45 protein-coding genes and 1 pseudogene (2 of these 46 cut by a window edge) are annotated in these 57,671 nt (G+C 42.4%); 33 read left to right on the top strand and 13 right to left on the bottom strand.

Features of this window, described 5'->3' with window-relative positions:
• A protein-coding gene (locus tag SD449_RS04140; RefSeq protein ID WP_318308953.1) for an efflux RND transporter periplasmic adaptor subunit crosses the window boundary here: on the bottom strand, positions 1-589 show its 5' portion. It extends 494 nt beyond the left edge of the window; the window shows 589 of its 1,083 coding nt (coding positions 1-589); the start codon lies at positions 587-589; its stop codon lies beyond the left edge, outside the window.
• 145 nt (positions 590-734) lie between these two features.
• Positions 735-1,136, bottom strand: coding sequence for a hypothetical protein (locus SD449_RS04145; protein ID WP_318308954.1), 402 nt, complete (start codon positions 1,134-1,136; stop codon positions 735-737).
• Between the two features lie 216 nt (positions 1,137-1,352).
• Between SD449_RS04145 and SD449_RS04150 the strand changes: the two genes are divergently transcribed.
• The 3 genes from SD449_RS04150 to SD449_RS04160 all read left to right on the top strand — a co-directional run bounded on the left by SD449_RS04150 (position 1,353) and on the right by SD449_RS04160 (position 4,471).
• Entirely contained in the window at positions 1,353-1,940 is a 588-nt protein-coding gene (locus SD449_RS04150; RefSeq protein ID WP_318308955.1) for a hypothetical protein, read from the top strand.
• Positions 1,941-2,071: 131 nt separating this feature from the next.
• Positions 2,072-3,010 carry a DUF7151 family protein gene (locus SD449_RS04155; RefSeq protein ID WP_318308956.1) on the top strand — a complete coding sequence of 313 codons (939 nt, stop codon included), beginning with the start codon at positions 2,072-2,074 and terminating at the stop codon, positions 3,008-3,010.
• Between the two features lie 51 nt (positions 3,011-3,061).
• On the top strand, positions 3,062-4,471 hold the full coding sequence (locus SD449_RS04160) for a hypothetical protein (protein WP_318308958.1): 1,410 nt from the start codon (positions 3,062-3,064) through the stop codon (positions 4,469-4,471).
• Positions 4,472-4,524: 53 nt separating this feature from the next.
• Here the strand turns inward: SD449_RS04160 and carB are convergent, their stop codons facing one another.
• Positions 4,525-7,377 carry a carbamoyl-phosphate synthase large subunit gene (gene carB / locus SD449_RS04165; RefSeq protein WP_318308960.1) on the bottom strand — a complete coding sequence of 951 codons (2,853 nt, stop codon included), beginning with the start codon at positions 7,375-7,377 and terminating at the stop codon, positions 4,525-4,527.
• A gap of 95 nt (positions 7,378-7,472) precedes the next feature.
• Positions 7,473-7,631 (bottom strand): 50S ribosomal protein L34, encoded by a 159-nt coding sequence (gene rpmH, locus SD449_RS04170; protein ID WP_072882462.1) that lies wholly within the window; start codon positions 7,629-7,631, stop codon positions 7,473-7,475.
• A gap of 167 nt (positions 7,632-7,798) precedes the next feature.
• On the opposite strand from rpmH, the gene SD449_RS04175 reads away from it, so the two are divergent.
• From SD449_RS04175 to SD449_RS04210, 8 genes and pseudogenes are all read left to right on the top strand, one after another.
• Complete coding sequence (locus tag SD449_RS04175) at positions 7,799-8,314, top strand: DUF2892 domain-containing protein (RefSeq protein WP_207033012.1); 516 nt, start codon at positions 7,799-7,801, stop codon at positions 8,312-8,314.
• A 184-nt stretch (positions 8,315-8,498) separates the two neighbouring features.
• Positions 8,499-9,785, top strand: coding sequence for a metal-dependent hydrolase family protein (locus SD449_RS04180; protein ID WP_318308969.1), 1,287 nt, complete (start codon positions 8,499-8,501; stop codon positions 9,783-9,785).
• Between the two features lie 179 nt (positions 9,786-9,964).
• Positions 9,965-10,147: pseudogene (locus SD449_RS04185) on the top strand (DUF2892 domain-containing protein); the annotation flags it as partial.
• Positions 10,148-10,294: 147 nt separating this feature from the next.
• Entirely contained in the window at positions 10,295-10,939 is a 645-nt protein-coding gene (locus SD449_RS04190) for a hypothetical protein (RefSeq protein ID WP_318308970.1), read from the top strand.
• 322 nt (positions 10,940-11,261) lie between these two features.
• Positions 11,262-11,591: a PadR family transcriptional regulator gene (locus SD449_RS04195; RefSeq protein WP_318308972.1), complete on the top strand. Its 330-nt coding sequence runs from the start codon at positions 11,262-11,264 to the stop codon at positions 11,589-11,591.
• 3 nt (positions 11,592-11,594) lie between these two features.
• Positions 11,595-12,119 carry a permease prefix domain 2-containing transporter gene (locus SD449_RS04200; RefSeq protein ID WP_318308973.1) on the top strand — a complete coding sequence of 175 codons (525 nt, stop codon included), beginning with the start codon at positions 11,595-11,597 and terminating at the stop codon, positions 12,117-12,119.
• 133 nt (positions 12,120-12,252) lie between these two features.
• Positions 12,253-12,912 (top strand): peptidoglycan DD-metalloendopeptidase family protein, encoded by a 660-nt coding sequence (locus SD449_RS04205; RefSeq protein ID WP_318308975.1) that lies wholly within the window; start codon positions 12,253-12,255, stop codon positions 12,910-12,912.
• A 91-nt stretch (positions 12,913-13,003) separates the two neighbouring features.
• Positions 13,004-14,278 carry a DUF418 domain-containing protein gene (locus SD449_RS04210; protein ID WP_318308976.1) on the top strand — a complete coding sequence of 425 codons (1,275 nt, stop codon included), beginning with the start codon at positions 13,004-13,006 and terminating at the stop codon, positions 14,276-14,278.
• Between the two features lie 10 nt (positions 14,279-14,288).
• Here SD449_RS04210 and SD449_RS04215 read toward each other — a convergent pair whose 3' ends face one another.
• Positions 14,289-15,254, bottom strand: coding sequence for a lytic transglycosylase domain-containing protein (locus SD449_RS04215; protein ID WP_318308977.1), 966 nt, complete (start codon positions 15,252-15,254; stop codon positions 14,289-14,291).
• A 48-nt stretch (positions 15,255-15,302) separates the two neighbouring features.
• Positions 15,303-15,965 carry an alpha/beta hydrolase family protein gene (locus SD449_RS04220; RefSeq protein ID WP_318308978.1) on the bottom strand — a complete coding sequence of 221 codons (663 nt, stop codon included), beginning with the start codon at positions 15,963-15,965 and terminating at the stop codon, positions 15,303-15,305.
• Between the two features lie 166 nt (positions 15,966-16,131).
• Between SD449_RS04220 and SD449_RS04225 the strand changes: the two genes are divergently transcribed.
• Positions 16,132-16,425 (top strand): GNAT family N-acetyltransferase, encoded by a 294-nt coding sequence (locus tag SD449_RS04225; RefSeq protein WP_207070000.1) that lies wholly within the window; start codon positions 16,132-16,134, stop codon positions 16,423-16,425.
• 58 nt (positions 16,426-16,483) lie between these two features.
• Here SD449_RS04225 and mtaB read toward each other — a convergent pair whose 3' ends face one another.
• Positions 16,484-17,812 carry a tRNA (N(6)-L-threonylcarbamoyladenosine(37)-C(2))-methylthiotransferase MtaB gene (gene mtaB / locus SD449_RS04230; RefSeq protein ID WP_318308980.1) on the bottom strand — a complete coding sequence of 443 codons (1,329 nt, stop codon included), beginning with the start codon at positions 17,810-17,812 and terminating at the stop codon, positions 16,484-16,486.
• Positions 17,813-18,046: 234 nt separating this feature from the next.
• Here mtaB and SD449_RS04235 point away from each other — a divergent pair, with 234 nt between their 5' ends.
• The 5 genes from SD449_RS04235 to SD449_RS04255 all read left to right on the top strand — a co-directional run bounded on the left by SD449_RS04235 (position 18,047) and on the right by SD449_RS04255 (position 25,314).
• Complete coding sequence (locus SD449_RS04235; RefSeq protein WP_318308981.1) at positions 18,047-19,348, top strand: alpha-L-fucosidase; 1,302 nt, start codon at positions 18,047-18,049, stop codon at positions 19,346-19,348.
• Positions 19,349-19,646: 298 nt separating this feature from the next.
• The gene (locus SD449_RS04240; protein ID WP_318308982.1) at positions 19,647-20,777 is read left to right on the top strand and encodes a hypothetical protein; all 1,131 of its coding nucleotides are present in this window, start codon (positions 19,647-19,649) and stop codon (positions 20,775-20,777) included.
• 144 nt (positions 20,778-20,921) lie between these two features.
• Entirely contained in the window at positions 20,922-22,967 is a 2,046-nt protein-coding gene (locus tag SD449_RS04245) for an amidohydrolase family protein (protein WP_318308983.1), read from the top strand.
• Between the two features lie 101 nt (positions 22,968-23,068).
• Positions 23,069-23,818, top strand: coding sequence for a DUF6090 family protein (locus SD449_RS04250; RefSeq protein ID WP_318308985.1), 750 nt, complete (start codon positions 23,069-23,071; stop codon positions 23,816-23,818).
• A 197-nt stretch (positions 23,819-24,015) separates the two neighbouring features.
• Complete coding sequence (locus SD449_RS04255; protein ID WP_318308987.1) at positions 24,016-25,314, top strand: amidohydrolase family protein; 1,299 nt, start codon at positions 24,016-24,018, stop codon at positions 25,312-25,314.
• 60 nt (positions 25,315-25,374) lie between these two features.
• On the opposite strand, the gene SD449_RS04260 is transcribed toward SD449_RS04255, so the two are convergent.
• Both SD449_RS04260 and SD449_RS04265 read right to left on the bottom strand, forming a co-directional pair.
• Positions 25,375-26,553, bottom strand: a complete 1,179-nt coding sequence (locus SD449_RS04260; protein WP_318308988.1) for a GlmU family protein — start codon at positions 26,551-26,553, stop codon at positions 25,375-25,377.
• Between the two features lie 83 nt (positions 26,554-26,636).
• Entirely contained in the window at positions 26,637-26,906 is a 270-nt protein-coding gene (locus SD449_RS04265) for a type B 50S ribosomal protein L31 (RefSeq protein ID WP_318308990.1), read from the bottom strand.
• A gap of 160 nt (positions 26,907-27,066) precedes the next feature.
• Here SD449_RS04265 and SD449_RS04270 point away from each other — a divergent pair, with 160 nt between their 5' ends.
• Genes SD449_RS04270 through SD449_RS04285 form a run of 4 tightly spaced genes read left to right on the top strand, consistent with a single transcriptional unit; the run spans position 27,067 to position 32,172 of the window.
• Positions 27,067-27,588, top strand: coding sequence for a DUF4199 domain-containing protein (locus SD449_RS04270; protein ID WP_318308991.1), 522 nt, complete (start codon positions 27,067-27,069; stop codon positions 27,586-27,588).
• 42 nt (positions 27,589-27,630) lie between these two features.
• On the top strand, positions 27,631-28,578 hold the full coding sequence (locus SD449_RS04275) for a glycosyltransferase family 2 protein (RefSeq protein WP_318308993.1): 948 nt from the start codon (positions 27,631-27,633) through the stop codon (positions 28,576-28,578).
• Between the two features lie 56 nt (positions 28,579-28,634).
• Positions 28,635-30,341 (top strand): phospho-sugar mutase, encoded by a 1,707-nt coding sequence (locus tag SD449_RS04280; protein ID WP_318308994.1) that lies wholly within the window; start codon positions 28,635-28,637, stop codon positions 30,339-30,341.
• Between the two features lie 4 nt (positions 30,342-30,345).
• Complete coding sequence (locus tag SD449_RS04285; RefSeq protein ID WP_318308996.1) at positions 30,346-32,172, top strand: ABC transporter ATP-binding protein; 1,827 nt, start codon at positions 30,346-30,348, stop codon at positions 32,170-32,172.
• Between the two features lie 43 nt (positions 32,173-32,215).
• On the opposite strand, the gene SD449_RS04290 is transcribed toward SD449_RS04285, so the two are convergent.
• Positions 32,216-33,247 (bottom strand): WD40/YVTN/BNR-like repeat-containing protein, encoded by a 1,032-nt coding sequence (locus tag SD449_RS04290; RefSeq protein ID WP_318308998.1) that lies wholly within the window; start codon positions 33,245-33,247, stop codon positions 32,216-32,218.
• 59 nt (positions 33,248-33,306) lie between these two features.
• Between SD449_RS04290 and SD449_RS04295 the strand changes: the two genes are divergently transcribed.
• The 3 genes from SD449_RS04295 (at position 33,307) to SD449_RS04305 (ending at position 36,439) form a co-directional block, all read left to right on the top strand.
• Complete coding sequence (locus SD449_RS04295; RefSeq protein WP_207033323.1) at positions 33,307-34,518, top strand: RsmB/NOP family class I SAM-dependent RNA methyltransferase; 1,212 nt, start codon at positions 33,307-33,309, stop codon at positions 34,516-34,518.
• Positions 34,519-34,640: 122 nt separating this feature from the next.
• Positions 34,641-35,483, top strand: a complete 843-nt coding sequence (locus SD449_RS04300; RefSeq protein ID WP_176620305.1) for an SDR family NAD(P)-dependent oxidoreductase — start codon at positions 34,641-34,643, stop codon at positions 35,481-35,483.
• A 53-nt stretch (positions 35,484-35,536) separates the two neighbouring features.
• The gene (locus tag SD449_RS04305) at positions 35,537-36,439 is read left to right on the top strand and encodes a helix-turn-helix domain-containing protein (RefSeq protein ID WP_176620306.1); all 903 of its coding nucleotides are present in this window, start codon (positions 35,537-35,539) and stop codon (positions 36,437-36,439) included.
• Positions 36,440-36,650: 211 nt separating this feature from the next.
• Here SD449_RS04305 and SD449_RS04310 read toward each other — a convergent pair whose 3' ends face one another.
• Entirely contained in the window at positions 36,651-38,243 is a 1,593-nt protein-coding gene (locus SD449_RS04310) for an amidohydrolase (protein ID WP_318308999.1), read from the bottom strand.
• A gap of 237 nt (positions 38,244-38,480) precedes the next feature.
• Between SD449_RS04310 and purL the strand changes: the two genes are divergently transcribed.
• Together purL and SD449_RS04320 are read left to right on the top strand one after the other, a co-directional pair.
• Positions 38,481-42,155 carry a phosphoribosylformylglycinamidine synthase gene (purL, locus tag SD449_RS04315; RefSeq protein ID WP_318309000.1) on the top strand — a complete coding sequence of 1,225 codons (3,675 nt, stop codon included), beginning with the start codon at positions 38,481-38,483 and terminating at the stop codon, positions 42,153-42,155.
• 127 nt (positions 42,156-42,282) lie between these two features.
• The gene (locus SD449_RS04320; RefSeq protein WP_318309001.1) at positions 42,283-44,052 is read left to right on the top strand and encodes an AMP-dependent synthetase/ligase; all 1,770 of its coding nucleotides are present in this window, start codon (positions 42,283-42,285) and stop codon (positions 44,050-44,052) included.
• Positions 44,053-44,178: 126 nt separating this feature from the next.
• On the opposite strand, the gene SD449_RS04325 is transcribed toward SD449_RS04320, so the two are convergent.
• Positions 44,179-46,026 carry a BspA family leucine-rich repeat surface protein gene (locus tag SD449_RS04325; protein WP_318309002.1) on the bottom strand — a complete coding sequence of 616 codons (1,848 nt, stop codon included), beginning with the start codon at positions 46,024-46,026 and terminating at the stop codon, positions 44,179-44,181.
• A gap of 208 nt (positions 46,027-46,234) precedes the next feature.
• Between SD449_RS04325 and SD449_RS04330 the strand changes: the two genes are divergently transcribed.
• From SD449_RS04330 to SD449_RS04350, 5 genes are all read left to right on the top strand, one after another.
• The gene (locus tag SD449_RS04330; RefSeq protein WP_318309003.1) at positions 46,235-46,684 is read left to right on the top strand and encodes a MarR family winged helix-turn-helix transcriptional regulator; all 450 of its coding nucleotides are present in this window, start codon (positions 46,235-46,237) and stop codon (positions 46,682-46,684) included.
• Positions 46,685-46,698: 14 nt separating this feature from the next.
• Complete coding sequence (locus SD449_RS04335; RefSeq protein WP_318309004.1) at positions 46,699-49,104, top strand: 3-hydroxyacyl-CoA dehydrogenase/enoyl-CoA hydratase family protein; 2,406 nt, start codon at positions 46,699-46,701, stop codon at positions 49,102-49,104.
• 78 nt (positions 49,105-49,182) lie between these two features.
• A complete protein-coding gene (locus SD449_RS04340) occupies positions 49,183-50,373 on the top strand; it encodes an acetyl-CoA C-acyltransferase (protein ID WP_207032964.1) in 1,191 nt (396 codons plus the stop codon).
• A 33-nt stretch (positions 50,374-50,406) separates the two neighbouring features.
• Positions 50,407-50,763: a four helix bundle protein gene (locus tag SD449_RS04345; RefSeq protein WP_318309005.1), complete on the top strand. Its 357-nt coding sequence runs from the start codon at positions 50,407-50,409 to the stop codon at positions 50,761-50,763.
• 39 nt (positions 50,764-50,802) lie between these two features.
• Positions 50,803-52,614 carry an acyl-CoA dehydrogenase family protein gene (locus tag SD449_RS04350; RefSeq protein WP_318309006.1) on the top strand — a complete coding sequence of 604 codons (1,812 nt, stop codon included), beginning with the start codon at positions 50,803-50,805 and terminating at the stop codon, positions 52,612-52,614.
• 75 nt (positions 52,615-52,689) lie between these two features.
• Here the strand turns inward: SD449_RS04350 and SD449_RS04355 are convergent, their stop codons facing one another.
• Positions 52,690-54,489 (bottom strand): glycoside hydrolase family 15 protein, encoded by a 1,800-nt coding sequence (locus SD449_RS04355; RefSeq protein WP_318309007.1) that lies wholly within the window; start codon positions 54,487-54,489, stop codon positions 52,690-52,692.
• A 103-nt stretch (positions 54,490-54,592) separates the two neighbouring features.
• Here SD449_RS04355 and SD449_RS04360 point away from each other — a divergent pair, with 103 nt between their 5' ends.
• Both SD449_RS04360 and SD449_RS04365 read left to right on the top strand, forming a co-directional pair.
• Entirely contained in the window at positions 54,593-56,803 is a 2,211-nt protein-coding gene (locus SD449_RS04360) for a bifunctional alpha,alpha-trehalose-phosphate synthase (UDP-forming)/trehalose-phosphatase (RefSeq protein WP_225604749.1), read from the top strand.
• Positions 56,800-57,671 carry the 5' portion of a nuclear transport factor 2 family protein gene (locus tag SD449_RS04365; protein WP_318309008.1) on the top strand. 652 nt of this gene lie beyond the right edge of the window, so only the first 872 of its 1,524 coding nucleotides appear in the window; it begins with the start codon at positions 56,800-56,802; its stop codon lies off the right edge, out of view. The genes SD449_RS04360 and SD449_RS04365 overlap by 4 nt, the downstream gene beginning before the upstream one ends.

The following is a 57,671-nucleotide window of genomic DNA, read 5'->3' on the forward strand; positions in this document are numbered from 1 at the left end:
CTTCGGGCACATTGAAATACACCCACATTTTGGAATTGTCGGATAATTTGGTCAACAGTTCTCCTTCATCCAAAAGACTGCCTTCCCTTACTTCAAGGTGGTCCATGATTCCGTCAAAAGGTGCGCGGATATCCGTAAACCCCAAATGGGTCTCGGCAAGACTTACTTCGGCTTTTGCCTTATCGTACTCTGCTTTGGCCATGGCCAGTTCGTTGGCGGATACCACATCACCATCAGCCAATAGTTTGGTGTTCTTATACTCTATTTCGGCCACTTCGGCTTCAGCCTTGGCTTTTTGTAAATCGGCCTCGTAGACATTGGGCATAATGTGGAACATTTGCTGTCCTTTTTTCACGTGTTGGCCTTCATCTACATAAATATGCTGCAGGTATCCCTTTTCCAAGGCCCTGAGTTCTATGTGCCTAACGGAATGGATTTGACATACATAATCTTTGGTAATGGAGGTGTCCATTTGGATTGGACTGGACACGAGGTATTTGGTTTCTTCCTTGTTTTCGTGTTTTTTGGATTCGCAGCTCACATAGCATACCGCTACAAGCAAGCCGATGAAGATTGAAAATCTCCTCATAGTTTTACTGGTTTAAAAAATGTTTAGAAATGGTCAAGGGAAGTCCGAATCCGCATAAAAATGGGCCCGCCCTTGGTTATTGATTGTTACCCAAAGGGTTGCGTATGGTCACAAAACGATGGTAACGTTTTGATCATGGAAAATTTTAAATACGGAAAACCTGAAATCTAACGTGCTTCTTTGTGGATGAAGACGTTTTTGGGTGTTCCAACCCAAAATTGGTGTTAGATTCCAAAAACAATTGCCCCCATGAGGCGGCAAATACATTGGCAGTAAGAGGACTGCCATACTTTAAAGAAAAACTATGTGATGCTACTTCTTCCTCGCGCTCATCTTTTTCTTCTACGTCGATTTCGGCACAATACCTTTTTTCCAAACCCGATTGGGCGGTATCGATAGAAGCAGAGGAATGTTGATTTTCTAAACTTTGAAGATAGCAGGCATTGTCCGCAATTGATGTTCCTTGCGAATCAGCATAGAGGTTAATGAATCCACCCAATAGTAGGATAAAGAGCGGAAACAGATATTTTGCGAATGCCTTTTTCATTTCGGGGAACAAAACTATGTTACCCAAACTTCTAGAGCAAATAGTAGTTGTTAATTATGGTTAAAATCGATTTAAGGGCTGTTTTTCTTGATGAAAAATTCGTAAAGGCTACTTGAAAATACATTTAATGTAAAATTGATTTTTCAAAAAATTGATGAAATTGGGGTAAAACATTAAAACTCTATCTTAGTTGCACCTAATAATAAAAGTTTCTTTATGGGCCATCGTTTCTTCACTATCTTATGTGTTCTCTCCATTTCACTGGTTTCATGCAAGGATTCCGGTAACAGTAAAGAGAACAACACCACGGGGGCCGATACATTCCGTTCCGTTACTATTGATGGGGAATACAAAATCGATATTCCAAAATTTATGACGGGCACCACAGGCTTGAACGAAGAGGCTTCTTTACAGTTCCAGAGTCTGATCGAGGAAGCATACCTTTTGGTCATTGATGAACCCAAATCCGGTTTTGAAAAAGTTTATAAGGATTTGGAGCAGTATGATGATCATCTTTCCATTCTTCAAAATTACAGGAATGCCAGATTACAGATACTCTCAAGATCTACGCATATCAATAAGAAATCATCTGTACAGCCTCTCAAAATAAATGGACTGAATGCCGAAACCTTGCAAATTGACACCAGTATTCAAGGTGTGCCACAGGAAATCTCGTATTTCTTGACCTTTGTGGAAGGGGAAGAAAAGGTTTATATGATCATGGCATGGACAATAGAAAGTAAAAAAGAGGAACTTAAACCAACTTTTGAGCAAGTGGCCCAATCCTTTGCTATAATTTCCTGATTCCTATTCAACCTTTCAAAAGCTGAAATGCTGTTCATCCGATTTATTGAACTTTCCATCCTTTGAAGTCAACTACAAATACTTCAAATTAATACATTTGAGTCAATTTAATGATTTTCAAGTTTAGCCCCATGAAAAAAATCTTATCACTCAACCTGAGTGCTCTTTTCCTTATCTTAATTTCTGTAATCTCATGTAGTCCGGAAGATGGGACCAATGGTTTAGACGGCCGTGATGGCATTGACGGATTGGATGGCCAAAATGGCTCCAATGGATTGAACAGCCTAATTAGCACCACTATGGAACCTGCCGGTGAAAACTGTGCCAATGGTGGATATCGACTGGATTTTGGCTTGGACGCCAATGACAATGGAACTTTGGAGGTGGAAGAGGTAAGTTCTTCCCAATATCTATGTAACAACGCGCCTGCGGAAGGGCTCACCAGTTTAATCAGCACGACCATCGAGCCTGCTGGTGCAAATTGTGAAAATGGAGGGTATCGTTTGGATGTAGGCCTGGACAGTAACCTTAATGGAACCTTGGATGCAGGGGAGGTAACCACCTCAGAATATCTTTGTAACATTGATCCTTCTGATGGATTGACAAGTTTGATAAGTACAGTAATTGAAATGCCCGGTGATAATTGCTCCAGTGGTGGGTATCGTTTGGATGTTGGTCTGGACAGCAACCAAAACGGAACCTTGGATGCGGAAGAGGTCACTACCACAGAATATCTTTGTAATGGTGATTCGAGTGATTTCTCTTACCAAAGCTATGCTTCATTGATAAGTCAAACAGGGACCAATGACCCGACCGTACAGGTTCTGGAAAACACTTTGGGTATAACGATAGCCTGGGTACGGGATTCACAAGGTATTTATACAGGAACACTGGATACTCCTATCGACATTAGTAAAACGGTGATATTTTTTAGCACTCCCACCACACATACGGGTGTACGGGGCGAAATATTGAGTAGCAGCCAAATAAGGTTGGAACTGCAGAACGGAATCAACGTTTTTGCCGACAATTTTGAAAACCTGTCCTTTGAGCTCAGGGAATATCAATAAGTAGCAAATGTCTAGGCAACTTTTATTTTTAAAATAACTATTAAATTCAATATGAAAAAGTCAACCCCACTTTATATCCTCATGCTATTTTGCCTTTGCTATGCATCGTACGGGCAAAATTCTTTTCCGGCAACCGGAAGTGTAGGGATAGGAACTTTGAACCCAAATCCAAGCTATGCTCTGGACGTGAACGGAACTTTAAGTGCAACGGAAATTTTGGTAACAGAGCTCAATGTTACCAATCTATCCATAGATGGTACGCCTGTACAGAGTTCGCCATGGAATTTGAACGGGAACTCCGTTTTCTATTCTGGTGGAAATGTTGGAATTGGAACCAATAATCCTGCCTACACGCTAGATGTATCCGGAACCATAAATGCGACAGGTATATTGATCAATGGTTCGCCACTTGAAGGGTCTCCTTCATTTTGGGTTGCCTCCGGGGATAATATCTCCTATACCGCTGGAGATGTGGGCGTGGAAACCCTTAATGCCACTAATATCGTATTGGACGGCACTCCTTTGGAAAACTCTCCTTCACCATGGACAATCACCGGAAGTGATATTTCTTATACAGATGGAAACGTAAATGTCAATGTATTGGATGCCACAACGCTTCGTATCAATGGAACCGATGTAGTTTCATCCCCTTGGACCATTTCAGGGAGTGATATCGCCTTTACCACTGGAGATGTGGACGTAAACACCTTAAACGCTACCAATATTTTATTGGACGGCACTCCTTTGGAAAACACTACTTCACCATGGACAATCACGGGAAGTGATATTTCTTATACTGATGGAAATGTAGATGTCAATGTGTTGGATGCCACAACGCTTCGTATCAATGGAACCGATGTGGTTTCATCCCCTTGGACCACAAACGGAAATGACCTTACCTACACGACAGGTAATATAGGAATTGGGACCCCAACCCCTGGCTATGCTCTGGATGTTGATGGAACTATCAACGCAACGAACATCCTCATCAATGGTTCTCCGTTAGCTTCAGGCTCTTCACCTTGGACAACTTCGGGTAGCGATATATCGTATTCAACCGGCAATGTTGGGATAGGTACTTCCAATACTCAGGGCTACATGCTGGCCGTAGCCGGAAACATGGTTGCCGAAGGAGTTAAAGTGGAACTGGAAGGAAACTGGCCGGATTTTGTCTTTTTGAAAGACTATGAGCTTCAAAGTTTAAAAGAAGTAGAGGCCTACATTAAGGAGCACGGACACCTGCCCAATGTGCCTAGTGCTGAAAAAATCAAAAAAGACGGAATAAACCTTGGGGAAATGGATGCAACGCTGCTTCAAAAAATCGAAGAGCTCACACTACATTCCATTCTACAGCAAAAGGAAATCGATAGCCTGAAAGTGCTGAACCAAAAGCTGACCGAACAAAATAAGCTTATTCAGTCCCTTGAGAAAAGATTACTCAAGCTAGAATCCAATAACTAAAAAAAAAGGCCGCTAAAAATAGCGGCCTTTTTTTTTAAAACATTATGACTGGCTTATTTGCTCAAGTACATTTTTCTTCTAGAGTATAAGTTGTAGAATTCATCATCCTTTAAGCTATCTATAAACAGAATGCTCTCCCCTGTACTCTTCATTTCTGGCCCCAAGTTTTTATTCACATTTGGGAATTTATTGAATGAGAATACCGGTTGTTTTATCGCATAGCCCTCTAGATGCGGTTTAAAGTCAAAATCCTTGATTTTCTTTTCTCCCAGCATCACTTTGGTGGCATAGTTCACATAAGGCTCTTTATAAGCCTTGGCGATGAACGGTACCGTGCGAGACGCCCTGGGGTTGGCCTCGATGATGTAAACGATATCATCTTTCACAGCAAACTGAATGTTGATCAAACCTACCGTATTGAGCGCCAATGCAATTTTTTTGGTGTGATCCTTTATTTGCTGCAACACAAACTCACCCAAATTGAAAGGTGGCAAGGTGGCATTGGAGTCGCCAGAGTGAATTCCACAGGGTTCAATATGCTCCATAATACCAATGATGTAGACATCCTCTCCATCACAAATGGCATCCGCCTCTGCCTCAATGGCGCCATCCAAATAATGGTCCAATAACAGTTTATTGTTCGGTATCTTCCTCAATAAATCAACCACATGGGCCTCTAGTTCCTCTTTGTTTATGACAATTTTCATTCCCTGTCCTCCCAGCACGTACGATGGTCTAACGAGCAATGGAAAGTTAAGTTCCTCTGCCAGATCCAATGCTTCATCGGCAGTTTCTGCCACACCGAATCTTGGGTAAGGGATGTCATTATCTTTCAGCAAGGTGGAGAAACTTCCCCTGTCCTCTGCCAAATCCAAGGATTGGAAACTGGTTCCGATGATATTGATTCCGTATTTATCCAGTTTTTCGGCCAATTTCAATGCAGTTTGTCCTCCCAACTGTACAATAACGCCTTCTGGTTTTTCGTGAAGAATAATATCATAGATATGCTCCCAGAAAACGGGCTCAAAGTATAGTTTGTCCGCCGTATCAAAATCCGTGGAAACGGTTTCTGGGTTACAGTTGATCATGATGGTCTCGTAACCGCATTCTGCCGCTGCCAACACCCCGTGTACGCAGCAGTAATCGAACTCAATTCCCTGTCCAATTCGATTGGGACCTGAACCCAATACCACTACTTTTTTCTTATCGGTAACCACACTATCGTTGGCCACGTAGCGCTCACCAGTTGGTGTCTCTATCTCTTCTTCAAACGTTGAATAATAGTAAGGGGTAACAGCCTTGAACTCCGCAGCACAGGTATCGACCAGTTTGTACACACGGTTGATGTTCATGTCCATACGTTTGCTGTGTACTTCGCTCTCCCAACAATCCAACATATGTGCAATCTGTCTGTCCGCAAAGCCTTTTTGTTTGGCTTCCAGCAACAATGTTTTTGGTAAGCTTTCTATGGTATATTTTGAAATCTCCATTTCCAAGAAGTGCAATTCCTCATATTGCTTCAGGAACCACATATCTATTTTGGTGATTTCGTGTATTCGTTTTAACGGAATTCCAAGTTGAATGGCGTCGTAGATGACGAAAACCCTATCCCAACTTGGCACCCTCAATTTTTCGATAATGGTCTCGTAATCCTTGTACCCTTTTCCATCAGCTCCCAATCCGTTACGTTTGATCTCGAGGGATTGCGTGGCTTTGTGCAAGGCTTCTTGGAACGATCTTCCGATACCCATCACTTCTCCTACTGATTTCATTTGAAGCCCAAGGGTTCTATCGGAACCTTCGAACTTATCGAAGTTCCAACGTGGTATTTTTACGATTACGTAGTCCAAAGTCGGTTCAAACAAGGCGGAAGTGGATTTGGTTATCTGGTTGTCCAACTCATCCAAAGTATAACCGATGGCCAATTTGGCCGCTATTTTTGCAATGGGATATCCTGTTGCTTTTGATGCCAAAGCGGATGACCTCGAAACCCTCGGGTTGATCTCAATGGCTATAATATCTTCTTTTTCGTCCGGGCTTACAGCGAACTGTACGTTACATCCACCCGCAAAATCCCCTATACTGCGCATCATATGGATGGCCATATCCCGCATGCGTTGGAAAGTTCGGTCGGAAAGGGTCATGGCAGGTGCTACGGTGATGGAATCCCCAGTGTGGATACCCATCGGGTCCATATTTTCTATGGTACATATGATTACCACGTTATCGTTCTTGTCACGCAACAGCTCCAACTCGTATTCTTTCCACCCCATTAAGGCCTTGTCGATCATTACTTCGTGTATCGGCGAAACTTCGAGGCCGTGGCTGAGCATATCGTCAAAGTGTTCTGGATCGTAAACGATACCTGCCCCGGCACCCCCTAGGGTAAACGAAGCTCGGATCACCAATGGAAAACCGAACTCTTGGGCAATCTCCTTTCCTTTCAAGAATGAAGTTGCTGATGCTTGGGGAGGCATTCCAATACCTATTTTAAGCATCAATTCCCTAAATTTCTCACGGTCTTCGGTAATGTTGATGGCATCAATGTCCACCCCAATGATTTCTACATTAAAATCTTCCCAAATGCCTTTTTCGTCGGCCTCGATACAAAGGTTCAGTGCCGTTTGTCCGCCCATTGTTGGCAAAACGGCATCAATATTTGGATGTTTTTGTAAAATTTCAACGATTGATTTGGTCGTCAAAGGTTTTAGATAAACGTGGTCCGCCATAGTCGGGTCGGTCATGATCGTGGCGGGATTGCTGTTTATCAAAATGGTTTCGATACCGTCCTCTCTTAGGGAGCGAAGTGCTTGGGAACCAGAATAGTCGAACTCACATGCCTGACCGATAATGATTGGGCCAGAACCAATAATCAAAATGGATTTTAAGTCTTTTCTCTTGGGCATTTTTCTATAGGGGTTTCTCGTTATTTGCTTATATGTCAAAAAAAAGGTGTTACCTAGAAAAGTAACACCTTTAATTTAAATAATAAATACTATCATTATTTTTTATGTCTTGGCTCAGAGGAAACAGTTAATCTTTTTCTTCCCTTGGCTCTTCTTCTCGCAAGAACTTTTCTACCATTGGCAGTCGCCATGCGCTCCCTAAAACCATGCTTGTTTCTTCTCTTCCTTTTGGATGGTTGATACGTTCTTTTCATTTCCGAACTGTTTTATGGATTTTGTTGATGGGAAATTACTTTTCCCTAAAAAATTCTGGGCGCAAATATACGAAGACTTTTTACTTTGGCAAGCCCAAACTTAAAATATTTAATTAAGTTTTTAGTACTTTTGCCTGCGCTTAACTAAAGGTAAAAAACACAACACAATGTTCAATAAAAATATCAAGCTTGCCATTGCAGTTCTTATTATCGCTTATGCCGTTTACCAGTTTGTGGAAGGCAACATTGGCAACGGAATTGCATTGATCTTGCTGTCACTGGTCTTCATTTTCCTTTACTTTAGAAATGAATTTATCCTTTTAGCCTTTCTTAAAATGAGGAAGCAGGATTTGGAAGGTGTACAAGGGTGGCTTGATAAAATAAAGAACCCTGAGTCTGCTCTGATCAAAAAACAAGTGGGCTACTACAACTACCTGCACGGTATCATTTACTCACAAAAAAACCTGACCCAGGCGGAGAAGTACTTTAAAAAGGCCCTGAAATATGGTCTCACCATGGATTACGACGTGGCCATGGCCAAATTGAGCTTGGCGGGCATTGCCATGCAAAAGCGCAGAAAGCGTGAGGCCACCCAATTGTTGAACGAGGCCAAGAAATTGGACAAGAACAATATGCTTACCGACCAGATCAAGATGATGCAGCAGCAGATGAAGAAAATTTAATCTTTATTCCTCCTTATCTTTCTTTTCTTTTTCTGTTGAATTGGCGATTCTTCAATTCAAATGAGGTATTGGTCAATTTCCTCTGGAATTTTAACCAGAAAAAATTTAACTTCACTTATCTGTCGCTAAAGCGTCATTAAAACGACGTTTAGCTTAATAGTTGGCAGCCATTATAGAAACGAAAATGAAACAATTATTAACAACCATAATTCCGCTTTTATTGATGCTCATTTCAATTGGGGAATCGAATGCTCAGGATTCTTTAACAGTAATTTTAGCAGGAAATCTTGTTGATGTAGCTGAAGGCAAACTCAAAAAAGACGTCTTAATTGTAATTAAAGAAGGTAAAATCGTAAAACTCGCGTCTGCTTCTGAAAAAGATAACTATTCAAATTTGATTGACTTATCTGACTATACAGTATTATCTGGCCTAATCGATTGTCATACACACCTTACCATGAACAGTTATGATAAGTCTTTTGATATCTGGGAGTTACCTATTGCGGCTATTGGAATTATAGGTACAATTAATGCTAAAAAAACACTCGAGGCCGGATTTACAACAGTAAGGGATGTTTGGGGTCATTTTTACAGTGATGTTGCCTTGCGCGAAGCAACTAATAAATCAATAATCCCGGGCCCAAGAATGTACGTGAGTGGTCCGGCGCTCAGTATTACTGGTGGACACGGTGATTGGGAAAACTGGATGAGCCCTCAACTTGCACTCAAACAAGACCCGGCAGCAGTAGCTGATGGTATTGAAGAAGTCCGCAAAGAAGTTCGGCTTCATATCAGAAACAAGGTGGATGTAATAAAAATTGCCGCAACAGGAGGGTTTGATAGTAGAACCATTCCAGGTGCAGCCTCCTATTCCATAGAAGAAATAAAAATTGCTGTGGAGGAAGCCGAAAAAAATGGCTTAAAAGTAGCGGCTCATGCCCATGGTGCAGAAGGGATAAAAAACGCTATCAAGGCTGGGGTGCATTCCATAGAACATGGAACAATAATTGACAATGAAGGACTTAAAATGATGAAAGAGCACAATGTTTATCTCGTCATGGATTTGCTCTCAGCCCATTATGACCTCTTTGAATTGAATAGTGATTACACTGATAAAATGTTAGATGCTAATAATCAAGATTTATATGAACAAATAGAAACTAACTTTCGGAAAGCCTATAAACAAGGCGTAAAAATTGCCTTTGGTACAGATTCCGGAGTGTATCCTCATGGAAGGAATGCAGAACAATTCAGATTGATGCAAAAAGCAGGAATGCAACCAACAGATATTTTAAAGACTGCCACGATCAATGCTGCAGAACTGATTGGAATTGAAGAGCAATCGGGCACGGTTGAAGCCGGTAAATGGGCTGATATTATTGCAGTAAAGGGAAACCCGTTAGAGGATATTACTGTTCTGGAAAAAGTTGAGTTCGTAATGAAAAGCGGGGTAATTTATAAACAGAAATAACGCCTGCCAACATCGTATAAGCATAATGCGGGCGAAAGTGCTAAATTAAAACGAATTGAATTTTAACAAACATAAGGTTAAACTGAAAGTAGAGTGCTTCCAATCCCGCACTAAGCTTATACTTACCCGATAAGTGCAATTCCAAAAAAATCCTGACCCCAGACTAAAAAGTACTTTAAAAAGTTGGGCTTACCATGGATTATGATGTGGCCATGGTCAATTTGAGCTTGGCGGGCATTGCCATGCAAAAGCGCAGAAAGCGTGAAGCTACCCAATTGTTGAACGAGGCCAAGAAATTGGACAAGAACAACATGCTTACCGACCAGATCAAGATGATGCAACAGCAGATGAAGAAGATTTAGGTCTTTTTTATTTATTGATTGGAAATAATACAGTTTAATTATAGGTTGTATTAAAGTCTGAAATTTATTTGTAGAATTTCGATTATCTTCCTTTAAAATCTTGTTAGGATAATTCTAATAAAGACTTTAAAATGAAAAAAGGAACAAATGAATGCAAATGAATTAATTACTAACCTTATTGAGACCTATTTTGCAGAATTAAAAGGTCACATAAATATTATTCTGATTGTCTTTTTCATTTTGACGGTAGTGTCTCAAATAATTCAAACTATTTACGTAACCAAAACCGTTGAACGATTCAAAAACAAATTAAAAAAAGCCGAGATAAAATTTTCAAAATTCAATCAATTACAAATAGAATCTCTTGCTAAAATAATGAATGAACTTTCTGATTTTGTCTTATTTAGCATTAATATAACTGATATAAAATCATCGCAAAAAAGTGTTGAGTATAAAAAAGAGAGTCTATCTGAATGGCAATCATCATTTAATACAATATATCAATCAATTCTTCGAGAAAAATTCCTTTTTCCTAAACAAGTCAAAAATGAAGTTTCCGATTTAGCGGTTTACGCTGTTGAATTAATGGAAGCAACAAAAATTTACTATAAATATTATGATTACTACTTTACTGACCAATCAGGTGAGGCTATTTATGAATATGATGAGTTCTTTAATGTTGCCAAAAAAGATTACACTGAAACTGATTTGAAAACTATTGCTGAAAAAACTGTTGAATCTATTAAAAGAACAAGAGATGTGATAGAAGACTACTTTGAAACAATGGAATAAAACTCTAATATTGCCAAAATATGTATACCAATGATTCTATTTGGCAATACATATTCTTGAGAATTTCTATAAAAAGTCATTAGCTTCACTACTCTCGGCAAAGAAGTGTATTTTTTTATTTACCAATTCATAAATATGTACTACCCACTCAACCTCAATTGCATCAAGATACACCCTTTAGTGATTTCTTAAAAGGAGAACCATACATCTTTGATTTTTCAACCAGCAAACTCAAAGGAGTATATTTCTGATTTGTGAAATATTTTAACTACAATGTAGTTTATTAAATTATATTAACTACATTTGTGGTAAATATATTGGAATGAACAAAGCAACACTTGGTGAATTTGAGGAGATTGTTTTACTGGTTGTAGCCATACTCAACGGTGATGCCTATAGCGTAACCATTATCTCAGAAATTGAAGAGCGGTTGGATCGGAATGTCAGCTTGGGAGCAATACAAACCGTTTTAAAAAGACTGGAGAAGAAAGGTTTGTTGAAATCAGATCTTGGTGATGCCACCAATGAGCGGGGCGGAAAACGAAAACGTCTCTATAAAATTACCGTGGAGGGTCAAGAATTACTTGACCTGACAAAAGCCCAAAGAAATTCCCTTTGGAATGCCATACCCAAGCTATCATTCAATTTTTAAGCAATGAACCCAAAAGAACATAAGCCGCTACGAATTGCATTGGCATTCTTTAACTGGTATTGCCATCCCGATTTTCGTGAAGAAATCGAGGGGGATTTAATGGAGCGGTTCAATACTTATTATTTAAAATACGGTTACGCAAAAGCAAACAGACTCTTTATAAAAGATGTTATCTTTTTATTTCGTCCAGCTATTATTGGGAATATTTATCATTTAACACATACAGATACTATGGAACTTACTCATCAAAACAAAAGACTTATCACTATTTTGGCCGTTGCCTTGTCAATTCTGTCCATCCCGCTTATCGCCATGGGTTTTACCAATGAGGTACATTGGTCGATTTTTGATTTCCTCGTTGTAGGTATTTTATTGATCGGCACAGGACTCGTGCTTGAATTCATTTTAAGGAAAATAAAAACCTTGCGATATCGAATTATCTTGGGAATTGCATTGTTCGCTGTCTTACTTATGGTTTGGGCAGAACTTGCCGTTGGCATCTTCGGGACACCATTTGCGGGCAGCTAAGGAATAAAAGTACAGATAGCTTCATATACAATTTGATGGAAACAAAACTGCCTGACTAAAAATTAAATATAATTCAGACCCGACCCATCCTTTCACACTGAATAGTTGTTATTTTTGAGGTTATTTTTCAACTATGTACTATCCGCTCTGCCTTAATGGCGTAGATATTTATCCTTTATTTGGCGATTTTCTTAAAGGAAAGCCTTACCTCTTCGATTTTTCATCAAACAACCCAAAAACCTTGGAATACAATCTATTCGATTTCGAGGAATTTAATACTATGGTTTTTGATGAGTTGTATGCATCGTCCCACCAATGGGGCGTTGGCAGGTATTTGGAAGAGCGCAAAAGCCTTTTAAGGGCCTATCCCAATATTATAGAGGAGCAACGGTTTTACCATCTTGGTCTGGATATCATCGTTCCCTTTGATACCCCAATGTATTCCCCGCTGGACGCCGAAGTCTATAAAACAGGAAAAGAAACCACTGTTGGCAATTACGGTGGCTACATTATCCTAAAACATAACATCAATGAAGTTGTTTTTTATTCCTTGTACGGGCATTTGAAAACGCCGCACTTGGTTCATGCTGGAGAAAAAATCACGGCGGGACAAAAGTTTGCTAACATCGGTCAGGAAAAAGATAGCGGTGGTTGGTTTTGCCATGTCCATTTACAAATCCTAACCCAAGCAGCGATGGATGCTGGGTATTCCGATTGGGGCTATGTTTCACCAACATTATTACCCAAAGTGGAAACCTATTTTCCTTCGCCTTACTTTTTGTTTAATTATTGATAAGATTCGCTCCTTTATATAAAAAGAACAAATGGAGTTTTAAATAAATCCTATTATCTTCACAATCAGTTCGAAACCTTAACTCAGCTGTTTGGAAACCAAACCCATTGCCGATACCAAGCGCATCCGAATCATTGATGCCATTCGAGGTATTTCCATTTTAGGTATCCTTTTAATGAATGTATATGTGGGAGGACAATACTGGGACGAAATCCTGTTTCAAGAACTTATTAGTAACTACCTAAGCGCCGATTTCATATCCACCATATTTGTTCAAGGCCTTTTCGAAGGAAAAATGCGGGCTCTTTTCTGTATGCTATTCGGAGCAGGAATTTTGTTGTTTTTAAAAAACAAGGAGCAACAAAATACCAAAGGGTTATGGAAGTTGCACTTTAAGCGTATGTTCTGGTTGCTACTTTTTGGATTATTCAATGGCTACGTGCTGCTGTTTAAGTATGATATTCTCTTTATGTACGCTGTTGCTGGAACCATTTTATATTTCTTTAGAAACATGCCCGTTCGGTATAAGCTTTGGGCAATGCCTCTGGTGATATTGATTGGGTTTGTAAATAGCAATTTAGAATACCGAATGGATAGAAAAGAATATCTGAAATCTAAAAATGAAGAAACCACACAGATAGATTCAAATTTTAAAGACACCACATATTTACAAGAACTAAAACAAGAACAAGCCCTGATGAAAGGAAACTATGTTGATGTTGCCAACGCAGTCTACCCCAAGGTTTTCGAAGGGCAGACCAAAGAATTCATAAGCAGAATCACCGATAATATCCCACTTATGCTATTGGGCATGGCTTTGTTCCAGTTGGGTTTCTTCAGTAACAAATGGTCTAAAAGGCAATACACAAAAACTGTGTTTTGGGGCTACTTTATCGGCATTCCCCTTATGTGCTATGACTGGTATATTTTATTGGAAGTACATGGCCAGGATGAGGCCAGGCATATGATGTACAAAAATCAAACGATAACCTTCACCTTTTTGATTTACCATATACAGCGAATTGCATTGGCTTTAGGACACGTGGCAGTCATCTGTCTTATTTATCAAAAAGGCTGGTTGAAACCACTTTTCAGAAGACTCGAAGCGATAGGACAAATGGCGCTCACGAATTATCTTTTACAGTCTTTGTTCCTAGCGCTGATATTTTATGGTTTTGGTCTTGATTTTTACAATGTATTAAGCTATTACCAATTGTATTTTGTCGTGATAATCATTTGGTTTCTGCAACTTTGGTACAGTCCAATTATCCTTAAACATTACCGTTTTGGCCCTTTTGAATGGCTTTGGCGAAGTTTGACTTATTGGAAATTACAGTCCAATAAAAGGCACTCAATCAAAATGTAATTCAAAAAATCTATTTCCCCGTACTCCCCACACGATAATATCCTTTGTTCGGAATTTCGATGGTATACTTTTTACGGGAAGCATTGTTCAAATGTGGTTCGCGCAACCATGGGTTGTGCCTTTTAAGAACTTTATAATTGATTTCGTAAAGCTCCGCAAAATCCGCCCAACTGGTCACTGTAGTATCCACTTCTACTTTAAAGGTGGGCACTTTTTCGTACATATCTCCTTCATCCAATTGGAAACCATATTTGTCACGGTTGGAGATAATTTCCTTAATGGCCAAAATACGGAACACGTAGCGTCCTGTCTCCTGCCCCAACAGCAAATCGTAGTAATCATCCACCTGCTGAATGTCCATATACTTTTGAATGCCCGCAGGTCCGGCATTATAAGCTGCAGCGGTCAGCGTCCAACTGCCAAAACGCTCTTTCCACTTGTTCAGGTAATCACAGGCCACTTGGGTCGCTTTCTCAATATGGTAACGCTCGTCCACATTATCGTTCACCTCCAGGCCATATTCTTTCCCAGTACCTTTCATTATCTGCCAAAAACCAGTGGCACCAGCTGGCGACACCACATTTTCAAGACCACTTTCGGCCACGGCCAAGTATTTAAAATCATCGGGGATTCCATTCTTTTTAAGAATGGGTTCCATAATCGGAAAATATTTATTGGCCCGCTTCATCAACAAAAGGGCATTGGACTGCCAGTAGGTGTTCACCAAAAATTCCCTATCAACCCGCTCCATGATTTCCGGGTCATCTTGGGGTACGTCCTCCCCTGCAAAATTTAAATCCTTCGGGATCTCAATGGCACTGATTTGATAGGTATCCGCCACATTCTTATCATTCTTTACGGTTTCTTCCTTTACCGCCGGTTTTTCATCAACCTCATTCGACTGCACGGCAAAAATAAGCGTGCTCACTACAGCTATTAATCCAATAAAAGCCAATATGTTTTTTAAGTGTTTCATGTCTTCCCAATTAAAATGTTACGTAAAGATACTATTATAAAGACGAAATTATTCCAAAATAATTGTGGGCAGATGCTCATTGAACCATCTAGCCCTGTGGATTATCATGGTATGGGTTCCATTTTTCACTACAATGCAGCCCTTGATGTTCGCTATGGGAAAAACGGGATCTTTTTCCCCTTGAATATGAACCACATTGGCGGGTGGCTCTTCCTGTTGCCAATTTACTATCTGATCTATGGACCAATCGATATAGTACTTGTCCCGTACGCTCAAATACTTCTCGTACAAATGCAGTCTTTTGGTGACCGTTTCCCCGAAAGCATATTTGGCCAATAGCTCCACATTGTTCACCAAGCTAGTGGGCAACAGTTTATGGAACTTGGTGTACTTGACAAATATCATTTTTTTGGGCAGTTCGTGTTTGCTCTTTACGGAAGAAACCACGATTACCTTTTTGGTTTTTATGATTTTGGCCATTTCCTGTACGAGCATGCCACCAAAAGAAACACCCAACAATACCGGTTGGGGCTCTTGGATGTTCTCGCACATTTTACGGGCGTATGCGGTAAGCGACATTCCTTTCTCTGGTACGAACCATTCCAGTTTGTGTACGGAGAAATCATCTTTTGAAAGTTTGATCTCATCAAAAATTGAAGGGTTGGCCGCCATTCCGGGCATCAGGTAAATATGGGTTTTATTATCGGACATATGGCATCAAATATCCATAAGTACTAGGAAATTAGCAATATTTTGACTAATTTTGTATCCCTTTTGCAGCCGACCCCGCTTAACGAATACATTTTTTTTATTAGGGGAAAATGGAAATGCCTTTTCAAGGTGAATCCATAAAGTCATTTAAAAAAACAAGTACTATATGACAACAATTGAAATCACTGACAATAGTTTCTTGCGTCAATTTGAAACTAAGGTCAATGGGCATTTAGCCAAAATTGAGTACTCTTCACAGGAGCGTAAAGTATTTTTGACCAAGTTGGTAATTCCGGAAGAAATTACAGAAGAGGGGTTCAAAGAGGATTTTATCAAAGCGGTTTTGAACGAAATCCAAGAAAACAATCTAAGAGTTGTGCCCACTAGTCCTCAAATTGCAGGTTTCTTGAGAAAAAACAGGCAATACAAGGAAATGTTACCCGTTGGTATACGCATCTGATAGACCTAACCATCAGATTTGAAAAAGTATTGAAAGCCTCCTTTTTTAGGAGGTTTTTTTATGCCATAATCTCACTGGAAACAAATTCGAACCGCACCAAGCCATCAGTATCAATGTCGGTAAGCTCCACTTGGTGCAGGGTATTGACCAACTTCGGGTCCCAAGGCGCCTTTACCTTCACGTAGTTTTCGGTAAATCCATGGATATAGCCTTTTTTGTTTTCCCCTTCAAACAATACAGTTCGTACAGAACCCAATTGACTCTCGTAAAATGCCCTTCGCTTTTTGGCGGATAGTCCACGTAGCATTTTGCTTCGTTTGCTCCGTACTTTTTTGGGTACGACATCGTCCATATCCGCAGCAACGGTGTTGTCCCTTTCGGAATAGGTAAACACATGGAGATAGGAAATATCCAATTCGTTAAGGAAATGATACGTTTCCAAAAAATGCTCATCCGTCTCACCAGGGAATCCCACAATCACATCCACCCCAATACAGGCGTGCGGCATGGCCTCCTTGATGCGCTTTACTCGGTCCACATATAAATTGGACAGGTAACGACGGCGCATTTTTTTAAGGATATCATCACTTCCGCTTTGCAATGGAATGTGAAAATGGGGCACAAAAGAATTGCTCTGGGCTACAAAATCGATGGTCTCGTTCTTGAGCAAGTTGGGCTCAATGGAAGAAATTCGAAGACGGTGTATACCATCTATCGTGTCCAAGGCTTTTACCAAATCCAAAAAGGTATGCTCGTGCTTTTTGTTGCCGAACTCCCCTTTTCCGTAATCGCCAATATTGACCCCTGTCAGTACGATTTCCTTAATATCTTGGGATGCAATTTCCTCGGCATTCTTCAGTACATTGTTCAAGGTATCGCTACGAGAAATTCCACGGGCCAAGGGAATCGTACAGTACGTGCACTTGTAATCGCACCCATCTTGAACCTTTAAAAATGCTCGGGTACGGTCACCGATGGCATAACTGCCCACATAAAAATCGGCCTCCTCGATTTCACAGGAATGCACTTCACCCTTATCATTTTTGGTCAAATCGTTCAGATAATCGGTAATCTTGAATTTCTCGGTTGCACCCAGAACCAAATCCACGCCATCCACTTCCGCAAGCTCTTCTGGCTTTAATTGGGCATAACAACCAACGGCTGCCACAAAAGCATCCGGATTGGCCTTTTGGGCCTGTTTTACGATAGTTTTAAAACGCTTATCGGCATTCTCGGTTACCGAACAGGTATTAATGACATACACATCCGCAGTCTCTGAAAAGTCCACACGCTCAAACTCCTCCTTTTCAAAACCTCGTGCAATCGTAGAAGTTTCGGAGAAATTGAGTTTACAGCCCAAGGTGTAAAATGCAACTTTTTTGCTCATAAACCTGCCTTATGTTTAAGGGGCGCAAAGATAGTGATTTGTTGGGAGTTATCGCAAATGGTTGAATGGTTGGGTTGATGGTAAAAGTGCAAGCGATGGTTCGGTTGTTGGATTTTTGGTAATTGTTCATTGTTTGTTGCTCATTGTTCATTGTAATTGAAACTTAAATCTAAACCCCGACTTCCGACTTCTTTTACCTAACTTGTTAGCTCATACCGACCATGAGAAAAGCACATGAAAAAAATCACATTCCTGACCCTGATTTCACTGATCATAGGTAACGCATCGATAGCGCAAGAATACCAACCAACCCAAGAAAACCTCGAAAACAGGGAGTGGTTTCAAGACGCAAAGTTCGGGATGTTCATCCATTGGGGTGTGTATTCCGTTTTGGGCGTGCACGAATGGGTCATGGAAACCCAATCCATCGATAAGGAGACCTACGGAAAAATACCCGCGTTTTTCAATCCCACGGAATTTGATGCCGAGGCATGGGTGCTATTGGCCAAATCCGCAGGCATGAAGTACATCACCATTACCACCAAACACCACGATGGCTTTGCCATGTTCGATAGTAAATTGACGGACTGGGACATTATGGACAGGACGGTCTACAAAAAAGATATCATCAAACAAATGGCCGAAGCCTGCCGTAAACATGGACTAAAACTGTTCCTCTATTATTCCCAATTGGATTGGCACCACAACGATTACTATCCCAGGGGGGATACGGGCAAAAAAGCGGGAAGACCCAACAACGGCGACTGGGAAAACTATCTGGATTATATGAACGGACAACTTACCGAACTGCTGACCAATTACGGAGAGATCGGAGGTATTTGGTTTGATGGCTGGTGGGACAAAAAAGAGGCAGATTGGCAGCTTAGAAAAACCTACGACCTCATCCATCAACTGCAGCCGCAGGCCATGATAGGCAGCAATCACCACCAAGCGCCCAATGAAGGTGAAGATTTTCAAATGTTTGAAAAAGACCTCCCCGGTGAAAACAAAGGAGGCTTCAGTGCAGACTCCGAAGTGGGTAAATTACCCTTAGAAACCGCAGAGACCATGGCGCACCGATGGGGGTTTTCCCTGCAGGATAAAGCCTATAAATCCACAAAGGAACTGATTCAATATCTGGTAAAGGCGGCGGGCTACAATTCCAATTTTTTGCTGAATGTGGGCCCAATGCCCAATGGTAAGATTCAACCAGAATTTGTGAAGACCCTAGAGGTTATCGGGGAATGGACCGATACATATGGTGAAACCATTTATGGAACACGAGGTGGCCCCATTCCTCCACAAAGCTGGGGCGTATCCACCTACAAAGCGAATAAGATCTATATCCACATTATGGATTGGAAAACGGATAACTTCTTTTTCCCGACCATCGAGGGCAATATCAAAAGTGTGATTGATTTTCAATCCAAGAAAAAGCTAAAACATAATACCAACTCCTATGGCACACTGGTCGAGCTTCCCGAGAATCGGGATTACGATCAAGCAGATTTTGTCTTGGAAATCACTACAAACTAAAGTAAAGCGAAAGTTCAACAGGCGTATAACAGTAAATTGCATTTAATCAACTCATGGTCTTCGCCATTATGAGAACTACCGTTCGAAAAGAGTCTAAACCACTGGATTTGAACTAAATTCCAAAACAAAAAGGAAACCATAATCAATTTTATGCCTATTTTAGCCCCGGTCGGTAATACCCGACCATATTGCGCAGATTTTAGCCCCTTTTCAAACAACCACCTTTAGGTGTTTTTGCCATTGCATCACCCAATTGGCAAATAAATTATGTGTTTTAATTTTTAGTATTTGTTTCAAAATGAAAAGGGTCATCAAGCGTATTCTACTCATAATCGGTTTCTTGTTGTTAATCGTTGTCATCCAGTTTTTTGTGGTCAAGAAATTGGACGGAAACATAATGGAGTCCAAACTATTTGCCGACATTCCGGAACGTCCGGGAAATCCTATGGAACTGCCTTCCTTGTTCTTGGACAGCGCTCGGTTTTTTCTTAAACTCCCACTGCTCGAGAACGATACGGTTCTGGCTTATTGTGATACCGGTGGAGGCTTTTCAATGATACTTCCCAAAATCACCGAAAGAGAACATCTTGCAACGCATGTACGAACAGGACTTTTAAAAGGTGTCATGCCTTTTGACTATGTTTTATTCGACGATATTGTGACCGATTCCAAGTTGCCCCGCCCCTATCCCATGCGAAACTTTATTATCCGTACACCCTTTGCCCCGATAAAAAAGTCTTTTTTAATGATTCCTCCCATGGATGGTGAACTAAAAATGGTATCCGAAAAAATGCCGCAAATGGATGCTTTCCTTGGACAGGGATTTTTTATGGGCAAATCATGGACCATTGATTACTTAAATCAGGAGATTTGGACGAATACTCCGCTGGAAACAAGCGACTCTTCACATCCCGATGTTCAAAAGATAGGATTGAAGAAAAATGACCATGGGTCCATTATTTTTGGTCATCCCAGTATGGAAATCAGCGTGGACGATGAATCCATCGATGTCCTTTTTGATACAGGCGCCAGCTTTGTACTGTCGGATAACGGAAAAAAGTTATTGAACATCCAAAAAGAGACCATGGCAGGATCGTTCATTGCATCATCCATTTTTGATGAATGGAAAAGCAAACACCCTGATTGGAAAATCTATCCCACCTCCGACCTTGAAAGGGATATAATCGAAGTACCCTTGGTAAGGATTGGCACCCATGAAGTAGGCCCAGTGCTCTTTGCCAGACGAAATGATGAAATATGGTCCCAAAGTATGGTTCATTCCATGGACAAAGTGGTGAAAGGTGCCATTGGAGGTTCCCTGTTGAAACATTTTAAAGCGACCATAGATTATAACACGCAGTTGATAAAATTTGATGGAGCGCCTCCCGTGATGAACGATTCAATTGCCGGTACAGGAACAATGGAGTGAACATCATCCGCTAGTGGTTCGTCTCAAAGTTCCATTATGTAGGCAAACCATAATGACACTACTAGTGCTTTATCGGTTTACCCTTCAAATCAATCAATAAACCATCAAAATTCGCTACCTTCAAACTTTAAATAATTCCAACCTATGAAATTTCAAACAATTCTTATCGGGCTAGTTCTGCTGGCCAGTTATTCCTGTAAAACAGAACCAACCTCTTCCCTGGCCGATTACCAAGGAGAAGAAACCTACTCCGTGATCATCAGCGAGACCAAAGTAGGCTATCTGAAGGCTGAAACCTCTGGCGATACCATCAATATCGACTATGATTACAAGAACAACGGACGTGGCCCTACCATGAAAGAAACCATAGTGCTGAACGCCGAGGGCTATCCAGTACGTTGGGAAATTACCGGGAACACCACTTTTGGTAATGCCGTTGACGAAAAATTTACCCTCGAGGGCAATGAAGCCTCTTGGACCGATGCCACTGGTTCGGGAAGTGCTTCGGTGGATACGCCACAACTCTACGTAAACCAATTTGGCAGCCCCTACTCCGCTGTTTTGGCGGCCCGTTTATTGATGGATGCACCCGAAAATACCTTGCCCGTACTTCCTGCGGGGAACCTATCGCTGACCAAAATGGAAGACCTCACCGTTCCAAATGCATCGGGAGAGGGCGAACTGGGCTTGACCACCTACGCACTTTCCGGCGCCGAAATGAATCCTTCCTACTTTATCATGGATGATAGCGACCGCTTCTTTGCCTATATCTCTCCACGGTACATTGTGGTGCGCGATGGTTACGAAACCAAGGAAAAGGACCTGCGCCAATTGGCCGAAAACTATTCTGCAGAACGCTACGAAAAACTTCAAAAAGAGTACGCCCACAACTACGATAAAAAAGTACGTATCAAAAATGTGAAAGTCTTTGATCCGAAGACCTTATCCGTGACCGACCCTGTATCCGTAGTGGTGGAAGGTGAAAAAATAACGGCCATCGAAGCAGCCGATGCAACAGGAGATAACGAAGTGGTTATTGAGGGCAACGGTGGGACCTTGGTACCCGGATTGTATGAAATGCACGCCCACACCGGCGATAATGGTGCCCTGTTGAACATTTTGGCGGGAGTTACCTCTTTCCGCGATATGGGGAACAACACCGAAGTGCTGAACAGTCTTATCGATAAAATAAACTCGGGCATTTTAGCTGGTCCTCGTGTGACCCGACTTGGATTTATTGAAGGAAAAAGCCCATACAATAGCAATAACGGAATTTTGGTGGAGACCCAAGAAGAGGCCTTGGCCGCTGTGGATACCTACGATAGCCTAGGTTTTTATGGCGTTAAGCTCTACAATAGTATGAACGGCGAGTGGGCGCCCGCCATTGTAAAAAAGGCGCACGACCAAGGTTTGTTCGTAGCCGGGCACGTTCCTGCATTCTCCAATGCCAATGCCATGCTACGTGCCGGGTATGATGAAATGACCCACATTAACCAGACCATGTTGGGATGGGTACTAGAGCCGGACGAAGATACCCGTACCCTTTTGCGTTTGACCGCCATGAAGCGTTTCCCTGAACTAGATCTGGAAAGTGATAAGGTACAGGAAACCATGGACCTTTTTGTCGAAAACGAAACGGCAATGGACCCTACCTTGGCCATACACGAGCGTTTGATGCTTTCCCGTAACGGCGAGGTTACTCCCGGCGCACTGGATTATGTGGATAACATGCCCCCCAACGAGCAGCGTAGCCTAAAAGTGGCCTTGGCCCAGATTGCCGATGCCGAAGAGGACAAGGCATACCGCGAAGCCTACGATAAAATTGTAGAGACCCTTAAGATGATGAAGGACAAGGGCATTTTGATCGTGGCGGGAACCGATTTGGGCGGAGCCTTTAACCTGCACCGCGAATTGGAACTGTACACCGAACAATTGGGCTACACCCCTGCCGAAGTACTAAAATTGGCCAGCTACGACATGGCCGAGTACATGGGACACGAAAGTTTGGGAAGCATTGAGCCAGGAAAACTGGCCGATTTCTTCTTGGTCCCCGGCAACCCTGTCGAGGATATCAAGGCCATCAAAACGATTGCAATGGTGTCGCGAGGCGGAACTTTTTACTATCCTTCCGAGGTGTACCCTGCCTTTGGCATTACTCCTTTTACGGAAAAACCAGAGGTTAAGGAATAGCATCATAAAAATGATATACGAAAAGCCAGTAGCGAGTTGCTACTGGCTTTTTTTGTTTCCTAAATCCATAAAAATCATATCTTTAGAAAAACTAACCTCAAGTGTTCAGATTCTTTCGTACGGTTCGGCAACGTTTACTGACCGAAAATAAGTTCAGTAGATACCTGCTTTATGCCCTGGGCGAGATTTTTTTGGTGGTCATCGGTATTTTGATCGCTTTGCGCATTAACAACTGGAACGAAAGCCAAAAACTTTATCAGGAAGAAAAAGCCACCATTGCTGGCCTAAAATTGGAGTTTGAAAAAAACCTCAGCACCCTCAATGGGGACATTATGGCCATCCAGGGCGTCATCAACTCATGCAACAGCCTTTTGGACCATACTGGTCCCGATTACGAATACGGTACCTTAAAAAAGGTAGATAGTCTGGTGAGTATGACTTCCCGAATGTCCGTTTGGGACCCCAGCCTCTATACCTTGGGCAACATTAAGAACTCGGGGAAATTGTCCAACCTGTCCAATGAAGAATTGAAGATATTATTGATAGAATGGGAAACCTTTTATGCCAACTTACTGGATTGGGGCGATTTTTATGTGACTAGAGGAAGTAAATATTTTGATTTTCTCTTGGAGCACTCCCTGAACAGGAACCTTTTTTCGGGAACGCCGTTCCAACTCAGCCCCTCCAAATTTAAAAAGGACAACGAGGAGTTGTTGCGCAACCCTGAGTTTGAAAACTACCTTACCAATCGGGTTTTTATCAATGGGTTTATGTTGAATTATTACCAAGATGCCAAAGCTCGATTGACCGCCATTATTGAACAGTGCGAGACTTATGAGAATGTGCAATAAGAGTTCAATGTTCATAAAACAGCCCAATGGTTCTTTTGTCTTACTTTAAGAACCTCCAACGTCTCCGACCAAAGTAGCATAAATCAAAAAAAGACATTAAATGATGATACATTTTGGTATCTGTTTAGAAATTGATATAAAACACTTCATGTAACACTTCCCTGTTTTATGAGTAAATAGAATAAAGTGTAAAATCCATGAAAACTCCTATTTTTTTCAACTCTCTGCAATCTTTGCAAATAATTCAGCGCAGATTGTTCCCAACCATCCTTGTACTTCTTTTTACAAGTATCTATATGCATGGCCAAGTGACTGAAAACGGTGAAAAACCGATGGTGTTGCTGGCAAAAGCAATGATAGATGTTGAAAGTGGCACCACCATACGTAATCCCGCCATATACATTCTAAACGGGAAAATTGAAAAAATCGGTGACGGCCTTAAAATTCCAGACGGGTTTGAAATCATTGATATCTCGAATAAATACATCATTCCTGGTTTGATCGATGCCCACACCCACCTATGCCATGAATATCGTCGTGACCTTGATATAGTTCCTGGTTCCAATACCATCGCAGAAACCGTGTTACGTAGTGAGGGGGACCGCGCTTTGTTGGGTGCCAAAAATGCTCGAGAAATGCTCATGGCAGGCTTTACAACCGTTCGGGATTTAGGAAACTCAGGGATGGGGGCCGCAATATCCTTACGTAACGCAATCAATCAAGGTTGGGCGGTTGGACCACGCATGTTTGCATCAACCCGAGCTCTATCTCCAATCGGGGGACAATTTGTTACGATGACGTACGAGGCACAAAGTGCAATCATTCCAAAGGAATATGTTGCCATAAACGGTATCGAAGACGCTCGCAAAGCAGTCAGACAAGCCATATATGACGGTGCGGATTGTATCAAGGTAATCGTAAATAACAATTTTCTTGTGTTGAGCCAAGAAGAGTTGAATATGATTGTTGAGGAAGCGAACAGAGCAGGGCTTAAGGTAGCTGCCCATGCCACTCATGGAGATGGCCCTTCAATGTTGGCAGTCAAATCAGGTGTTAATTCCATAGAACACGGATATACCATTTCCAAAGAGGTTTTGGATATAATGGCAAATCAGGGAACATATCTAGTCCCCACCGACAGAATAGGCGTTAGAAGGTATCAACAACGAATACAAAGAGCGTTGCAAGCTGGGGTCAAAATTGCATTTGGATCGGACAAGTATTATCGCCATAATGAATTGACACGAGGACAACTTGCAGTTAGGACCTACCAATCATATAAAGAGGCAGGCATGACCAATTTACAAATCTTGCAATCTGCAACCATGCATCCAGGAAATCTTGTGTCAGGAAAAGAAAAAATCGGACTTATTCAAAGTGGGTATTTTGCGGATATAATCGCTTTGGATGAAAATCCATTGGAAAATATAGAAGCTCTTGAAAACGTGGTTTTTGTAATGAAAGAAGGGGAGATTGTAAAGAACATTACTGATTGAAAATCCATTCAAGATATTCAAATAAAGGCCTTGCTATCAAAGTCAGTAATTATATTTTAGTTAGTAATTCCGCCATCGTTGTGTAAACTCGAACACATGCTCCAAAATCTTGGCTTCGGTATCGTTAAATTCCATGTTGCGGCGCTTCATCATGGCCTCGGCCACTTCAAACGCCTTGTTGGTCTTAAATGTGGTGTACCCTGCCGTAGCGCCGCCCCAACTAAAACTGGGGATAAAGTTTCTGGGGAAACCGCTACCAAAAATATTGGCGCTCACCCCTACCACGGTCCCTGTATTGAACATCACGTTGATGCCACATTTACTATGGTCGCCCATCATCAGCCCGCAAAATTGAAGTCCTGTTTTGGCAAAACCTTCGGTTTTGTAGTTCCAAAGCCGAACTTCGGCATAGTTGTTCTTTAAATTGGAGGTGTTCGTGTCCGCCCCAATGTTGCACCACTCCCCTAGCACGGAGTTCCCCAAGAAACCATCGTGACCTTTATTGGAGTTGGCGAACAGCACGGCATTGTTAACCTCTCCGCCGAGCTTGCACCCAGGTCCCGCCGTAACCGCCCCATAGATTTTGGCTCCCATTTTTAAAATGGCACTTTCACAAAGGGCCAATCCACCACGGACCATACAGCCTTCCATCACTAGGGCATTTTTGCCAATGTAAATGGGACCTGTGGAGGCATTCAGAATGCAAAACTCCACCGAAGCACCTTCTTCGATAAAAATATTCTCGGGATTCTTTACTTGGTTGGTATCGGAAATGGGCTGGCTCGTTCTTCCCTTCGTAATCACATCAAAATCAGCCTGTAGCGCTGCTGCGTTATTGGAAAAGATATTCCATGTGTGTTTGATGGTCAGCACCTCTCCATCAAAAGGAACAGCGGTATATCCAGATTCCTCAAAACCTGTTTCAAGATCCTCAGTTACATAAGCAATGTAGCTATCGTCGCCTATCAAAGCTTCGCCCATCTTTAAACCATTGATGGCCTCCACCAAACTTTCATTGGGCAAATAGCTTCCATTGATCACGGTATTTTCCGCAGTGACCGTCAACGGGAATTTTTCCGAAAGGTATGCCTCGGTCTGATGGCTCACAGGAGCGTTCAGCCATTTCTCCCATTTTTCACTAATGGTCAAAATCCCCACCCGAATCTCGGATACGGGGCGTGTAAATGTAAATGGAAAAAGGTCTTCGCGGTGATTGCCGTCGGAAAGGATATAGTTCATAGCTCAGCTTTGAATAGTGTAAAAATAAAAAACGCCCTCGAAAAGTATCGAGAGCGTTCCTATATTTCGTTAAAAAGAATGACCTACTCGGTATCCTCCTCCTCTTTCTTGAATTTTTTGTACTTGTTCTTGAACTTATCGATCCTACCAGCGGTATCGACCAATTTGGTCTTACCAGTATAGTATGGATGGGAAGTTCTTGAAATTTCCAATTTTACCAAAGGATATTCAACACCATCAACCTCGATGGTCTCTTTCGCTTCAGCAGTGGACTTTGTAATGAACACATCCTCGTTGGACATATCTTTAAAAGCAACCAATCTATAGTTTTCTGGGTGTATATCTTTTCTCATCGTCTTAAATGCTTAATCTCAGAATTTTCAGGGTGCAAATTTAATGATTTCTTTGAGACCTCCAACTTAAAATCACTAAAAAAATAAAGTTAAATTTATCTGTAACAAATGTAGACATTCGATAACTAACCTTCTGTAAGCAACACTAATTTTAAAAATAATGGAAGAACAAACACCAAAAACCGGAAAATTTGCCCTTAACTACGGACTGTTGTTAGGGCTAATCTCTGTGGTGTTCGGCGTAATGCTGTACACCCAAAAAATGCACTACGAGACCAGCACAGCTGTTATCGTGATCTCTATTGTGATCTTGGCCGCGATCACCTTTTTTGCGGTCAACGCATACAAAAAGGCGAATGGGGGCTATTTGACCATTTCGGAAGCGCTAAAGGTCGCCGTTGGAATCGCTTTAATCGGGGCGGTAATCTCCTTGCTCTATCAATTTGTACTGACCAACTTTATTGAACCTGATTACATGGACAAGGTGATGGAAATCGCCAAACCAAAGGCCATGGCCCAAAACCCCAACATGACCGAGGAACAATGGGAACAAGGGGTGGAAATGCAAAAAAGCTTTGCTTGGATCCAGTATCCCGTGCTCTTGATCATGAACTGTGTGATCGGATTGGTAATAGGTCTGATTACCGGCTTGATTTTGAAAAAGTCCAAAGCCGATTACTAAAACAAAAAATACTACTTTTGAAAGGAATTCCAGAATCAAACAATGCAGATTTCCATTGTAATTCCTTTACTTAACGAGCAAGAATCGCTTAAAGAACTACATGATTGGATTGTACAGGTGATGCAATCCAATCATTTTTCTTATGAAATCATCTTTATCGATGACGGCAGTACAGATGCCTCTTGGAAAACCATCTCGGAGCTTTCCAAGGTCAACGAAAACGTGAAAGGCATTCGTTTCCTGAAAAATTTTGGCAAGTCGCAGGCCCTCCATGCCGGTTTCAAGGCCGCGGAAGGCGATGTGGTCATCACTATGGATGCCGACCTGCAGGACAATCCGGAAGAAATTCCCGAATTGTACCAAATGATCGTCCAAGAAGGCCGACAAGTGGTTTCCGGCTGGAAAAAGAAACGGTACGACTCTGTCATCACCAAAAACATTCCCTCCAAACTTTTCAATTGGGCGGCCCGTAAGACATCTGGGGTCAAACTCCACGATTTTAACTGCGGCCTCAAGGCTTTCGAGCAGCAGGTGGTAAAAACCATCGAGGTATCCGGCGAAATGCACCGATATATTCCCGTTTTGGCAAAAAATGCAGGCTTCTCCAATATCACCGAGAAAGTGGTGCAGCACCAAGCACGTAAATATGGTTCCACCAAGTTTGGGGTGGAACGGTTCATCAATGGATTCTTGGATTTGATCACCATATGGTTCGTATCCAAATTTGGCCGTAGGCCCATGCACCTATTCGGGGCTTGGGGCGTACTCATGTTCATTGTTGGTTTTGGTTTTGCCCTCTATTTGGGGGTAGATAAGTTATTTTTGAACCCGACCGGACGCTTGATTACACAACGCCCGCAATTTTACATCTCGCTCACTGCGATGATCATCGGTACCCAATTGTTTTTGGCAGGTTTTATAGGAGAGATCATGGTACGGTCCAGAAAAAACGATACCCGATACAACATCTCCGATAAAATCAACCTTTAAACTTCAAAACCCTTCAAACTTTTGTATTTTTAAGCATCTAAACAACAATAAACACTATGGATTCCATTTCAGCTACAGCGCAATCTTGGTTGACCGATTTTTTTGATGAGGACACAAAAAAGGAAATAAAACACCTCATGGAAAACGACCCCGAAGAGCTCAAGGAACGTTTTTACAAAGATTTGGAGTTTGGTACGGGAGGAATGCGCGGCGTAATGGGAGTCGGCACCAATAGAATCAATAAATACACCTTGGGCAAGAACACCCAGGGACTCAGCAATTATCTCAAAAAATCCTATACCGATGATGATTTAAAGGTCGTTATCGCCTACGATTGCAGGCATAACTCCCAATCGCTGGCCAATACTGTAGCAGAGGTTTTCTCCGCAAACGGAATCAGGGTTTATTTGTTTTCTGAATTAAGGACCACCCCGGAACTTTCGTTTGCCGTAAAGCACATCGGGTGTCACGCGGGAATCGTGCTCACGGCATCCCACAATCCACCGGAATATAACGGATACAAAGTATATTGGGCCGATGGCGGACAGATTGTACCCCCGCAGGACGGCGAGATCATCGCAGAAATCAATTCCCTTTCCTTTGAGGACATCAAATTTGATAAGAATGAGAGTCTGATACACTTTATTGATAGTGAAGTGGATGAAGCCTTTTTTGAAGCATCGGTAAAAAATGGAAGTTTCAATGCCAAGGGAAAAGATGATTTTAAAATCGTCTTCACTTCCTTGCACGGTACTTCTATCACCGCAATCCCTGAAGTTTTGAAGAGAGCCGATTACAAAAATGTGACCATCATAGAGGAGCAAGCAGAGCCCAATGGTGATTTCCCAACAGTGGAATCCCCCAACCCAGAAGAGCCCGAAGCATTGTCCATCGCCATTGCCAAAGCAGAGGAAATAGGGGCCGATATGGTAGTGGGTACCGACCCCGATAGTGATCGTTTAGGTATTGCCGTTCGCAATCTAGATGGCAAAATAGAACTCCTGAACGGGAACCAGACCATGGTTCTCATGACCAAATTTCTTTTGGACCAATACAAGGAAAAAGGATTTAAGGGCAACGAATTTATTGCCACAACCATTGTTTCCACACCCATGATGCAACAAATGGCAAAATCATACGGCGTGGAATTTAAGACTGCGCTGACCGGTTTTAAATGGATCGGTAAAATGATCAAGGATTTTCCAAGCTCCCACTTTATTGGAGGCGGTGAGGAAAGTTTCGGATATATGGTCGGGGATTTTGTACGCGACAAAGATGCCGTGACCTCAACCCTATTGGCTTGCGAAATCGCTGCCAATGCCAAAGCCAATGGAAGCTCTTTTTATAAAGATTTAATCGATGCCTACGTGGAATTCGGTTTTTACAAGGAAAAATTGATCTCCATCACCAAAAAAGGGATAAGCGGAGCAGAGGAAATCAAACAAATGTTGAAGGACTTCAAAGAAAATCCGGTCGACACCGTGCAAGGTTCCAAATTGCTTTACATTGAAGATTACAATACCTCTACCGTTAAAAATGTACAGACTGGTGAAGAGTTTACGCTCCATTTACCTAAATCGAACGTATTGATCTACGAAACAGAAGACGGAACCCGAATTGCAGCCCGACCCAGTGGAACGGAACCCAAAGTGAAGTTCTACATCAGCACAAATGCAAAATTGGACAAGCCCGAGGATTATAAATCCGTAAATTCGCAGTTGGAAACCAAAATAGAGGGTATCCTATCCGAGCTGAATTTATAAGTGAATGAACTACTTTAAAAAAATTCTCCGGTTTGCGGCACCATACCGCAGATACGGTATCCTGAATATATTCTTCAATATTCTATACGCATTGTTCAGTGCATTGTCCTATGCTGCACTTATTCCTATGCTTAATGTGCTATTTGACAAGACCAAGCAAATCAACGAGCCACCAGCGTATGAAGGTCTTGGCAAGCTCAAGGACTATTTTGAAGGCTACATGAACTATCAGGTAACCCAATATTCCGGGGACGACCCAATGAAGGGACTTATTTTGGCTGTTGGATTGATTTTGTTTTTATTCCTTTTCAAGAACATCTTTAATTATCTGGCCATGTACTTCATCACCTTTTTGAGGAACGGAGTGCTCAAGGATATCCGTAACAAGATGTACCAAAAAATTGTTGACCTGCCCATCTCCTATTTCTCTGAAAAGAAAAAGGGAGACGTTATTGCGAGGATCACATCCGATGTTTTGGAGATACAACACTCCTTCTTATCTATTTTAGAGTTGATAGTAAGGGAACCCTTGACCATTTTGTTTACAATCATTGTCATGTTTATCATTAGTGTTAAACTGACCATCTTTGTTTTCATATTTATTCCTATTGCTGGGATGATCATCTCCAGAATTGGAAAATCATTGAAGAAAAAATCTGATAGGGTACAAAAAGAACAAGGGGAATTTCTATCCATTGTTGAAGAAACATTGGGCGGACTGCGCGTCATCAAGGCTTTTAATGCGGAATCCAGATTCTATAAAATTTTCCAGCATTCCACCACTCGCTTTTTTAAATTTTCAAATTCATTGTTAAACCGCCAGAACCTATCCTCGCCGACCAGCGAATTCCTTGGAATCGTTGTTTTTGGCGTATTACTCTGGTTTGGTGGGCGCATGGTGCTCTTGGAGGGCACTTTGGACGCTGCCTCATTCATCTCATATATGGGTCTAGCGTTCAATATTTTAACACCCGCCAAAGCTATCAGCAAAGCTTCTTACGCCGTTAAAAAAGGGAATTCCGCTGCTGAGCGAGTTCTGGAGATACTCGAATCTGAAAATCCGATCAGGGATGTTGATGGCGCTAAGGAAAAAACGAATTTCAACTCCGGTGTAGAGCTCAAAAACATATCCTTCAAATACGAAAATGATTATGTCCTGAAAGACTTTAACCTAAAGGTTGACAAGGGCAAAACAGTGGCATTGGTAGGGCAATCAGGTAGTGGTAAAAGTACTGTGGCCAATTTAGTGACCCGTTTCTACGACGTTAACAAAGGTGAGATTTTGATAGATGGCACCAACATTAAAAACATTACCAAAAAATCACTACGTGGACTCATGGGATTGGTCACCCAGGACTCCATTCTTTTCAACGATTCGGTAAAAAACAACATAGCGCTTGGAAAGGAAAATGCCACGATGGAGGAAATTATGGAAGCCGCCAAAGTAGCCAATGCACACGATTTTATCATGGATTTGCCGAAAGGCTACGATACCAATATCGGCGATAGCGGAAACAAATTGAGTGGCGGACAAAAACAACGCTTGTCCATAGCACGTGCAGTCTTAAAAAACCCACCTATCATGATCTTGGACGAGGCAACCTCGGCCCTCGACACCGAAAGCGAACGATTGGTACAAGATGCATTGGAGAAAATGATGAAGAACCGAACTTCAATTGTTATTGCGCACCGATTGTCCACCATCCAAAATGCGGACACTATTGTGGTGATGAGCAAAGGAGAGATCGTGGAACAGGGCACCCACGAGGAGTTGATGAAGTCTGACAAAAATTACAAGAAACTTGTAGAGATGCAGTCATTTACTTCGTAAGAAGATGGACTCTTGGATTGTTGGAATCCTGTCTCCTAAAAAATCATTTAAAATCCAATCTCGCTATCCTATTATTCCCTGCTGCAAAGGCTGTCGAGTCATTTAAAAAGCGAATGGTGAAGAAAGGTTCCTCGCTCAACGCTTTCCAACTCTTGCCCCCATCGGAAGAATAGGAAATTCCCGTAAATCCGACCGCCACCAATGCTTCACCACCTGAATTGGGAACATATTGCACACAACTTTTATATCCAGGTTCCTGACCATCCGCAATCAATTGCCACGTTTTACCGCCGTCAACAGTTTTTATTTTGTTGGCTTTGTTGGAATCAGGTTTTGTGTAATCCCCACCAATGGCAAACCCGATGTTTTCATCAAAAAAGTCCATGGAATAGATGCCTTGGGTAGGTTCTTCCGAAATTATTGGGGTCTCTTGAATGTCCCAAGAAACTCCTTTATCCGCAGAAAAATAAATTCTTCCCTCAGTGGTACCTATCCAAACTTTATTTCCCTGTATGGCAATATTACTATTACTGGCCGCAAAGGCTCCCTCGCCCTCAATTCCATCAGGTAATTCCGAACATGCCAATTTGGTCCATGTAGTTCCCCCATCCCTTGTAATAAGTATGGAGAGACAACCCTCCACCGTATCGCCAACGGCAATACCTTCGGTATCGTTCCAAAAGGCAAGACTATCATAAAACACACCTTCGCCCTCTTCGGTATAAACCAATTCCATTTTTCCTTCGTCGCCAGTTTTGTACAACAATGCCGGGCTTTCAATGGAAAGCATAAAGAAATCTTCGGAAGTTCCACCCACCGCTCTAAAATTAGGCGTGATGGAATCATAATATTGAGTGTTGGCCCTTACCTTATTGGAGCTTACATCGACCGTACCGTACATCCCATTGCTACCTGCAAACGCTAATGTTCTACCATCCAAAAATGTGATTGCTCGGATACTCACAGAATCTTGAAAAACAGGAGTCACAGCTACAGATTGAAAAGGTTGTTTTTTAGGTTCTTGGGCACAAGAAAACAAAACCAAAACGGCTAAAAGGGGAAGAATCGACCTCATTATATTTATTTTCTTCAAAAGTAAGGAGAAATCATACCTTTGCAACCTTATTTTATATGATGCGTTTACACAGAAACTTGGTATTTGCCGTGATTGATGCCCTTCACATGATTTTCAACGAAGGGGAATATGCCGATAAGGTGATCGAAAAAGTACTGCGGTACGATAAACGCTGGGGCTCTCGAGATCGTGGATTTATTGCCGAGACCACGTATGATATTGTTCGATGGAAACGTCTCTACTCCGAAATTGCCGAGGTACACGAACCCTATAGCAGAGAACATTTGTTCCGTTTGTTCGGAGTTTGGTGCGTACTCCGAGGTATTCGCATTCCGGATTGGAAACAATTGGAAGGCACACCAGAACGCCGCATTAAAGGTAGATTCGATGAACTATCCAAAATTCGAAAAATTCGTGAATCCGTTCCTGATTGGATGGATGAACTAGGTGAAAAATCTTTAGGAACAGAACTTTGGACCAAAGAAATCGCTGCCCAAAACAAGCAAGCAGATGTAATTCTAAGGACCAACACGCTCAAGGTGCCTAAGCCCCAATTAAAATCGTTTTTGGCCAAAGAAGATATCGCTACAGAATTTATTGATGGCTACCCTGATGCACTGAAACTTGTGGAACGCCAAAATGTATTTGTAACCCAAGCCTTTAAAGATGGATTGTTCGAAGTACAAGATGCCTCTTCGCAATTGGTCGCCCCATTTTTGGAAGTGGAACCTGGTCAACGCGTGGTGGATGCCTGTGCAGGTGCGGGTGGAAAGTCCCTTCACTTGGCTTCGCAAATGCAGAACAAAGGACAACTGATCGCTTTGGATATTTATGAAAGTAAACTGAAAAAGCTCAAAAAGAGAGCAAGACGCAACGGGGTCCACAATGTGGAAACCCGTGTAATCGACTCCAACAAAGTCATCAAAAAACTGCACAATAGCGCCGATAGGGTTCTGCTCGATGCTCCATGTTCTGGTTTAGGGGTAATCAAGCGAAATCCTGACTCCAAATGGAAATTGGAGCCTGAATTTGTGGACCGTATCATGGGAGTTCAGCAAGATATCCTTCAGAATTATAGTAAAATGGTCAAAAAAGGTGGACAAATGGTATATGCTACCTGCTCTATCCTACCCCAAGAAAATACAGAACAGGTCAAAACGTTTTTGGCATCCGAAAATGGGAAAGAGTTTGAATTTGTCAGGGAAAGAAATGTTTTTGCCTCTGAAACTGGCTTTGACGGCTTCTATATGGCGCTACTAAAAAGGAAATAAAAGTTTACTTTTTATATCCCAACCAGATTTAGACTACAACAATCATAGATTAGGCTACATACCTTCCCTCTACTAAGGGCAACTTTGCTGTGTCAATTCATAACAACAAAAATTCTAAGAAAATGGACACAAAAAAAGTATGGTTGGTCACTGGTGCATCAAAAGGGCTAGGGCTTGTTTTGGTGAAAACCTTATTACATCAAGGTTATTCGGTTGCAGCTACCTCTAGAAGTTTAGCAAATCTTAGCGAAGCTGTCGGTAGTTCGAAAAGATTCCTACCTATCCAAATGGACCTTATGAACGAGGAAAGTGTGGAAGATGGTATTTCCAAAGCAATTGAAACTTTTGGCCAGCTTGATGTTATTGTAAACAATGCAGGTTATGGACAGAATGGTACACTGGAAGAAATTTCAGACGAGGAAGCACGACAGAATTTCGATGTGAATGTGTTTGGTCTTTTAAATGTTATCCGTAAATCCATGCCACAACTTAGGTCGCAAGGATCGGGGCATATTTTCAATATTGCATCCGTCGCAGGAATCGTAGGAAGTTTTCCCGGTTTTGGTATCTATTGTGCGACCAAATTTGCAGTTGTAGGTCTTACGGAGGCTTTATCGGTGGAGGCAAGCCCGTTCGGAATCAAAACAACTTTGGTGTATCCCGGTTATTTTAGAACTGAATTTCTTTCTGACGATTCATTAAAACTGGCACGTAACCGTATGGACGTTTATGCCCAAGCTCGTGAATCTGAGCGTATGCACAAAGAAGAGATTGCCGGAAACCAGTTGGGAGATCCTGAAAAGGCTGCTGAAGCACTAATAACCATGGCAGAAAGTGAAGAACCAGCTTTACACTTGTTTTTGGGGAGCGATGCTTATGGCATGGCAAATGAAAAGTTGAAAACCTTGGCAGACGCACTGGAAGCCAATAAAGAGTTGAGCTATTCTACCGATTTTAAAAACTAGTTTGTAATTTAAAACGGGCAAGGTCCTGCCTTGCCCTTAAATTAGCATTGAAGATGAATACATTTCAAACCTTGAGCGAGTTCCATAAGTTTTGTGCACTTCCAAATCCAGAACATCCTCTGATTAGCCTAATAGACTATGGGCAGGTTAATTATCAAACCATAGAAAGTCAAATTACATGGATGCAAAGCTTTTACAGCATTGGTTTAAAACGTGATATACAGGCCAAAGTGAGATACGGCCAGCAGGAGTTTGATTTTGATGAGGGACTGCTATCCTTTATAGCTCCAAGGCAGGTTCTTCAGTTTGAAATGTTACCGACGGAGAAAAAGCCTTCAGGTTGGCTATTGTTGGTTCATCCCGATTTTTTGTGGAACACCCCCTTGGCCAAGACCATTAAGAACTATGAGTTTTTTGGATATGCCATAAACGAAGCCTTATTTCTTTCGGACAAAGAAGAACGTACCATAACCGACATTTTACTCAATATTCAACATGAGTATAGGTCCAATATCGACAAGTTCAGTCAAAATATCATCATAGCACAAATAGAACTATTGCTCAATTATGCCGAACGATACTATCAAAGACAATTTCTTACCAGAAAAATCAATAACCACGAGATTTTGGTTCGGTTGGAGCATCTTCTCGACAGCTATTTCAACGGAGAAGAAGCCATCAACAAAGGAATTCCGTCCGTCCAATTTATAGCCGACAGCCTACATGTTTCTTCAAGTTACCTAAGTAGCTTACTAAAAGTGCTAACAGGCCTGAGTACCCAACAACACATACACGAAAAACTTATTGAGATAGCTAAAGAGAAATTATCTACCACACAACTTTCTATAGGTGAGATAGCCTATACTTTAGGATTTGAGCATTCACAATCCTTCAGCAAACTTTTCAAGACAAAGACCAACCTATCCCCAATGGCTTTCAGGGCTTCGTTCAATTAATTGCCCCAAAATGGATGCTGTTCGAGAAATTTGTACAATTTGTATTGAACTCCTTTCGCAGGAATGACATCAATTAATGGCTCTAAACTGTCATTATAAAGAAGTGCAAAGACTGAAGATTGTATTTTGTCCCATTTGCCGGATTTGTCACATCGAGCGCAGTCGAGATGTTTTTAGGTTCTCGACTCCGCTCGAACTAACAAAGAATTAATTATTGTTTCACCGTAGGATATTCTACTCCCAACTGCTCCAAATAGCTATCGTATTTGGTTTCGTCATAATAGAACTCCTCCAAAGCGGGTCGGAACATATCTTGCTTGTCCTTGTTTAAGAAGGTCGGGGGCATATCATCCGCAGAGATCATAGGCTCATATTTGGTTTCCTTGGTCTGCTCATTGTTGAAATAATCCCATGCTTGGGTCAACAACTCTGGTTTCAACAAGAAATCCATAATGGTCATAGCCTCGGCTTTTGCACCTGCTGTTGCACCTTTATGGGCGATGGGCGTTGCCATGGCAATGGCATTGGCCCAGTGGTGTCCAGGCAGTCCAGGAATATTGGACGGAAAACGCATGGTTACCGTAGGCACTTTCCAAGAAATATCACCGATATCGTCAGATCCTCCGCTAACAGGTTCTGTAACAGGCAACCCAATTTCAGAAAGCTCCGTGGGCAGTCCTTCAATTTCTCGTGATTTCACTTCGGTTTGTACCGCTTTGGCCAGTTTTTGATCTGCCTCTGTCCATTCTGGAAGTCCAACTTCTTTGATGTTTTCGTACATGGTTTCGGCAATCACCTTATTATAATGTCTTGGCCAAGCGGTTCCCAAAACTCGAGATGTCATGGTGGTTCCTGTCATCATGGCCGCGCCCTTTGCGATATCGTTTGCCTCGGCGTACATTTCCATAATTCCTTCATAAGTAATATCCCTAAAATAATACCAAATCGCAGCCTTGGACGGCACTACGTTGGGTTGATCTCCAGAATCGGTAAAAATGGAGTGGGAACGTTTTAATGGATGCAAGTGTTCCCTTTTATAGTTCCACCCCACATTCATCAGCTCTGCGGCATCAAGGGCACTGCGGCCTCTCCAAGGAGCACCAGCTGAATGTGCCGCTTCACCTTCAAACATGTATTCCACGGAAATCAAGCCTGTCCCACGGGTCGGTCCCCAGGAAACACTCAGGTTACTGCTCACGTGGGTAAAAATGCACATATCAATTTTGTCAAAAAGACCATCACGGACGTACCACGCTTTGGCAGCCACCAATTCTTCGGCAATTCCAGGCCATAAAATCAAAGTTCCGCCGATGCCCTCTTTCTCCATCACCTCTTTTACGGCCAATGCCGAGGTAATGTTCAAAGGAATACCTGCATTGTGCCCTTCGCCGTGTCCAGGTGCGCCCTCAACCAAAGGTTTATGGTAGGCAACGCCAGGTGTTTGTGATGCTTTCGGGATACAATCCACATCGCTTCCCAAGGCAATTACAGGTCCTTCCCCATTGCTCCAGGTCGCAAACCATGCAGTCGGGATATTGGAAATGGAATGCTCAATCGTAAAACCGTTATCTTCCAAAATTCCAGTAAGGTATTTGGAACTTTCCTCTTCTTGAAAGCCCAGTTCGGCAAAACTGAAAATCTTGTCGACCATCACCTGCGTCTGCTTTTTATTTGCTTCGACCAGGGCCTCTACTTCGGCTTTAAACTTTTTGATTTGACTTTTGGAGTACTTTTTCTGCGCTGTTGAAGTGGCTACGCCTGCGAACAGCATAATCCCACTCAACAGGATTTTGGTAGTTTTCATAAGGTTGGTTTTGAGTTAGCTATAATTCTTCTAAGATATGGAAAACAACTTTAATCCGTTGGGTCTAAAACTTCATAAATAGCGACTTTTAGCGATTTGATAAAAATCCTAGTCCTAATTTTTCAAACCCACATGCTATCAACAATATTTGGTTAACAAAACTCCCATCCTTTAGGATGAATTACGCAGCAAAATCGTATTTTTGCACTTTCTTAAACCGTTCAACGCAAAGATTGTATGATCCATTTTTTTGGGGACAAGGCTACCAAGGTTTTTGCCGTCCAAACCGCTCAGGAAATCGCTCAGGAAGATACTAACAAACTGATCTGGTTGTTTGGCAACCAGCCTAAGATCGAAGCGGCGTCACTTGACGCCTTTTTTGTTGGGCCACGGGCCGCAATGATTACTCCTTGGAGTACAAACGCTACAGAAATTACCCAAAACATGGGCATCACAGGAATTATCCGAATTGAGGAGTTCCATGCTGTTTCAGAGGATTTCACTGATTTTGATCCCATGCTTTCCCAAAAATACACCTCTTTGGGACAGGATATTTTCACTATTGATATTTTTCCAGAATCCATCAAGGAGATTGATGATATTGCTTCTTACAACGAAAAAGAAGGATTGGCCTTGAGCGAGGAAGAAGTCGCCTATCTTGAAGGACTTGCCAAAAAATTGAATCGTAAATTGACCGATTCCGAAGTGTTTGGTTTCAGCCAAGTGAATTCCGAGCACTGCAGGCATAAAATTTTCAATGGCACTTTTGTGATTGATGGAGAAGAGAAACCTTCTTCCCTATTCAAATTGATCAAAAAGACCTCCGAGGCCAACCCCAACGATATTGTTTCGGCATACAAGGACAATGTCGCCTTTATCAAGGGGCCAAAGGCTATCCAGTTTGCACCCAAAAGTGCGGACAAGCCCGATTTTTATGAAGAAAAAGAGTTTGATTCCGTGCTTTCGCTAAAAGCGGAGACCCATAACTTCCCGACCACTGTGGAGCCCTTTAACGGTGCCGCAACAGGTTCTGGAGGTGAGATTCGTGATCGATTGGCTGGCGGAAAAGGGTCTTTGCCATTGGCAGGAACCGCAGTTTACATGACTTCTTATTCCCGATTGGAGGAAAACCGTCCTTGGGAAAAGGGCATGAAAGAAAGAGATTGGTTGTATCAAACACCGATGGATATCCTCATCAAAGCATCCAATGGTGCATCTGATTTTGGAAATAAATTCGGTCAACCCCTGATTGCTGGTTCCGTTTTGACATTTGAGCATGAGGAAGAAGCACGAAAATTGGGCTTCGACAAAGTGATTATGATGGCAGGTGGTATAGGATATGGAAAAACCGACCAAGCCTTGAAAGATACGCCAAGCAAGGGAGACAGAATAGTTGTTCTGGGTGGTGACAACTACCGTATCGGGATGGGCGGGGCCGCGGTATCCAGTGCAGATACTGGGGAATTTAGCTCTGCTATTGAATTGAATGCGGTACAGCGTTCCAACCCTGAAATGCAAAAAAGAGCTTCGAACGCCGTTCGCGGATTGTTTGAAAGCCATGATAACCCCATTGTTTCCATTCACGATCACGGAGCTGGTGGACACCTTAATTGTCTGTCCGAATTGGTCGAGGAAACTGGAGGCACCATTGATACCGACAAATTGCCCGTTGGCGACCCTACGCTTTCCAAAAAAGAATTGATCGGGAACGAGTCCCAAGAACGTATGGGATTGGTAATCGGTGAGAAAAATTTAGATCTATTGGAACGGGTCTCGGCTCGTGAACGTTCTCCCATGTACAACGTGGGTGAAGTTACAGGCGACCACACCTTTAAATTTACTTCTGGTGAAACTGGCGAAACCCCGATGAACTTGGAACTTTCCGATATGTTCGGAAGCTCTCCAAAAACCATTATGGCGGACAAGACTGCCCAGCAAAAATATCCAGCCCTCAATTATTCCCTGGAGCATTTCCATGATTATCTGGAGCAAGTACTTCAACTGGAAGCTGTTGCCTGCAAGGATTGGTTGACCAACAAAGTTGACCGTTGTGTGGGCGGGCGTGTGGCCAAGCAACAATGCGCGGGCCCCTTGCAATTGCCATTGAACAACTGCGGTGTGATGGCCCTCGATTTTAAAGGAAAAGAAGGCATCGCCACCAGTATTGGCCACTCCCCTATTTCAGCTTTGATAGACCCTGTTGCAGGAAGCAGGAACAGCGTGGCGGAATCGTTGACCAATATTGTTTGGGCACCATTAAAAGATGGACTTAAATCCGTATCGCTGTCCGCCAACTGGATGTGGCCCTGCAGAAATGAAGGTGAAGATGCGCGTTTGTATTCCGCCGTAGAGTCCTTATCGGAATTTGCGATAGCATTGGGCATCAATGTGCCCACAGGAAAGGATTCGCTTTCCATGAAACAAAAATATAAGGACGGTGACGTATTGTCTCCAGGAACGGTAATAATTTCAGCTGCTGGTAATTGCAACAATATCAACCAAGTGGTGGAACCTGTTTTGCAGAAAGACGGCGGGGACATTTATTACATCAACCTATCTAAAGACAGCCACAAATTGGGCGGTTCTTCCTTTGCACAAATTTTGAACGGAATTGGCGATGAAGCCCCATCTGTTTTGGATGCTGGTTATTTCAAGACCGTTTTCAATACCTTGCAAAAGCTCATCAAAGATGGTCAGCTATTGGCGGGGCACGATGTAGCATCAGGTGGTTTGATCACTACACTTTTGGAACTTTGCTTTGCTGATAATGATTTGGGTGCCAACTTAGATCTATCCAGTTTGAACGAACAGGACACCATCAAACTATTGTTCTCTGAAAATAGTGGTGTGGTATTCCAAGCCAAAGATGATTCAGTAGAAAATGAATTGAAAGCTTCGGGTATTGAATTTGCCAAAATCGGTAGTCCATCTTCAGAAAGCACCTTGAAAATCAAGAACAACGGCATTGAAATAGGATTGAACATTGCATCCTTGCGAGATACATGGTTCAAGACATCCTACCTATTGGACAACAAACAAACTGCCAATGGTTTGGCCAAGAACCGATTTGATAATTACAAGAATCAGCCGTTAAACTATATTTTCCCCGAAAATTTTGATGGTCAATTGTCACCTCGAGCGCAGTCGAGAGGCAATGATAGACCCAAAGCGGCCATACTTCGTGAAAAAGGAAGTAATTCCGAGCGCGAAATGGCCAATGCGATGTACTTGGCTGGTTTTGATGTAAAAGATGTGCATATGACCGACCTCATTACAGGAAGGGAAACCTTGGAGGACATTCAATTTATTGGTGCGGTGGGAGGTTTCTCCAACTCTGATGTGTTGGGAAGTGCCAAAGGTTGGGCAGGTGCCTTTAAATACAACGAAAAGGCCAATAAAGCGCTGCAAGATTTCTTCTCCAGACCAGACACCTTATCCGTAGGGATTTGCAACGGTTGCCAGTTGTTCATGGAGTTGGATCTTATCAACCCAGAGCATGGCACCCATGGCAGAATGACGTATAACGATTCGCACAAGCACGAAAGTGGTTTTACTTCTGTGAAAATTCAGGAAAATAATTCGGTGATGTTGTCCAACTTGGCGGGAACCACTTTGGGTGTATGGATCAGTCATGGGGAGGGTAAATTCAGTCTGCCACATACGGAGGACCAATACCATATCGTGGCCAAGTACGGTTACGAAGGTTATCCTGCCAATCCAAACGGCAGTGATTACAACACTGCTATGCTCTGCGACAAAACTGGCAGGCACTTGGTGACCATGCCGCACATTGAACGCTCCACCTTCCCATGGAACTGGGCACACTATCCAAAGGATAGAAATGATGCGGTATCACCTTGGTTACAGGCATTTGTTAACGCTAGGGAATGGTTGGAAAACTTGGAAGATTAGTATCAAACATCTGTCTTGGGAGCAAAAAATTAGGGATTTTTCAAAATTTACCTGATGTAATTGTTAAATCTGTTTCATAGTTATGGTCTGATTTGCTAATTTGCAATCGCTTTACATAAAACTTACTATGCAAACTGTTACCCGATTATTTGATTTCCCATACTATCAGCTTGAAAAATATCCGTTAGAAAAATCATTGGTCACCAAAAGTGACGGTACGTGGATAGCAACATCCACCAAGGAATACATTGACAAGGCGAATGCGATAAGCAGGGCCTTGCTCAGGATGGGGTTCAAGCCCAATGATAAAATAGCGGTGATCTCCATGACCAACCGTACGGAATGGAACATTGTTGATATCGGGATTCTTCAAATCGGGGCGCAGAACGTACCCATTTACCCGACCATTGCAGAAGAGGATTACGAATACATTTTGAATCACTCCGAAGCCAAGATTTGCTTTGTCTCCTGCGAAGAGGTGTTTGAAAAAGTCAAGGCCATCCAATCCAAAGTCAAGAATTTAAAAGATGTTTTTTCCTTTGATCAACTCAGTGATTGCAAAAACTGGAGCGAGGTCCTGGAAATGGGAGCTGACACCTCCAACCAAGAAGAAGTTGAAAAATTAAAAGAAAGCGTTACACCTGATGACTTGGCAACCCTGATTTATACTTCTGGAACCACGGGAAGACCAAAAGGGGTAATGCTATCTCACAACAACATCGTTTCCAACGTATTGTGCAGTCAACCGAGGGTACCTTTTGAAACCGAAGGGGTGGCACTCAGTTTCTTGCCCGTGTGCCACATTTTTGAACGCATGATTTTGTATTTATACCAATATTGCGGAGTTGAAATCCATTTTGCTGAAGGACTGGACAAAATCAGTGATAATATAAAAGAGGTCAAACCTACCGTAATGACGGTGGTACCTCGTCTATTGGAAAAAGTATACGATGCCATAATTGCCAAGGGAGCGCTTTTAACGGGCATCAAAAAGAAATTGTTTTTCTGGGCCGTGGAAGTGGGTCTCAAGTTTGAACCTTATGGGGCCAACGGCTGGTGGTACGAGCAAAAACTTGGACTGGCCAGAAAACTTATTTTCAGCAAATGGAAAGAAGGTTTGGGCGGTAATTTGTCCGTGATGGTCTCAGGCAGTGCAGCTTTGCAGCCCAGACTTGCCCGAGTTTTTGCGGCCGCAGATATGCCCGTAATGGAAGGTTATGGACTTACGGAGACCTCTCCCGTGATTGCTGTGAACGACCAACGTAATAAAGGTTGGAAAATCGGAACCGTAGGCAAAATGATCGATGAAGTAGAAGTGAAAATTGCCGAGGATGGAGAAATCCTTTGCAAAGGTCCCAATGTAATGATGGGCTACTACAAAGACCCCGAAAAAACAGCCGAAGTGATGACAGGTGCCTATTTCCATACGGGGGATATCGGCGAAATCGATGCCGAAGGCTTTTTGCGCATTACCGACCGTAAAAAGGAAATGTTCAAAACTTCTGGTGGAAAATATGTGGCTCCCCAATTATTGGAGAACCGTTTTAAGCAATCAAGGTTCATTGAGCAGATCATGGTCGTGGGCGAGGGCGAAAAAATGCCCGCCGCTTTGATTCAACCCAACTTTGAATTCGTAAGGGAATGGGCCAAACGACATAATATTGATGTTGGCTCGAACGAAGAACTGGTGAAAAACGAAAAAGTGATCGCCCGCATGCAGGAAGAAGTGGATTGGGCCAACCAAGAATTCGCCAAGTGGGAGAAAGTAAAACAGTTTAGGCTTACCCCGGATGTTTGGAGCGTGGAAGACGGCCACCTTACCCCAACCATGAAACTAAAACGCAAACCCGTTAAGGAAATGTATCTGGATTTGTACAATGATATTTATGGACATTGATCAATTAGCAATCGACAATGATTTATGATTTACTGTCATTCTGAACGGAGTGAAGAATCTCTTTAAGCATAAAAGCAATAAAAAAACCAACGGGAATCCGTTGGTTTTTTTATTTAATTGTTGTGATTAATTGCAATCAATACCTACATCTCCATTGATGGTCCAACCGTAATCGTTGACTAAGATTCCACGTGCTGTTGCTCCTTCACTATTTAGGCAGTATTCTATATTTTCTGCTCCCAAAGCTATACCTTGAGGTGTATTTTCTAAATTGGACCAGCCAATCAAGGTGGCTCCGTAATTTTCAGCGGACATACCACTATTAGAGAAAATAATATTCATTAATGTGGCGCTTTCTATATTCCAACCACCTAAGTTTTGATCAAATGCAGCAGCTTCTACAAACATGGCTAACATATTGCTTACTTTACTTACATCCCAACCACCAATGTTTACATTAAATGATTCAGCATCAGCAAACATAGCTGTCATATCAGTTACACTGCTTACATCCCATTCACTTATGTCTGAATTAAAGGTATGTGCGTCTGCAAACATTGAATCCATGTTAGTGACATTACTTACATTCCAACCACCAATATCTGAATTGAATGATTCTGCGGCTGTAAACATTGCGCGCATATCAGTAACATTACTTACATCCCAACCACTCAAATCTCCATTAAATGTCGTGTGAAAACTAAACATATGCGACATATCCGTTACATTGCTTACATTCCATGTGCTAATATCGGCGTCAAAAGTACTAGCATGGGAAAACATCGATGACATATTTGTAACATTGCTAACGTCCCAATCACTTAAATCTGCATTGAATGTTGTTGCCGAAGCGAACATACTTCCCATGTTTGTTACCTTGCTAACATTCCAATTACTCAAATCTGAAGTAAACGAATATGCATGAGAGAACATACCTGACATATTTGTAACATTGCTTACACTCCAGTTGCTCAAATCTGCATTGAAAGATGAAGCTAGGGCGAATATTCCTGACATATCGATTACATTACTTACATCCCAACCACTTAAATCTGAATTAAATAATTCTGCTCTTACAAACATACCGTTCATATTGGTCACATTACTAACATCCCAATTACTTAAATCCCCATTAAAAACAGAAGGTTCACCAGAATCAAGCTCTCCATAAGAAAAACTTGCGAACATACCAGACATATCCTCAACATTTTGCAAGTTCGGAATATCGGTAGCATGATATTCCATATTTACACAATTAGCGAATCCATTGTTAAAATTTTTCCAAACAATTATACCCCATTGCTCAAGTCCAATCAAACTTTTAGCAACTTCAAGACCTTCAATATTAATTAGGTCGTTTTGTCCCATTTTTATTGCGGGAAAGTCTCCTTGGATTGAGACTTTGTATTCCCCCGTGGATGTATAAGTATGACTAGGATTTTGGATGGTAAGTTCTTCTTGTGTGCCGTCTCCCCAATCAATGGTATAATTATATTCATAATCAGGATTGGTACCTATTATAATTTCAAAATTATCCTCAGGTATGTTCCATAAGGTGACAAAAGAATCAGGGTCCTCGGCCAAACCTTCAATCACATTGGTTACTGTAATCGTAATATTGGCCTCGGCATCATCGGTTCCATCGGAAACCGAAACTTTTACGATGTGTTCTGCTTTTGTTTCAAAGTCCAAAGTTTGTCCGCTCTTCAAACTAAGTTTTCCAGTAGCATCAATCTCAAACAAATCATTGTCTTCAATGCTAAAGGTCAACTCATCCTGATCTTCATCAGTAGCCTTTACAGTTCCGATGATTGTAGCGTCCGAAATATCTTCGGCAACCGTGAAGCTCTGCGCCTCAACTTTGGGAGCATTGTTCTCTGCCGGTTTAGGTTCCGGGGTTGGGCTATCATCCTTACCACAAGACCATAAAAGGGCGAGCAGTAACGTCCCAAAAAATAAATTTCTGATTTTCATAATATGATTTTTGATTAAAAACACTTAATTTGATACAATATCCCCCTATTGCTTCACATATAGACCCACGATCTGACGGATGCCCCGTTTGAATTGATGGATAAAAAAATCCATATCCTTTTTCATTAAAATTCACCTACACTTTACCTTACATTTATTATGCATGCATAATAAATTTTCATATATTTGAGAACACCAAACTAGTTCTATGAAAGATTTGACCATTGATTACGCCCTCCGCGCCACTTGGCAGGCCGTAAGTAAAATGTACAATGAAGAAGCTAAAAATTATGGGCTTACAATGGCCATCGGATTTACCTTACTGAGTATAGACCCAAAAGGAGGTACACCGAGTACCACATTGGGTCCAAAAATGGGAATGGAAGCAACTAGTTTGTCAAGGATCTTAAAAAATATTGAGCAAAGAGGTTACATTCAACGTAAGCGCAACCCAAAAGACGGACGTGGCGTCCTTATTTATTTGACCCAACTGGGATTGGAAAAACGAGCGGAATCCAAAGAAGTGGTGCTACGTTTTAATGAAGTGGTCAAAGAAAATACCACGCAAGAAGATCTAGTGGGTTTCTTTAAAATCATAGAAACTATCAACAAACTGATAACAGACAAGAAAATCTATACAAAAACAACTAATAATTAATCTATAAATCGCACATGAAAAGGCATATAAACAAAGTTGCCGTAATCGGTTCCGGAATTATGGGAAGTGGCATTGCATGCCATTTTGCGAATATTGGGGTCGAAGTACTATTATTGGATATAGTCCCACGTGAACTTACCGATAAGGAAAAAGCGCAAGGACTTACCTTGGAAGACAAAGTGGTCCGCAATCGCTTGGTAAACGAATCACTGGCTTCCGCCCTAAAATCCAAACCCTCCCCTATTTATCACAAAAGCTTTGCCGATCGCATCACCACTGGAAATATGGAAGATGATATTTCCAAAGTGGCCGATGTGGATTGGATCATTGAAGTGGTCGTGGAACGGTTGGACATCAAAAAACAAGTGTTTGAGAATTTGGACAAACACCGTACCCCTGGAACTTTGATCACTTCGAACACATCAGGTATTCCCATCCGCTTTATGAGCGAAGGAAGAAGTGATGATTTCCAGAAACATTTCTGTGGAACACACTTTTTTAACCCAGCCCGATATTTAAAGCTATTCGAGATTATTCCTGGCCCGAAAACTTCTCAAGGGGTTCTGGACTTTTTGAATGGATATGGTGAGCAATACTTGGGGAAAACCTCGGTCGTTGCCAAGGACACACCCGCATTTATCGGTAACCGTATCGGAATATTCAGCATACAAAGCTTGTTCCACATGGTCAAGGAAATGGGTATGACGGTGGAAGAAGTCGATAAGTTGACAGGACCTGTGATCGGACGACCGAAATCCGCTACTTTCCGCACGGTGGATGTGGTTGGATTGGACACGCTTGTACACGTGGCCAACGGAATCAGTGAAAACTGCAAGGACGATGAACGTCACGAACTGTTCCAATTGCCCGACTTCATACAAACCATGATGGATAACAAATGGTTGGGAAGTAAAACTGGACAAGGCTTCTACAAAAAAGTCAAGGGAGACGATGGTAAGAGCGAAATCCTAACACTGGATTTGGACAACATGGACTACCGCTCCAAAAAAAGTGCAAAGTTTGCCACTTTGGAGCTCACCAAGACCATTGATAAAGTAATTGACCGTTTCCCCGTATTGGTAGACGGTAAGGACAAGGCAGGAGAATTCTACAGAAAGAGCTTTGGAGCACTTTTCGCCTACGTGACCCACCGCATTCCTGAAATTACGGACGAATTGTACAAAATAGATGATGCCATGAAGGCTGGCTTCGGGTGGGAACATGGACCGTTCCAAATTTGGGACGCCATAGGACTCGACAAAGGGCTTGAATTCATCAAGGCCGAAGGTCTGGAAGCCGCTCCATGGGTATCCGAAATGAAAGAAGCAGGAATTGATTCCTTTTACACCGTGAAGGAAGGCAACACCTACTTCTACGACATTCCCAAAAAGACCATGGAAAAAGTTCCTGGCCAGGATGCGTTCATCATTTTGGACAACATCAGAAAAACCAAAGAAGTCTTCAAAAACAGTGGTGTTGTTGTCGAAGATTTGGGCGATGGAATCCTGAACTGTGAGTTCCAATCCAAAATGAACACCATTGGGGGCGATGTGTTGGCTGGCTTGAACAAAGCAGTAGATCTAGCCGAAAAGGATTTTGCAGGATTGGTTATTGGTAATCAAGCTGCCAACTTCTCTGTTGGTGCCAATATCGGGATGATTTTTATGATGGCCGTGGAACAAGAATATGATGAGCTGAATATGGCCATTAAAATGTTCCAAGACACCATGATGCGCATGCGATATTCCTCTATTCCTACCGTCTCTGCTCCGCACGGTATGTGCTTGGGCGGTGGTTGTGAACTTTCGCTACATGCGGATAAGGTGGTGGCCGCGGCCGAAACCTATATTGGTTTGGTTGAATTCGGCGTAGGTGTGATTCCTGGTGGAGGCGGTTCCAAGGAAATGGCGCTTCGGGCTTCCGATACCTTCAGAAAAAACGATGTGGAACTCAATGTGCTTCAAGAGTACTTCCTTACCATCGGGATGGCCAAAGTATCAACTTCAGCTTATGAGGCCTATGACTTGGGCATCCTTCAAAAAGGAAAAGATGTGGTCGTTGTCAACAAAGACCGTCAAATTGCAACAGCGAAAGCGTATGCCAAACTGATGGCAGACGCAGGCTATACCAAACCCGTCAAACGCAAGGATGTTAAGGTGCTTGGAAAACAGGCTTTGGGTATGTTCTTGGTAGGAACCGACTCTATGGAGGCTGGACATTACATTTCTGAACACGACAAAAAGATTGCCGATAAATTGGCCTATGTAATGGCGGGCGGGGACCTTTCTGAAGCGACAATGGTAACCGAACAATACCTTTTGGATTTGGAACGGGAAGCATTCTTATCACTTTGTACCGAGAGAAAGACACTGGAACGTATCCAACACATGTTGAAGACTGGGAAACCATTGAGAAATTAGACACAAGAATCAAGACAAAAGAGCCAAGACCTAAAATCCTGACTCTTGGTTCTTGAATCTAAAAATCAAAAAGAAAAAATGAAAACAGCATACATAGTAAAAGCATACAGAACAGCCGTAGGCAAAGCGCCCAAAGGCCTGTTCAGGTTTAAGCGCCCAGATGAACTGGCGGCCGAAACCATCGAATACATGATGAATGAGCTTCCCCAACTGGACAAAAAACGTATCGATGACGTTATTGTGGGGAACGCCATGCCAGAAGCCGAACAAGGTTTGAACATGGGAAGACTGATTTCCTTAATGGGTTTGAACATTGAGGACGTGCCTGGCGTTACCGTAAACCGTTATTGTGCATCAGGATTGGAAACTATTGGGATTGCGACGGCAAAAATACAGTCGGGAATGGCGGATTGCATCATTGCTGGCGGAGCTGAAAGCATGAGCTATATCCCCATGGGGGGCTACAAACCCACTCCTGATTACGCCACAGCAAAAGAAGGTCACGAAGATTACTATTGGGGCATGGGGCTTACAGCAGAAGCCGTTGCCAAGCAATTCAAAGTATCTCGTGAGGACCAAGATGAATTCGCCTTCAATTCACACATGAAAGCCTTGAAAGCTCAGGAAGAAGGTCGTTTTCAAGATCAAATCGTGCCTATTGAAGTCGAACACACGTTTGTAAACGAAGCTGGCAAAAAAGAAACCAAAACATACACCGTCAAAAAAGATGAAGGTCCGAGAAAAGGAACCAACATCCCAACGTTGAACAAGTTGAGACCAGTTTTTGCCGAAGGAGGAAGCGTAACCGCAGGTAACTCTTCGCAAATGAGCGATGGCGCCGCCTTTGTAATGGTAATGAGCGAGGAAATGGTCAAAGAATTGAACTTGGAGCCCGTTGCCCGTCTGGTAAACTATGCCGCCGCAGGCGTGGAACCAAGAATTATGGGAATCGGGCCTGTAAAAGCCATTCCGAAAGCGCTAAAGCAAGCTGGAATGAAACAGGACCAAATAGACCTCATCGAATTGAACGAAGCCTTCGCGTCGCAATCGATAGCTGTTATTCGAGAGCTTGGATTGAATCAGGACATCGTCAACGTGAACGGAGGAGCCATAGCGCTCGGGCACCCACTTGGATGTACTGGGGCCAAATTGTCCGTTCAACTTTTTGATGAAATGAGAAAGCGGGACATGAAGGGCAAATACGGCATGGTGACCATGTGCGTAGGTACAGGCCAAGGTGCCGCAGGGATATTCGAGTTTTTATCGTAGGAACCAGGACTCTTAGAAGCAAGAATCAAGACTATGGGTAAACATAATTTCAAAAAACTTAAGATTTGGCAAGAAGGAATGGTTTTGGTTGAGGAAACATATAATATGATTAGAGAATTTCCTACTATGGAAAAATTCAATCTAGTCTCCCAATTGATTCGTTGTGCTGTTTCAATTCCTTCAAATATTGCGGAAGGCACTAGCAAATCATCAAATAAGCATTTTAATAAATATATAGAGGATAGTCTAGGCTCAAGTTTTGAGTGGGAAACACAATTGATAGTTGCCTTTAACCAGCAATATATTTCCGATGAAAGATTTGAATTTTTAGAGCAAAAAATCCAACAGTTACAGAAAATGATTTCAAGGTTTCAAGATGGTTTGAAATAAGTCCTGATTCTTGTCTCCTGAATCTTAAATCAATAAAAAATGAGCACAGAAACTACAAACAAAGAAATTTTGAGAGGAGGTCAATTCTTGGTCAAGGAGACCAAATGCGAGGACATATTTACCCTTGAGGACCTCAACGAAGAACAAAAAATGATGCGCGAAAGCACCAAGGAATTCGTAGACCGCGAACTTTGGGCCCATTGGGAACGCTTTGAGAAAAAAGACTATGCCTATACCGAAGAATGTATGCGAAAGGCAGGCGAACTTGGCTTATTGAGCGTAGCGGTACCCGAAGCGTATGGCGGTATGGGAATGGGGTTTGTGTCCACCATGCTGGTTTGCGACTACATTTCTGGCGCCACTGGCTCATTCAGTACGGCGTTCGGCGCGCACACAGGGATTGGCACCATGCCCATCACACTCTACGGAACCGAGGAGCAAAAGCAAAAATATGTACCCAGATTGGCCACGGGCGAATGGTTCGGAGCCTATTGCTTAACAGAGCCAGGAGCTGGTTCCGATGCCAATTCTGGTAAAACAAAGGCCGTACTTTCGGATGATGGCAAATATTACAGCATCACAGGACAGAAAATGTGGATTTCCAATGCTGGATTCTGCAATCTGTTCATTGTTTTTGCCAGGATTGAGGACGATAAGAACATTACAGGTTTTATTGTCGAAAATGACAAAGAAAACGGAATCAGTTTTGGTGACGAAGAAAAGAAATTGGGTATCCACTCCTCCTCTACCCGCCAAGTGTTCTTCAATGAGACCAAGGTACCTGTTGAAAACATGCTTTCCGAAAGAGGAAATGGATTCAAGATAGCCATGAACGCCCTTAATGTGGGCAGGATAAAATTGGCAGCAGCTTGTTTGGAAGCCCAGCGTCGAGTTATCAACGAAGCAACCAAATACGCTAACGAACGCATCCAATTCAAGACCCCTATAATAAACTTCGGTGCCATCAAAGCAAAGATTGCAGATATGGCCACCAACGCTTATGTGGATGAAGCTGCATGTTATCGTGCTGCCAAAAATATCGAGGACAGAATTGCCATTCGCGAAGCAAGTGGCAATTCCCACCAAGAAGCAGAGTTGAAAGGTGTTGAGGAATATGCCATTGAATGTTCCATTTTGAAGGTAGCCGTTTCCGAGCACGTTCAGCACACCACCGATGAGGGTATTCAAGTGTTCGGGGGAATGGGCTTTAGCGCCGACACCCCGATGGAATCTGCGTGGAGAGATGCCCGTATTTCCAGGATTTACGAAGGAACGAACGAAATCAACCGCATGCTCTCCGTAGGCATGTTGGTGAAGAAAGCCATGAAAGGTCATGTTGACCTTTTGGGTCCTGCTACCAAAGTGGGTGAAGAGTTGATGGGAATTCCATCATTCGACACCCCAGACTATTCGGAACTGCTTTCAGAAGAAAAAGATTTGATAGCACGATTGAAAAAAGTATTCTTGATGGTCGCTGGTAGCGCTGTTCAGAAATTTGGTCCCGATTTGGAAGAACATCAAATGTTGCTGATGGCCGCTTCCGATATCTTGATTCAAATCTATATGGCAGAATCCGCTATCCTAAGAACGGAGAAAAATGCAAAACGCTTTGGTGAAGAAGCTCAAGCTACACAAATCGCAATGTCGAAATTGTATTTGTACAGAGCGGTCGACATCATTCAGCAAAAAGCCAAGGAAGGTATTGTTTCCTTTGCCGAGGGCGATGAACAACGAATGATGCTGATGGGCCTAAAACGCTTCACCAAGTATACAAACCAACCCAATGTTGTGAAACTTAGAACGCAAATTGCCGACAAAGTTGCCGCAGATAACGGGTATACCTTTGACTAATTCAAATATTTGTTGGGATGCAAACCCACTAGGATTTGAGAACGCCCCGATCGGGGCGTTTTTTTTGCTATGTATTTACTTGATGGATTCCAGTATGCGCTCGTCCTTTTGCTTTGTGGAGAAATTGATTGCACATTCAATAAGGGCCAAATGCGAGTACGCTTGTGGGAAATTGCCCAACAAACGTTTTGTCTTAAAATCGATGTCCTCGCTGAACAATCCCAAATGGTTGCTGTAGCTCAATAAACGCTCGAACTGCTCCAAAGCCTTTTCTTCCTCCCCTATTTTGAAGAGTGCATTGATAAACCAGAACGTACAAATGGTGAAAGACGATGATGGCAATCCGAAGTCGTCCTCGTTTTTATAGCGGTACAAAAGACCATCATTGCTCAAGCCTTCCTCAATAGCCTTTACAGTACTCACATATTTTGGGTCACGGGCATGGATAAAACCATAAGGTTCCATCAATAGTACGGATGCATCCAAATGGCGGGATCCATACGACTGTACAAAAGCATTGATATCGCTGTTCCATGCATTTTCGTGGATATCATCCTTAATTTTCTGCTCAAGGGCCGTCCAACGCTCCAGTTTTCTGGTTTTCCCGAACATGTTCGCGACCTTAATGGCCCTGTCCAAGGCAACCCAGCACAGGACTTTGGAGAAGGTAAAGTGCTTGTCCTCACCTCGGAACTCCCAAATACCTTTGTCAGGTTCTTCCCAGTGCTTCCCTACGATCCAAACAATACCTTTGGTAATGCTCCAAAGTTCCTCCACGTTTTCAATATCGTTGCTGAAATTCTTCAACTGCTCATAGATCACATCCATCAAAATGCCATAAATATCATTCTGACGTTGCTTGTAGGCCGCATTGCCCACACGGACAGGTTTAGACCCTTTGTATCCATCAAAATGGCTCAAAGTTCTTTCGGTCAATGTTTTTTCCTTGTTGATTCCGTACATGATCTGGAGCTTTTCGTCCTTGTCCGGCATCAAATCAATAATAAACTGAAGGTACCGCTTGGCGGAGTTCTTGTGCCCAAGTTCGGATACCACCTTGATTACCATTGAGGCATCCCGAATCCAACAAAAACGATAGTCCCAGTTCCTGACCTCGCCAATGGTCTCTGGAAGCGATGTGGTCGCAGCGGCCAACACGGCACCAGTCTTGTCGTACGTCAACATCTTAAGCGTAATGGCACTACGAATTATTTGGTTTTTGAACTTTTGATAATCGGGTGTCTTTGCGGACCAATCCAACCAGTACACCTTCGTGCGCTCCAATTCCAACCCCATTTTTTCGGTGGTCGGTTTTAATATCTTCTCATTATAGCGAATCAGGAAGTAACCATCCTCCTTCAGTGTTATTTCATGGCCTTCCAGAATGTCTTCCTTGTCAAATGAAGTGTATAAAAACAAGGTGTCATATTTTAATTTATGGGTAAGGCTGGCGATAAAATCTTCCTTGATGTAATGCTTGGTCTCTCCCAAACCATATTCCAACTTGGGATTATAGATTACCGAAAATTTAGGCGTTCCCGAAATGTATTTAACGTAACGGATAATCTCGGGCTGCGCTTTGTATCTTCCGTTCATTTTATGGTGACGGGGCATAAAGTCATGCAACTCGAACACATTATCGCCTTCTGAAAAACGAGTAATCAAAATTGCGGTATTGCGATAATATTCCTGTTCAATGCTGTAGTCGCCTATCGGACGTATTTCAAAACTGCCTCCTTTTTGCTCATCGAGCAATTTTGCAAAGATTGAAGTAGAGTCAAATTGGGGCAAACAGCACCAATCCATGGAGCCTTCTTTGGAAATCAATGCCGCACTCCTGCAATTTCCTATAATTCCGTAATTCAAGTTGTCCATAGGTCAAAATTTCTCAAAAGGGTTAGAATGAATTGGTTTTGCGCTCGAATTTCCCGAATTTTAAAGAAACAAAAAATTAAAATACGTCAAAAATTATCCTTTTATGGGCAAAACTATCATAATCTCAAATCGATTACCCGTTCAGTTACAAATTAGCAATGGAAAACTCAATGCAATACCAAGTGTTGGAGGTTTGGCCACAGGAATGAAATCTGTGCACAGTGGAGGCGAAAGTCTATGGATCGGTTGGTCTGGACTAACGGACGAAGAAACGCCAGAAGAACTGGAAGATGACATAGACAAGGCCCTAAAAGAGCATGGCTGCGCCAAAGTAAAGTTGAATGCCGATGAAATTGATGGATTTTACTACGGCTTCAGTAATAGAACCATATGGCCGTTGTTCCACTACTTTTTGAAGTATTCCGAATTTGAACTGAATTATTGGGACACCTATAAATCAGTAAACCAAAAGTTTGCCGATGCCATCATCGAAAATTCGGATGAGGACGATACCATTTGGATCCACGATTACCAATTGATGCTCGTTCCACAAATGGTGCGCGAAAAACGTCCCGATACCACTATTGGCTTCTTTTTACATATTCCTTTCCCGTCTTTCGAAATTTTCCGAACCCTGCCTTGGCGTGAAGAGATTTTGGAAGGACTGTTGGGTTCCGATCTTATCGGCTTTCATACCTACGACTACGAGAGACATTTTTTGAGCTCTGTACGAAGACTGATAGGTCTGGATGTAAGCTTCAATGAGATTTATTTGGACAACAGAGTTATTAAAGTGGATTCGTTTCCTATGGGAATCGATTATAAAAAGTTTAGGGATGCCGCCGTGTTGCACGACTCTAAAAGTGAGGACGAGCGAAGCGATTTACAGCTCCGTTTGGACAACCACAAGGCCTCAACACCAGATGCAAAGCTCATTCTTTCCATAGATCGATTGGATTACAGTAAGGGGATCGCAAAACGCATCAATGCATTTGAATATTTCCTTCAAAAATATCCAGAATACAAAGAAAAGGTACGATTGATCATATTGGCCGTGCCCTCGCGTTCCAACGTGCCCCAATATCAATTGCTAAAAAGAGAGGTCGATGAATTGGTAGGCCGAATCAACGGGGAATTGTCCACGGTAAACTGGACCCCCATTTGGTACTTCTATCGTTCCCTGCCCTTTGAAAGCTTGATCGACCTATACACATCCAGCGATATTGCCTGGCTGACCCCGCTTCGTGATGGAATGAACTTGGTGGCCAAGGAATACATCGCCACACGTACCGACAAGTCTGGTGTGCTTATCTTGAGCGAAATGGCAGGTTCGGCGTATGAAATGAACGAGGCCCTATTAATCAATCCGAACAATTTTGAGCAACAAGCGGACACTTTGAAGAGAGCCTTTAACATGCCCTTGGAAGAGCAAGTGTCACGAAACACCTTTTTACAGAAAAGATTGGAACGCTATAATGTAGAGGTTTGGGCCAATGAATTCATGAATGCCCTCAAAGAAAAAAGAGATCTGGGCAAAGCGTTTATTTCCGAAAAAATGTCCTCCGAAATATTATTGTCCATCCAAGAAGCCTATGCAAAATCAAAAAAACGGCTGTTGTTCTTGGATTATGATGGAACTCTCGCTGGCTTCCACAAAGATCCGCAACAAGCCTCGCCCGATGAAGAACTTTACGAACTCTTGGACGAACTGAACGCTCAGGAAAATACTACCGTATTTTTAATAAGCGGAAGGGACAAACAAACCTTTGGACGTTGGTTCTTGCCCAAAAAATACAATATGATCGTGGAGCACGGCGTATGGATTTCCCGAAATGGAGAGGATTTTAAGATGTTGGAACAGGTAAAGGGCGAATGGATGGACAAAATACGACCAGTGCTCGAGTCCTTCGTGGACAGGACCCCAGGCTCGTTCATCGAAGAAAAAAACTACTCACTGGCTTGGCATTATCGCAACACCGACCCCGATTTTGGAACAAAAAGGGCCACAGAGCTCAATACAGTGTTGCGTAGTTTGATCGGTAATGACGATATTAGTGTATTGAACGGAAACAAGGTCATGGAAATAAAGAGCAGCAACGTGAACAAAGGAAGGGCTGCCACTCGTATGTTAAGCGAAGATGATTACGACTTTGTTTTTGCCATTGGCGATGATTGGACCGATGAATTTATGTTCCAAGAACTACCCGACTCGGCAATCACCGTTAAGGTCGGGCTCAAAAAAACACAGGCCAAATACCATGTGGAAAACACCGCTAGGGTAAGGCAGCTTTTAAAACGTTTCACAAAACCATGATACAAAGGTTTTTTATTATTTGCTTTCTGTTGGCCTATGGCCAAGGATGGGCACAGGCCGAAACAGAGGTCTATCTTTTTGATTTGGAACTGAATAATGGAAAACCCCTTTTGACCAACCCCAAAAACATTTCCAATAACCCAGGATATGACAATCAACCTTCCTTTTGGGACGACGGCAGTGTTTTGTTCGCTTCGACCAGAGAAGACCAAACGGACATTCTTCAATTTAATGTAAATGAAGGAAGCACTTCATCATGGTTGACCTACACTACGGCGGGCAGTGAATACTCACCCCTACGGATTCCAGGAAAGAAGGCAATTTCTGCCATTCGCTTGGATGTGGACGGTCTTCAACGTCTTTACGAATATGATGTTGAAACCAGCAAATCAACACCGATATCCGACCTAAAGATAGGATACCACGTTTGGTTCGACGATCATATACTGGTGGCTACGGTATTGGTTGAAAATCGCATGGACCTTGTTGTTTTGGACTTGGAAGAAAACACCCAGAATACGGTTTACGAAAATGTAGGGCGTTCATTGCATAACATACCCAATTCCGATTTGGTCAGTTTTATCGGCAAAAAGAACAATGCCTGGGAAATTCTTTCCCTAGACCCCTTAACGGGCGAATCCAAAAAAATTACCAACACCTATGGCAAAGAAGAGGATATTTGCTGGTTGGATGAAAATACCGTCATTACGGGAGCTGGCAAAAAGCTCTTAACTAAGGATATTGGCTCGGAAGATGGATGGGAGCCCATTATTGAATTTGATCAGGAGGAAATCAATAACATTAGCCGAATAGCTATCAGCCCAAACCGTAAAAGATTGGCTTTTGTTGCGGAGGAATCTGTAGCAAA

It is taken from the genome of Flagellimonas crocea (genome assembly GCF_033441595.1).
Lineage (GTDB): Bacteria > Bacteroidota > Bacteroidia > Flavobacteriales > Flavobacteriaceae > Flagellimonas > Flagellimonas crocea.

Coding starts and splice junctions, on each gene's coding strand:
- SD449_RS04265 (WP_318308990.1), bottom strand. CDS start 26,906: ATGAGAAAAGATATACACCCAGAAAACTATAGATTGGTTGCTTTTAAA.
- SD449_RS04285 (WP_318308996.1), top strand. CDS start 30,346: ATGAACTACTTTAAAAAAATTCTCCGGTTTGCGGCACCATACCGCAGA.
- SD449_RS04200 (WP_318308973.1), top strand. CDS start 11,595: ATGAACCCAAAAGAACATAAGCCGCTACGAATTGCATTGGCATTCTTT.
- SD449_RS04280 (WP_318308994.1), top strand. CDS start 28,635: ATGGATTCCATTTCAGCTACAGCGCAATCTTGGTTGACCGATTTTTTT.
- SD449_RS04175 (WP_207033012.1), top strand. CDS start 7,799: ATGTTCAATAAAAATATCAAGCTTGCCATTGCAGTTCTTATTATCGCT.
- SD449_RS04160 (WP_318308958.1), top strand. CDS start 3,062: ATGAAAAAGTCAACCCCACTTTATATCCTCATGCTATTTTGCCTTTGC.
- SD449_RS04300 (WP_176620305.1), top strand. CDS start 34,641: ATGGACACAAAAAAAGTATGGTTGGTCACTGGTGCATCAAAAGGGCTA.
- mtaB (WP_318308980.1), bottom strand. CDS start 17,812: ATGAGCAAAAAAGTTGCATTTTACACCTTGGGCTGTAAACTCAATTTC.
- SD449_RS04350 (WP_318309006.1), top strand. CDS start 50,803: ATGAGCACAGAAACTACAAACAAAGAAATTTTGAGAGGAGGTCAATTC.
- SD449_RS04325 (WP_318309002.1), bottom strand. CDS start 46,026: ATGAAAATCAGAAATTTATTTTTTGGGACGTTACTGCTCGCCCTTTTA.
- SD449_RS04225 (WP_207070000.1), top strand. CDS start 16,132: ATGACAACAATTGAAATCACTGACAATAGTTTCTTGCGTCAATTTGAA.
- SD449_RS04270 (WP_318308991.1), top strand. CDS start 27,067: ATGGAAGAACAAACACCAAAAACCGGAAAATTTGCCCTTAACTACGGA.
- SD449_RS04330 (WP_318309003.1), top strand. CDS start 46,235: ATGAAAGATTTGACCATTGATTACGCCCTCCGCGCCACTTGGCAGGCC.
- SD449_RS04180 (WP_318308969.1), top strand. CDS start 8,499: ATGAAACAATTATTAACAACCATAATTCCGCTTTTATTGATGCTCATT.
- SD449_RS04235 (WP_318308981.1), top strand. CDS start 18,047: ATGAAAAAAATCACATTCCTGACCCTGATTTCACTGATCATAGGTAAC.
- SD449_RS04260 (WP_318308988.1), bottom strand. CDS start 26,553: ATGAACTATATCCTTTCCGACGGCAATCACCGCGAAGACCTTTTTCCA.
- SD449_RS04340 (WP_207032964.1), top strand. CDS start 49,183: ATGAAAACAGCATACATAGTAAAAGCATACAGAACAGCCGTAGGCAAA.
- SD449_RS04205 (WP_318308975.1), top strand. CDS start 12,253: ATGTACTATCCGCTCTGCCTTAATGGCGTAGATATTTATCCTTTATTT.
- rpmH (WP_072882462.1), bottom strand. CDS start 7,631: ATGAAAAGAACGTATCAACCATCCAAAAGGAAGAGAAGAAACAAGCAT.
- SD449_RS04240 (WP_318308982.1), top strand. CDS start 19,647: ATGAAAAGGGTCATCAAGCGTATTCTACTCATAATCGGTTTCTTGTTG.
- SD449_RS04215 (WP_318308977.1), bottom strand. CDS start 15,254: ATGAAACACTTAAAAAACATATTGGCTTTTATTGGATTAATAGCTGTA.
- SD449_RS04355 (WP_318309007.1), bottom strand. CDS start 54,489: ATGGACAACTTGAATTACGGAATTATAGGAAATTGCAGGAGTGCGGCA.
- SD449_RS04220 (WP_318308978.1), bottom strand. CDS start 15,965: ATGTCCGATAATAAAACCCATATTTACCTGATGCCCGGAATGGCGGCC.
- SD449_RS04145 (WP_318308954.1), bottom strand. CDS start 1,136: ATGAAAAAGGCATTCGCAAAATATCTGTTTCCGCTCTTTATCCTACTA.
- SD449_RS04290 (WP_318308998.1), bottom strand. CDS start 33,247: ATGAGGTCGATTCTTCCCCTTTTAGCCGTTTTGGTTTTGTTTTCTTGT.
- SD449_RS04255 (WP_318308987.1), top strand. CDS start 24,016: ATGAAAACTCCTATTTTTTTCAACTCTCTGCAATCTTTGCAAATAATT.
- SD449_RS04310 (WP_318308999.1), bottom strand. CDS start 38,243: ATGAAAACTACCAAAATCCTGTTGAGTGGGATTATGCTGTTCGCAGGC.
- SD449_RS04295 (WP_207033323.1), top strand. CDS start 33,307: ATGCGTTTACACAGAAACTTGGTATTTGCCGTGATTGATGCCCTTCAC.
- SD449_RS04150 (WP_318308955.1), top strand. CDS start 1,353: ATGGGCCATCGTTTCTTCACTATCTTATGTGTTCTCTCCATTTCACTG.
- purL (WP_318309000.1), top strand. CDS start 38,481: ATGATCCATTTTTTTGGGGACAAGGCTACCAAGGTTTTTGCCGTCCAA.
- SD449_RS04345 (WP_318309005.1), top strand. CDS start 50,407: ATGGGTAAACATAATTTCAAAAAACTTAAGATTTGGCAAGAAGGAATG.
- SD449_RS04305 (WP_176620306.1), top strand. CDS start 35,537: ATGAATACATTTCAAACCTTGAGCGAGTTCCATAAGTTTTGTGCACTT.
- SD449_RS04190 (WP_318308970.1), top strand. CDS start 10,295: ATGAATGCAAATGAATTAATTACTAACCTTATTGAGACCTATTTTGCA.
- SD449_RS04335 (WP_318309004.1), top strand. CDS start 46,699: ATGAAAAGGCATATAAACAAAGTTGCCGTAATCGGTTCCGGAATTATG.
- SD449_RS04245 (WP_318308983.1), top strand. CDS start 20,922: ATGAAATTTCAAACAATTCTTATCGGGCTAGTTCTGCTGGCCAGTTAT.
- SD449_RS04360 (WP_225604749.1), top strand. CDS start 54,593: ATGGGCAAAACTATCATAATCTCAAATCGATTACCCGTTCAGTTACAA.
- SD449_RS04155 (WP_318308956.1), top strand. CDS start 2,072: ATGAAAAAAATCTTATCACTCAACCTGAGTGCTCTTTTCCTTATCTTA.
- carB (WP_318308960.1), bottom strand. CDS start 7,377: ATGCCCAAGAGAAAAGACTTAAAATCCATTTTGATTATTGGTTCTGGC.
- SD449_RS04195 (WP_318308972.1), top strand. CDS start 11,262: ATGAACAAAGCAACACTTGGTGAATTTGAGGAGATTGTTTTACTGGTT.
- SD449_RS04320 (WP_318309001.1), top strand. CDS start 42,283: ATGCAAACTGTTACCCGATTATTTGATTTCCCATACTATCAGCTTGAA.
- SD449_RS04275 (WP_318308993.1), top strand. CDS start 27,631: ATGCAGATTTCCATTGTAATTCCTTTACTTAACGAGCAAGAATCGCTT.